This window comes from Jeotgalicoccus nanhaiensis (genome assembly GCF_015235105.1).
Taxonomy (GTDB): domain Bacteria; phylum Bacillota; class Bacilli; order Staphylococcales; family Salinicoccaceae; genus Jeotgalicoccus; species Jeotgalicoccus nanhaiensis.
The window spans coordinates 115,344-160,754 of record NZ_JADGLW010000004.1 but is presented as its reverse complement, the minus strand read 5'-3'; the positions used below and the strand labels follow the sequence as shown (position 1 = coordinate 160,754).

Here is a 45,411-nt window from a genome sequence, read left to right as displayed (position 1 = left end):
TATTAATAAGTATAATAATGAGCGCTATCAATGGGGACTAAATAAGATGACCCCGGCACAATACAGGGGTCATCTACTCACAGCGTAACGCTTTTATTAAATTGTCTATTTTATAGGTTATAGTTCATAATCTGCTTCCTTTTTTATTTTTGTTGCGGCCGGGATAACAACGGGGACTGGGTGTTGTGATTCGGCAGCACTGGAATAACAACGGGGACCCGGTATTGTGAACCGAGAGCTTTGGAATAACAACGGGAAACCGGTGTTGTAAACCGAGAGCCCTGGGATAACAACGGGGACTGGGTGTTGTAAACCGGCAGCCATCCAATAATCAAATGTTTAATCTTTACTGCGATTCCTGCTTTCCCGCGCTGCAATTTCCTCATCTTTTTTAACATTGCTTCTGACGGCGAGTGATAAAAACGCAACGACTGCCGGCATAAATAAGGAGTTCAGTATACTGACTTCGTCCAGAAATACAAACTGCACAGCAATGATTATGACGAAGACAAGTATGTACATAAATATAAAGCGGCTGATTTTCTCTTTGCTCATAAGCGCTCCTTTGAAAGCGTATTCTTATTTTCCAGTTTCTCAATAAAGTGAAATAATATCAATGTGTAGATTATACAAATATCAGGAATCTGTGATATTTTATATAATATCATCATTTTTATAAAGAGATACAGGGAGCAGGATATAATGAATGACACAGGACTTGTTTTGGAAGGCGGCGGTATGCGGGGTTTGTATACAGCGGGCGTTCTGGAATATTTTGCACAGCACGAAATACATTTTCCTTATATTATCGGTGTATCGGCGGGAGCTTGCATGGCGGCTTCCTACCTGTCGGAGCAGCAGGGCAGAAACAGGACTATCAATATTGATTTCGTAAACGACAAACGGTATTTATCATTTACTAATTTTATACTTAAAGGCGAATTGTTCGGGATGGATTTTATTTTCGATGAAATACCTAATAAAATAGTACCGCTGGATGTTGATAAAATTATATCGGGTCCTGATGAGTTCGTTATCGTTACGACGGATTGTGAAACCGGCGAGCCGATGTACTTTTATAAAGAAGACTACGATGAGAAAACGCTCGGGAAATTGCTGCGGGCTTCCAGTTCTATTCCATTTTTTGCTGATGCAGTTGAATATGGAGGACGCTATATGCTGGACGGGGGCATTGTCGATCCGCTGCCGATTATAAAAGCGGAGAGTGACGGTTTTTTAAAAAACGTCGTTGTCCTTACGAAACCGAGAGGCTATTATAAAAAGCAGAGTAAAATTTCTTCGGTCATTAATTATAAAAAATATCCGAAAGTCGATGAACGGATGAAAGTAAGATATAAACATTATAATGAAAGATTGAACTATATTTTTGACCAGGAAAAAGAAGGCAAGATTGTTGTGCTCGCGCCGAGTGAAGATACTGGTGTCGGCAGAACGACGAGAAACAAAGAGAAACTGGAACAACTTTATGAGCTCGGATACAATGATGCGAAAGAAAAGTTTGAAGCGGTTAAATCATTAGCAAATATGTAATCAAAATAAGCTTTGGCAGGTGCCGAAGCTTATTTTTTATATTATTATAGATATAGATTATTTTTGGAGGTGCTGTGGGTGAAAGTTGAAGCATTTCATATCGACGATCATGAAGAACAAGTGAAAGATGTTATTATGCTCGCAGCGCGTATACTGCTGGAAGCGGGGGCTGAAGGGACGCGGACGGAAGAAACGATGAGTTATATAGCGTCTCACTACGGCCTTACCGAAAATAACAGTTTCGTGACAAACACTGTTATAAATTTTATGCTGCACAATGAGTCATATCCGAGGATTTACCGGATTAAGGAAAGAAATACGAACTTAATTAAAATTTCCAAGGTGAACAGCGTTTCCCGGAAACTGGTTCGGGATGAGCTGACGCTGAAAGAGGCTTTCAACCTGCTTGAACAAATATATATTAAGACGAAAGATCATCCGATATGGTTTAAAACAATAGCGGGAGCGCTTATTGCGCTCAGTTTTTTGTATTTGCAGGACGGTTTAAAGATAGATATATTCACGGCCTTCCTCGCAGGTGCTCTCGGAATTTGTGTGACGGAGATAATTAAAAAAAGGATGGCGAAGCAGTTCATACCGGAATTTTTTGGCGGTTTGACAATCGCCTTAATCGTCGTTACGGGCCACACTTATATTCCGGGAGGCGACTTGTCAACATTGCTGATATCATCGGTGATGCCGATTGTTCCGGGAGTGCTGATTACGAATGCAATCCAGGATCTCTTCGGCGGTCATATGATGATGTTTACGACGAAAGCATCAGAAGCGCTGGTTACTTCATTTGCAATCGGAGCCGGCGTTTCGTCTGTTCTAATATTCGTTTAAGGAGGAATAATGATGGAATGGATATTAAACTTAGTGTTTAGTTTTGCTGCATCCTACTTTTTTGCTGTTGTTTTTGATGCGCCGAAAAAATTATTTCTCCCTGCGGGTATCGTCGGTGCATCGGGGTGGATGATGGGACAGACAATCGGAAATATATTTGACCTGCCGCTTGTGATGGTTATTTTTATCGGTTCATTTACTCTTGGAATAATGAGTCATATAATGGCAAGGGTGTACAAAGAGCCGTCGACGATATTTCTGACTCCCGGAATCATACCGTTCGTTCCGGGCGGGCTTGCCTACGACGCCACGAGCAGCATTATTTTATCGGAATATTCCAGTGCGGTTAATATAATTATGGAAGTGATTATCAGCGCAGGCTCGATAGCCGTTGGAATATTGTTTGCTGAACAATTTGCACTGTTATTTATAAAAAACAGAAGATTGTTTTTTATGAAGAAAAACAATTAAAAGGAGCTTACTATGGAAATTAGAAATTATAAACCGGCAGATGAAAAAGGATGGGTCAGATGCCGCGTGCTGTCCTTTTTAGACACGGCGTACTATGATGATGTTCACAGAGAAAAAGAAACATTTGAAAATCCAAGTATAGAACTGGTGGCAATTGAAGATGAGCAGGTGGTTGGTCTTATTGATATTGAATACGATACAAAAGATGAAAAAGTCTGTTCCGAAGAAGGGACAGGCGGCATGATTTGGCATCTTGCTGTACACCCGGACTTTCAAGGACGGGGCATCGGTACAGCGCTGATGGAACGTGCTGTGGAAGAAGCAATTAAACTGGAGCTCGAATTTCTTGAAGCATGGACACGTGATGCCGGACATTCAGCAGACTGGTTTGAAAAAAATGCTTACAGAAAAGTTGATGAATATTATCATCTTTACTTGTCAGATGAAGACATGGCGCACAGTGTGCAGCCGGGAGATGATAATCTTCAGCCGCTGTACATGTTCGCGCAGTATACCGGAGATGATATCGAGCAGTTCGATTCAATCGAAAGAAAATATAAGTGCATGTGCTATATCAGAAATCTGTAAGTAAATGGATTGTTTAAACTTCGGCTGGAGATGGTATTAAATATAAAGACTCCAGGAGGTGTCCGAATGTTTACAATAGCAGAAGCACTCATTCTGCTCGGTACGGATGACGAAAAAGGCACGGCGGTTTCCTCGGCATCATCATCGCTGAATTACGGACTGACCGGTTCGATCTTATCCGAGCTTGCAATGATGGGGCGTATAGAATTAAAAGACGGTAAAGTTATACTTGCCGATGATACATTAACCGAAATTTCATACTTTAATACGGTCATTGATGAAATTAAAGAAGACCATAAAGAGCGGACGGTTGAACACTGGATTAATCACTTTTCAGGTAATACTAAAGCTATTAATGATCCGGTGTACTTATCTCTCGTTGATAAAGGGATATTGAAAGAAGAAGACAAAACATATTTTCTCTTTTTTAACACCAATGTCTATCCGACAGTGGATGCGCGGCCGGAACAGGAAATCCGGAAGCATGTTAATGATGTTGTATTTAATAATAGAGAAGCAGATTCCGAAATTGCGATGTTGCTGAGCCTAATTAAAACATGTGATTTAACAGCGGAAGTTTTCGGCAGAGAAAGAAAAGAAGAAGCCGATAAAAAACTCGCTGAAATTATCGAAAATAATGAATATGGAAAAGCTGTCAGCAAAACTGTACAGGATATGGAAGCAGCCATCTTAATGGCAACGACAACAGTGGTGACAACGACTGTTATTATGAATAATAATTAAATGAGTATAAGCCGGGGCGAAATTATGCTGCGGCTTATTTTCATTTTGTTCCAGCTTATGATATCAGTTCCCAGTATTAAGTAATCTTTACATTACATTAAATGAATATAAATATTCGTCTTGTACTATTTGTAATGGAGCAACATAGTCAGTCAATTTTACAGGAGGGTTATATTTATGAAAGACGATTTACATAACAGGAAACCGCTGGTTGTAAAACTGTCAGCTGGTTTATTAGCAGCAGCACTGGGAGCATCTGCAGTACTCAGTCCGGTTGAAGCTGCGGGCGGCGGAAGTTCGAATGCTGCAGGTACAGCACCGGCAGAAGAGGCAGTTGAACAGGAGGAATTCTCGCCGGTACTCTCGAGCGAGAAACCGGTGGTTGCGGATGTGCCTGTAAATAATACACCAAATCGTATTATCACAACAATTAATGGTGATACTTCAACGGAAATGGCGTTCAACTGGTATACTAGCGACTTGTTTGAAGATGCTAAAGTATGGGTGTCTAAATCAGGGAACTTTGATGATACTTTGGAATTCGATGCAGAAGCGGCGGAAGTCACTTCAAGTTACGCTGAACGTGATGCAAACGGAAATTACATATTTGCCGAAGTGAAAGAAGATGAAGAAGGTGAACCGGTGGAAGACAGCAGCGGCGAACCGGTAATCAATGGTTATTATACAGATGAACAGGCTCACGGAGATGAATGGATGTCCGGAGATTACGGTCATATTGAACTGACTGATGTAACGGAGTATTCATATAAAGCACAGGCGGAAGGTCTCGAACCGAACTCGACTTATTATTATCAGGTCGGCAGCGAAGCGGGCGGAATCAGTGAAACAGGCACCTTCAAAACGTCAGGTGAAAAAGGAGACCCGTTCAAATTTGTTCATTATACAGATACTCAAAACGCATTCTGGAATGAAAACGTGCGTAATGAAGCGTCATACGGCGCCAATACTTTAATGAACGCACTTGAAACTGCAGGCGATGCTGATTTCGTTCTGCATACAGGTGACGTAGTCGAAACTGCCGAAGTGGAAGATGAATGGGTGGATTTATTTGAACAATCACGTCCTTACTTCATGCAGGCTGCCATGGCAGTGGCTTCAGGAAACCACGATGAATATGCTTTAAACTACGGTGATGAGCCGCTGACTGAAAAATTCAATGAACACGTTAACGTCCCTGTAGCAAACGATAAAATTGACGGCGGTTCTTACTATTCATTCGATTATAACGGTGTGCATTTTGTGACCTTAAATACGAATGACAATAAAGAATCTGATGATAACCCTGAAGGCAAGGCTATTGGTGAAGAACAGATGCAGTGGATTACTGAAGACGTTGAAGAGGCACGCGCCAACGGTGCAGAGTGGATCGTGCTGAACTACCACAAACCGCTGTATTCTAAATCGTATCACTCACTGCAGGATGAAGATGTGCAGAAAGTAAGAGAAGAACTGACGGCATTAATCGACGAACTGGATATCGACCTTGCGCTGCAGGGACACGACCATGTTATTTCAAGAACTCATTCATTAACACATGTACCGACAGAAGAAAACTTCTCGAACGCTGAAGTTGAAGATGTCGAAACATTCGTCGGCGATAACGGTGTAGAGTACATGGAAGACCCCGACGGTACGGTTTATGTGCTGCCTAACACAGGGGGTACAAAAGAGTATGATGATGTATATTCTAAAGGACTTGACCACTTGCACGAAGTAAGACCGGACCTTAACTGGATGACCGAGGAGGATATGGATTACTACAACAGTTTATTCGGTTTCGGCGGCCAGCCGCAGGAAACTGATGCATTTTCTGATTCACATTCAAATAACCGGGACTCATCTTCACAGAACTTCGCCATTTACGAAGTAGAAGATGATGAAATGATTGTCAGCATGTATCAGCTGGAAGGAGATTTCATGCTCGGTGAGGAAAGAACGGTGGAACTTGTAGACCAGTTCGGTATTCAAAACGGTGATGAGTAAAATTTAAATCATTAAGCAAAGAGCGGGACACAGGTCCTGCTCTTTTTACTGTTTTCATTAATCCCTCACTGCTGTATTATTAAAAGATATTGATAAAAAAATACGAAAGGTGTTTAGGATATGGAATATGGATTGTTATCTCTTTTACCTCCACTCCTCGCAATAGTCATTGCCATTATTACTAAGCAGACTGTTGTCGCCTTGTTTTTAGGCGTCTGGTTTGGCGCAACAGTAATGAATGAATGGAATCCGGTTTCAGGTTTTACATATACAGTTAACGAAATTATGGTGCCGTCAATCGCGGATCCGTGGAATGCATCGTTAATACTGCTGGTCGTCTTTACCGGAGGGTTTATCAACGTACTCCGTACAACGGGAGCGGGGCAAGCATTTGCAGAATTTGCGACGAAAAAAGTGGATACCCGTCAAAAAGGGCAGAATTTCGTCTGGGGGAGCGCCTTTTTGTTCTCATATACAGAACCGGTATTAATACTCGGTACTGTCACAAGGCCGATTACTGATAAATTAAAAATATCGCGTGTAAAACTTGCCTATATCGTCGATTCAATGGGCAGTCCTGTGGCGTCAATGTCGCCAATCAGTGTATATGCCCCCTTTATTACAGGTTTGATTGCAACCCAGCTTGCAGCGCTCAGTTTATCAGATAATCCCTGGACGCTATTCATTCAGATGATTCCTTTTCATTTATATGGAATTTTTGCGATTGTCGGCGTGCTACTTGTAATTAACATGAAAATTGATATTGGACCGATGTATAAAGCGGAACAGCGGGCAATTCAGACTGGTAAATTATACGGAGAGCACGATAAACTGATGATCAATGAGACAGGGCAGGAAGAAGCGGATGAGGCGGATATCTTCAGTTTCCTTATACCGCTGGCACTGCTGTTTATTGGGATCTTTGGAGTTATTTTCTGGACAGGCGATATCGCAACAAATGGTCTCACGGGCGCCTTTTTAAATGCAGATATTATATTTGCCATTACGACAGGCTTTTTTCTCGGTTCAGTCGGCGGCATGCTGTATGCTAAACTGCGTTACAAAATGCCGCTTGAGGACCTGTTAAACGGCTATGTCGACGGAATTATGCAGATTATGATTGTACCGGTTATTTTAGTTATGGCCTGGTCGATTGGAACTGTAGCAACAGAGATGGGACTCGGCGAAGTGATTGCACATTATGCAGGAAGCTATCTGCCGGCCTTCTTAGTACCGGTAATTATTTTTATTCTCGGCGGTCTGATTGCCTTTGCCTCCGGAAGTTCATGGGGAGTATTCTCAATTATGATACCAATTGCGATTCCGATGGGGATTGCACTTGATTTAGAACTTCCGCTTGTCATCGGCGCCGCAATCAGCGGAGGCGTATTCGGCGACCATTGTTCTCCGATTTCCGATACGAGTATTATGTCATCTACCGGCTCTGCTGCAGACCATATGGAACATATACGAACGCAGCTGCCGTACGCTGTTATTATCGGCTTGTCGGCAAGTGCGGGCTTCCTCATGACCGGACTCACACAAAGTTCGATTGCAGGAATTATAACGACTGCAGCTGTATTGACTGGAATATTGCTGTTTGTAAATAAAAGAACAAAAAATAAAAATCAGGCTGCGGCCGAATAAAATGAATGCGCTGGAATCATATTTTGTGATTTCAGTGCATTTTTTGTGTTCGGATGAGGATGACAATTTCTCAAACTCAACCGGGAATCTTTGGTTGAAGATGAAGAATTCTCATCCTCATTCAAACGGATCAGACTAGTATATTTTGTACCAATTTGGTACAACTCGTATAAAATCATCATACCAATCCAAAATTTCTGCATACGATTTTCTCATAGTAGTAATCTCTTTATCGCCAAAGGGAATAGCCCAAGGGAGGGAAGACAGCATGTTGGATGAAATATAAAGGAGCAGCAGCTCCCAAAATTCATCGGGTACATCGTTATTAAAGTATCCATCAATTCTGCCGCTGGCAAAAGCGGGACTTAGAGAAGCACACCAGGTAATTCTGTTGAATTCTTCATAAGGCTCCCCGGTATCATGCCTGTCAAAATCAATGATATGAAGTTTGTCATTTTCGTCAATCAGCATATTGCCAATATGAAAATCACCGTGATGCTGGACAACTTTTTTATTTTCAAGCAGGTGTCTGTATTTACTGACAACATCTTGCAGCAGATGACCGTTCTCGTATTTCAGTTCACAGTTTTCATACATCTCAATTTTACGGTCAATTTTCCGGTTAAACCTCTTAGCCCAGGATTCAGAACTGGCAGAAACAAGCTTAAAATTATGAATCACTTTAAGAATTTTACCTGCTTCAAGGCCGAGATTATACTGCTCAGCTTGAGAAAAACTAGTAATAACATCCTCTGCGTCATCTCCCGCGAGCCAGCCCAAAAGAAGAAAATAATGTGTATCAGCGAGTAGAGTTCCATGGGCAATAAGCCTATGAGTAGGAAGACCATTCTCCGCAGCCTGTTCAAGCAGGCGGGCATGCTGGATGTATCTATTCTTATTGTTAATATCACCGACTCTCAGCAGATATTTATTATCAACCGTTACAACGATAAACTTCCGGTCATCAGACCAGCCTTTATTAAACGGCGTAATTGTTTGAATGTTTTGAAGCGGTAAGTGAGATTTTAGTGAGTCAATCATCATATTCCGTCTCTTCCAAATATTTATTAGTCACTAGTTCCGACCAGTCCATAACTGTGCCAATAAAATCTGTAATATTTAAATTATTCATTTCATATGTGCTGCCATCATTTTCACTGCCGCACAAGTCTTCGATCACAGTAACATCGTAGCCTCTGTCTGCAGCTGCTATCGAAGTAAAAAGAATACAGAATTCCATATTAAACCCTGTAATGAAAAGTTCCTTAATTCCTTGTTCATCTAAGTAACTCTGCAAAATAGTTTCTTTAAAAGATATAGGGTATTTTTTGGGGATTGTAATATCAGCTTTGTCAGTTAAAATTGTCGGAATCTCAGCACCTGATGTACCGAATTCAATGGGGCTGCCTTTCATATCATCAATGTGCTGAACAGCGATGACTGTGTCATTATTATCTTTAAACTTTTGAGCAACTTTTGCAATTCTGTCGGGCAGTTCTTTATAACTCTTTAAAAACCCCTGCTGCACATCAATAATTAAGAGTGCTTTTGACATTTAAACCATCTCCCGCGTGAATTATTTACTTCGATTATAATATACTTGAAGCAGTATCAATAATGATATAAAGAGAATGAGTGATATAAATGAAATTTATCGGTATAGATTTGGCGTGGACATATAAAAATGAAAGCGGCATTTGTGTCATGGATGAAAGCGGAGAAGTGCTTATTCTCGAATCTGCTGTGTTCAGCGATGAAGAGATTATTAATATTATTAAATCATACGGTGATGAAAAACTGTATATCGCAATCGATGCGCCGCTGGTTGTAAATAATGAAACAGGATCGCGTCAGGCTGAACGCGATTTGCTTAAAGGCAGAATTAACGGTCACCGGGTGTATGCTTTTAATTCCAACAGGACTTTTCTGACAAAAACATTTAAAAGTATCCGGGGAGAAGTGCTGAGCAATTTAATAATCGAACATCTCCCAAATATCAGCATTGGCATTGATGAAGAAGGTTCAAGTATTATTGAGACATTTCCAACGGGAATTGTGAGCGGTTTGTTCCCGGATATTTACCCGGTTAAATATAAACGTAAAAAAGGAGTAACATTTGAAGAAAATGTTGAACAGATGAAGCTGCTGACAGAACGTATTGGCCTGCTTGAACAGCGGGGTATTATATCCGGATTCAAAGAAAAACTGATGGTGGATGAAGCAGCGATTAACCGGAAACATCATAAGCACCTGGAAGATAAGCTGGATGCCTTCCTGTGTGCTCTAGGACTGTATATGATTTATAAAGAGATGGCTGCTGCGAGAAAATTCGGCACAGATGAAGATGGTTTTATACTTCTGCCGGAAGTTCTTGAAGAAGTATAGTTTATACTTGTGATTTTCTTCACAATAAGTTATAATATAAGTAAGAAAAACATTCAAGGAGTGAAGTGGTTTATGAAAGCAGTAGTATACTATGACACAAAAGATGTTCGAATCGAAGAAGTGGCTGAACCTAAAGTTTATGCTGAGGGTGTTAAAGTAAAAGTTGCCTGGACAGGTATATGCGGTACTGATCTGCATGAGTATCTCGGGGGTCCAATTTTTATTCCGGGAGATGCGCCGAATGGTGTGACAGGTAAAGAGAGACCTGTAATTATGGGACATGAATTCAGCGGTGTAATAGAAGAAGTCGGAGAAGAAGTTGAGGGACTGGCTGCCGGAGACAAGGTTGTTATCAATCCTGTTCTTACAAACAAGCAGCATGACAATCCTTTATACGATTTCTATAAAGAAGGAACGTTTATCGGACTCGGAGATGACGGCGGTTTTGCTGATTTTGTCGTCGTACCTGCAGAAAACATTGTTAAACTGAAAGACAGTACTTCCTTGAAAATCGGTGCCTTGGTAGAGCCGACAGCAGTTGCGCTGCAGGCAATCCGTGAATCGGAACTTAAGTTCTCCGAAACGGTTGCGGTTTACGGAGCAGGTCCTATCGGTCTTGTGACTATATTAGCTGCACGTGCAGCCGGAGCGAAAGATATCTTTGCCTTTGATTTATCGGATGAGCGCCTCGAGAAAGCTAAAGAATTTGGTGCTACACATACTGTAAACAGCGGTAAAGAAAATCCTGTAGAGTATATTAAGTCGATTTACCCGGACGGTGTCGACCGGACATTTGAAGTCGCGGGCGTGAAACAGACACTTGAACAGTCTATTCAGTCGACTAGACCGAGAGGTATGGTCTGCATTGTTTCCATCTTTGAAAAAGAAATCGATTTTAATCCGATGATGCTGACAACATCTGGTGTAAGAATATCGAGCTCTCTCGGTTATGAACCGGATATCTTTGAAGCGACTGTAAAAATGATTGAAAGTGGCCAGATTGATCCGTCACTGATGATTACTGAAGAAATAGAACTCGATGAAGTTATAGAAAAAGGCTTCAATAAATTAATTGAAGATAAGTCTCAGGCTAAAATTCTCGTTAAACTGAGCGGCGAAGAATAATTAAATATATGCTTTATAAAACACGGTGATTTAATCATCGTGTTTTTTTAATCTGTTATAGTAGTTTTAAAGAAGTTTTTAAGAATTCATTAAAGGATTGAGAATATGGGTAAAACATCATGGCATGTACTGTCAAATGGCGAATATTTAACTGCTTCAAGCAAATTGTCCATGGCGCTTGATGAAGCGGATGCTGTATTAATCGGTGTTGGCGCAGGCATGGCGGCGGCAGATGGTTTTACATATGCAGGACCGAGATTTACACAAAATTTTCCTGATTTCATTGAAAAGTACCGCTGGCTGGATATGTTTCAGGCAAGCGTATTTGAATTTGAAAATTTAAATGAAGAATGGGCATTTTTCAGCCGTTTTGTCGATTTAAATTATATGAGTCAGCCGCTCGGGGAATCTTATATACGTCTGAAAGAATTACTGGAAGGCAGAAATTATCATATTATTACATCCAACGCAGACAATGCTTTTGAAAAAGCCGGTTTTGATAAAAATAAAGTATTCGACGTGCAGGGGAAATATAACTTACTGCAGTGTTCAAAAGGATGTACTCCAAAACGTTATAATAATGAAGAGTTAATGAAAGACATGATCGACCGCCAGCGGGGTATGAAGGTGCCTGACGATTTGATTCCATATTGTAAGGAATGCGGTGCGCCTATGGAGCTGAACCGGCGTAATCACACCGATTGGATGGTGGAAGATGAACAGTTTTTCAGTGATCAGAAACTGTTCCATAATTTCTTGGATTCTTATACAGATAAAAAGTTATTAATACTGGAACTCGGCTGCGGCTATATGGCACCGCAGGTTATTAAACACCCATTTCAGCAGCTGGCTGAAAACAGGCAGAATGCATTGTACATGACTGTGAACTTAAAAGATTACAGAATACCGCCTGCTGTAAGAAAACGTTCAATCTGGCTGCAGGAAGATATCAGAACACTGCTTGAAAATGTTCAAAAAGAACAGCAGATTATTAAAATGAAAACATACGAAACGGAGCAATAATCAATGTATCTTATAGAAGTTAAACGCAACGGGAAATATATCTACGACGGAGCAGTTGCTCTTGCTGTTCAGGTTTATGCGCAGAAGAATTTATTTTTAGGCGAAGATATGGTCTTTCCATACTTAACAGAACCGCTTGTTCAGGTCGGACGCTATCAGAACGCCCGTGAAGAAGCGAATTTAGAATATATGAAAGAGAACGGCATTAATCTGGTCAGAAGGGATACCGGCGGCGGAACTATTTATCTCGATATGGGCGGCGTGAATTTCTGTTTCGTCAGTGATAATACAAGCGCGAGTGCAGATATTAATTTTGATCAGATGTATGCTCCTGCCATAGAAATATTAAAAGAACTCGGCTTAAAAAATGTGGAGAAAAGCGGACGCAATGATTTGCATGTAGATGGAAAGAAAGTTTCTGGCGGTGCAATGAATGTTGTTAACGGACGGACCTACAGCGGCTACAGTCTGCTCTTAGATATCGACGAAGAGAAAATGGAGAAATCACTTAAACCGAATAAAAAGAAGATGGAATCGAAGGGAATTAAATCAGTCCGCAGCAGAGTCAGCGCTTTAAGAAATCATTTAGATGAAGAATATAAAAATCTTTCAAGCATTGAATTCGCTGAACTGATGATTCTTAAAATATTTGGTGCAGCTGACAGAAGCGAAGTTAAAACATATGAACTGACCGATGAAGATTGGACCGGAATTGATCAGCTGATGGCTGAAAAATATAGCAACTGGGAATGGACTTTCGGGAAGTCTCCAAGATTTAAGTATTCAAGAGACGGCAGATTCTCTATAGGTACACTTGATATTACGCTAGATGTTGACGGCGGTATAATTCAGCATGCAAAAATTTACGGCGATTTTTTCGGTAATCAGGAAATCAGGACAGTGGAAGAAGTGCTTGAAGGTGTACGTCTCAAAGAAGAAGATTTACTATCTGCTCTCTCTTCTATAGACCTGAGTCATTATTTAGGCAGTATTACGAAAGAAGAGATTGTGAAACTAATTTTAGAATAAATTCAATGCTGCAGGGTATAGAACAAAGTAATTGAAAAAGGAGTGCATTCACAGTGAACCATTTAAAAATCAATGAAGAAAGATTATTAAATAGAATTACTGAACTGGGTCAGGTAGGACGAAATGACCAGGGACAGTTAATCAGACTGGCTTTGACAGACGAAGATAAACAGGGCAGGGATTTACTGGTCAGCTGGTTTCAGGAACTTAACTTAAAAGTTGAAATTGATCGTTTCGGCAATATATTTGCAACCTGGGAGGAAGAACACAATAAGGGAGAAAAACCTTTAATGCTGGGCTCTCATATCGACTCGGTCATCGATGCCGGAATATATGACGGCAGCTACGGTGTACTGTCAGGACTTGAAACAATCCAGTCATTAAAAGAAAATAATATTAAGACAAAAAGGCCGGTCACTGTGGCAGCATTTACTAATGAAGAAGGTGTGAGATTCCCGCCGAGCATGCTTGGATCTTTAGTGTATTCAGGAGATTTAAGTCTCGAAAAAGCACTCGATACTATGAGTATCGACGGGCTGAGATTAGGTGACGAACTTGAACGCATCGGTTATGCGGGGAATAATGAACCCGGTTTTATTCAGCCGGAAGCCTATATTGAACTGCATATTGAACAGGGACCGGTACTCGACAAGGAAGATTTCGAAATTGGTGCAGTTCACAACCTTCAAGGGAACTCAAGACGGGAAATTACTTTTAGAGGAGAAGCGAACCATGCAGGATCAACACCGAACTATCTGCGTAAAGACCCAATGCAGGCAGTGACATACTTTATGTCAACACTGTATAACTATATTAATAAAAATGAACTCGACACAGTTGCAACGCTCGGATCAATTCAGCTTGAACCGAATGCCGCAACAATTATACCGTCAAAAGCAACATTTACACTCGATATGAGAAGTCCGACAGAAAAAGGTTTCCATGAAGCGCAGAAGTTAGTCCGCGATACACTGGAAGAAATTAAAGCAGAAGGAAAAATAGGTGTAGAGGCGACGGAATTTGCGATTTTTGAGCCGGTAATATTTGATAAGTCGATTGTAGAAAATATTGTCGCAGCTGCAGGAGAGTTAACCTTAAGTTCGAAATTAATGACATCAGGCGCAGGTCACGATGCCCAGATGATTAACCGGGTTGCACCGTCAGCGATGATCTTCGTTCCAAGTAAAGACGGAGTGAGTCACAATCCGCTGGAATATACATCACCGGAACAGCTGGTGAATGGTGCAAATGTTCTGCTGCGTACAGCTGTAAGATTATTACAATCCTAAGTGTTATAGTCGTTGTAAAACCGGGTATTACTAATTAAATTAGAATACAGAGGTGGTAATGGTGGCTAAAAATGAGAAAAAAATTATTAAAAAAGCATGGCAGGAAACGAAGAACCTGAGAGAAGGAGAGGTTTTTCTGCTGAAAGATCTCTTCAAAGGCTATAAGTGGAATAGAATTAAAACGGAAAAAAGAAGCAGTCTCGGACGGTTGTTTTTAGAAAAGGTTCAGAAGAAAAAATCAGTTGAAGCGATTGAAAAAACTTCTTCCCATCAGCAGCAGTACAGAAAACTGGGATAATTTTACCGGTTCTCTACAATATTAATACTTACTTAACAACGTCAGACATGGCGCCAAGTTAAAATGTAAGTATTAATACGATGGAGGAAAGAAATGAATATTTCAAATAAACAGCTGGATAAAGAAGTGCTGATTCACGACAACACGGATATTAAAAACTGTGAATTTGGTATATATACAGAAGTGGGTATGTCTAATTTTCTTGAGAACAGTACAATCGGAGATTATTCTTACACTGGACAATTTTGTTTTATACAAAACACACAGGTAGGTAAGTTTTCAAATATTGCTGCGATGGTAAGAATTGGCCCGACGGATCATCCGTATGACAGACCGTCCCTGCATCATTTTACTTACAGAAAGAAAATGTACGGTTTCAGTGATACTGATGACAGTGAATTTTTTAATCGCAGACAAGCGCGGATAACATCAATCGGGCACGATACGTGGATTGGCCACGGTGCAATTATTTCACCAGAGGTGACAGTGGGAGACGGTGCTGTAATTGGAGCAGGCGCTGTAGTAACTAAAGATGTAGAACCATATTCCATTGTCGTCGGTGTACCGGCTAAAGAAATTAAGAAAAGATTCAATGATGAAATAATAGAAGCACTGCTGCACATAAGATGGTGGGACTGGTCTCATGAAAAGATTAAAGAATGTATAGATGATTTTCATTTGCCTATCGAAGAATTTATTCACAAGCATTACCGAAACTAGAGGAGACTCTGGTTTTTTTGTTATAAAACTATATTACATATAAATATAGTTGAAAAAGTTCATTTAATATTAAAAATTAGCATTTATATACTAGATAATATACAATTATCAGTATTCAATTGGAACTGTATTTCATTAAAGAGGTGGAAATTTTAGATATGGACCCCAGGGTTTTTACTTTATTTGATGTCATAGCTAAATTTACTTATTCTCTATTTAAATAGCTGGATGAACTGCTTATTAATTAATATCAATAAATAAGGAGAAATTTAGCTATGAATATTTTATCTATTATTTTATTTTTAATTGTAATTATTGGCGTAGCACTGTATGCATTCTTCAGGTCAAGAAGAGTAAATAAAAACAGTGCATCGGGATATTTTATGGGCGGCCACAGCCTGACCGGTTTTGCTGTAGCTTCTACAATAATCATGACAAACTTATCAACCGAACAGCTCGTCGGACAGAATGGCCAGAGCTTTGTTGCAGGTATGGAAGTTATGGCATGGGAAGTAACGGCGGCAGTCGCAGTAGTGCTGCTGTGCTGGGTGTTTTTGCCTAAGTATTTAAAATACGGAATCAGCACGATTTCGGAATTTATTGAAATGCGCTACGATGTATTTACTAAAAGACTCGTATCGCTTTTATTTATATTCACGTATATAGTATCGTTCCTGCCGGTTGTTTTATATTCGGGATCACTGGTGTTTAATCAGTTATTTAATGTCAGTGAATTTCTGAATGTAGGTGATAATACTGCAGTTATTATAATTGCAGCAGTCATCGGGGCTGTCGGTATACTGTATTTATTTATCGGCGGACTGTCGCTCAGTGCCTACAGTGATACACTGTACGGTATCGGCTTGATATTCGGTGGATTAATCGTCACCATACTTGCTCTTAAATACTTGGGAGATGGAAGTTACCTTCAGGGCTTCGATCATATCGTTAAAGACACTCCGGAGAAATTAAATGCCTGGGGTGCAGTAGATTCACCGATTGTACCGTGGCCGACCTTGATGTTCGGGATGTTCTTTAATAACTTGTTTTTCTGGTGTACCAACCAGATGATTGTGCAAAAAGCACTGGCTGCGAAAAGCTTAAAAGAAGCGCAGAAAGGCGCAATATACTTAAGCATATTTAAAATATTCGGTGCACTTTTCTTAGTACTGCCGGGTATTATTGCATTTAACATATTCAATGGAGATGTAGGGAGTACAGCTGATAATGCATATCCGATGCTAATTAATACAATCTTACCGGAATGGGCATTTGGTATCTTCGGGGCGATTATTTTCGGTGCCATATTGAGCTCATTTGTCGGTGCACTCAACAGTACGGTGACCTTGTTCTCACTCGACTTTTACAAATCATTTATCAATAAAAAAGCTTCAGACAGAAGATTAGCAGTAGTGGGAAGAATTACAACTATAATTGTAGGTGTAATAGTAGTGATACTTGCACCGGTTATTTCGCTGTTCCCGTCAGGACTGTATGCGGTAGTGCAACAGTTTAACGGTATATACAGTCTGCCTGTTCTGATCCTTGTTGTAGTCGGATTCTTTGCGAAGAAGACATCAAAACTTGGGGCGAAAGTAACCTTTATTACACATATAGTCTTGTATACATCGGCAAACCTGTTGTTAAGCGATGTACATTATTTATATATACTGAGTATACTGTTCTTTATAGACCTTGCAGTACTGCTGATATTTAACAAACTGTATCCATCGAATGAATTTGATTTAAGCAAAGACTTCTCTAAAGTGGATATGACACCTTGGAAATACAGATATGTCGCAGGAATTGCAGTCCTTACAGTTGTTGTCGCCAGTTATATAATATTCTCACCGCTCGGAGTAGCGGCGTAGAAATAAAAGAACGGATGAGGATCCGTTCTTTTTTATTTTTGTCAATTTTACGTAAGATTTAAATGCATAGTGATTTGTACTGCTCTCTGTCAAGTAGACAGGGAGCAGTTCACTGCCTCCGGGCCGCTTTTTTAATATTTTAAGATAAATACTCAATATATATTAGCTTCAGCAACAAAAAAACAGCAGAGCGAATTTTCGCCCTGCTGTTAAATTTAATTTACTGTAACCATTCGTCAACTTTATCTTGGTTTTCTTCAATCCAAGTCGCAGCTGCTTCTGTAGGATCTGCACCTTCTTGGATATCAAGCATGATTGCTTCCATATCTTCTGGTTCCCAGTAGAAGTTATTTAAGATTTCATATGCACGAGGTGCATCCTCTTCCAATCCTTCACGTGCTAAAGTATTAATTGTTTCAGCATCACCAAAAGTACCTTCCGGATCTTCTAGATATTTAAGGTCATAGCTTTGGAATTTCCAATGTGGTGTCCACCCTGTAACAACAATTTCTTCACCTGCATCAATTGCTGATCCAAGTTCAGTTGCCATCGCACCTGATGATGACGGCTGGACTTCCCAGTCGCTTAAGTTCTCGTAATCTTCCAATGCTCGTTCTGCTGCTTGTACAACACCTGCACCTGGTTCAATTGCAGTGATTGTCTGTCCTGCTTCATCTTTTAAGTCGGCAATTGAATCAACAGGGAAATCTTCAGGTACTGTTAAACCAATTTTAGCACCTTCAAGATTTGGCCCTAAATCTTCAAGACTATCCTGATGTTGTTCAAATAAGTCACCATGTGTTAATGGAATCCATGCACTTACCATTGCATCTGTTTCACCTGATGCAACTGATTCCCACATGATTGCGTTATCTAAAGGCGTAATTTCAACGTTGTAGCCTTCGCTCTCCAGAACTTGTTGAATAACGTGTGTTGATGCTACTTCAGAATCCCATTCCACATAAGGGATTTCGATTGATTCTTGGCCAAGATCGCCATTGACACCTGACTCTGCTTCTTCTGAAGAAGTATCTTTCTCACCATTTCCGCAAGCTGCAAGAACGATTGATACTATTGCCGCCATAAGCAGCGTATACCATTTCTTCATAACTCATCCTCCTAAATAGATTTTTATATTATAATAAAATGGTTACCAAATTTAAGCAGACTTTTTAGTCTGTGTGAATCTGTCTATAATAATCGCAAGTATTACAATGCCTAACCCGGCAACAAACCCTGTTCCAACATCTGCACGTTGCAGTGAACTTAAAACGTCACGGCCAAGACCCGGTGCTCCGATCATTGATGCGATAACTACCATTGAAAGGGCTAGCATAATCGTCTGGTTGACTCCGGCCATTATTGAAGGTCTCGCAAGCGGTAACTGAACTTTAAGCAGTTTCTGCATAGAAGTTGTACCGAATGCGTCGCTGGCTTCAATCAATTCATTATCAATTTGCCGAATACCGAGATTTGTCAGACGTATTGTTGGTGGTGCTGAGAAGATAAATGAAGCGAAAACCCCTGGCACCATACCGATACCGAAAAATGCAACTGCCGGTATCAGATATACGAACGCCGGCATAGTCTGCATAAAATCGAGTATCGGTTTCATAATTGCCTCGAACATTTTACTTCTGGACATCAATATTCCGAGAGGAATACCGATGATGACCGAGATAAAAGCACTGACCAGTACTAAAGTCAATGTACTAATCATGTTATCCCACAAGCCCTGATCTAGAATGAAAAGCATTCCGATTCCTGCCAGAATTGCTGCGGTAATTTTTTTATTCATAAACAGTGCAGCAAGGATCATTACAATAGCTATAAAGATAACTGGCGGAATAAATTCCAGCACATCAATAATGATATTCATAATTGAGCTGAGTATTGATTCAAGCGGGCTAAAGATAAAATCAAAGGTCGAGGTGAGCCATGATACGAAATCACTGACCCATTTAGTGAAAGGTAAGTTTGGCAGAAAGTTCTCAAGCATCTGTTTCCACCTCCTCATTACCTTTTGTCAGTGTATTAAAGACATCGGTAGAGTGAAGGGTACCGATAATAGAACTGCCATCGCTGACCGGTATTTTAGTATCTCCGCCACTGAAGTATGTATAAGATTCAGTGAGCAATTTATCAGCAGCGATACTGTTTGAGATATTCTCTCTGTCATCAGCTGATACAGGTTTCATGATATCTTTAACTCGCAGTACTTTTGCATGATTGATATCTTTTACGAATGAGCGTACATAATCGTTTGCAGGATTAGTAATGATATCATATGCAGTTCCTATTTGAACGACTTCTCCGTCTTTCATTAAAGCGATTCTATCTCCGATATTCAGAGCTTCATCTAAATCGTGAGTAATGAAAACGATTGTCTTTTTCATACTTTTTTGAATTTGCAGCAACTCCTGCTGCATGTCTTTTCTAATCAATGGATCCAGTGCTGAAAATGCTTCGTCCATCAGCAAAATATCGGTATCGTTAGCCAAGGCGCGTGCTAAGCCTACGCGCTGCTGCATACCACCAGATAACTGGTTGGGATATTGGTTTTCATATCCCTTTAAACCGACAAGAGCAAGAGCTTCTTTTGATTTTTCTAAACGTTCTTTTTTGGGAATGTCCTTGACTTCTAAACCAAATGCAGTATTTTCTAATATGGTTTTAAAAGGGAAAAGTGCGAAATTTTGGAATACCATACTGAGGTTTTCACGTCTGAAATTTCTGAGTTCATCAGAATTCATCTGTGAAACATCTTTACCTTTAATATTTATTGCGCCATCTGAAGGATCAATAAGACGATTTATTAATCTAATCAATGTTGATTTTCCGCTTCCGGACAATCCCATAATGACAAATATTTCACCCTCATCAACAGTAAAATTGGCTGCTTTCACAGCAACAGTTGAAGATGTTTGATCAAGTATTTCAGCTTTAGATTGATTTTCATCAAGCAGTTTTTTAACTTTATCATTATAATTACCAAATACTTTAGTGACGTTGTTTATTTCAATGACGCTCATAAACATCAATCCTCCTTATCGAATTTTGGAAATACTTCTAAATTTCTCCAAGTATAGAAATGAATAAGCTTTTATTGGAACAACGTTAATAACGTTAACACTATAAAATTATTGAGTCAAATCGCTCTCTGAAAATTATCAGTTTTATCACATCATTAGGAAAAACCCCCACAGAGCGGATTAGAGCTCTGTGGGGGTATTCATATCCTTTTTGTATTATAGGTTTAAACAAACATGCTCCCGGCAATTAATCCGAAAGCGACTGCCACTAAAGTAAAGAATATAGTACTTAAGGAGTATTTAAAGAACAATTTTGTTTTCTTTTCCCGGAGGAGGTTAAACTGATCTAATGCAAATTGTGAATATGTCGTAAAGCCGCCTAAAAATCCGGTAACGATAATTAAGTAATACTGCGTATTTTCTACAACGAGCATTACTGTAAAACCCATCAGAAAGGAACCCAGTATATTGATCGCCATCGTATTATAAGGAATATCGTTATCTTTAAAAACGGGGAGCTGGTGTATATACGCGCGCAGGCTCGCGCCAAGTCCTGCTGCAACCATCATTGTTAAAATATTAATCATTTACTTTTTTGCCTCCGAGCGTAAATCCAAGGAAGACAGCGATGACTCCGAGGATAAGATTGCTGCCGAGATAGGCAAGAAACATGACATAATCTCCGTAGGAAAGCAGCAGATAATGTTCATAACTCAGCATCGAAAATGTCGTAAAACTGCCGAGGAATCCCGTAATTAAAAAACTGTACATCGACGGTTTTAATTCTTTTGCGATAAAGAAACCGATTAACAAAGCGCCGGCCATATTCACTATTAAAGTACCGCTGAAAAACGGCAGCTGCAGCGTCAGCGCGCCTATGGATAGTAAAAAGCGCAAAAGTGCACCGAGTGCTGCACCTGCGCCTATACTTAAATATTTATTCATAAAAATTCCAATCTAATCTTAGTTTTTAATTGCTTTACGTACAAGTGCAAGTCCTGCTACCGCAGCAACCGCTGCAGCACCGGCTTGTACTTTTTTGCTTGAAGTCAGAGACTTAACGACCAGGTTAAGGTTTTGAGGTCTCTCTGCCAGTCTTCTCATGAAGTAGGCGTACCAGTCTGTTCCGTACGGTACATAGACACACATGTTATAGCCGCGGGCGACCAGATCCTGCTGATAGTCTTTACGGAAACCGTACAGCATCTGGAATTCAAATTTGTCTTTTGAAATACCTTGCGTTTCGATAAAGCGAATCGTTTTTTCAATAATGTTGTGGTCATGTGTTGCAATTGAAGTAAAGCCGCTGCCTTCTACTAAGTGCGTTTTAATAATTTCAAAATACGACTGATCGATATCTGATTTATTCTGATAAGCCAGTGTTGCTGGTTCTTTGTAAGCACCTTTAACTAAACGGATGCGGTTATCTTTATATTTTCTGACGTCTTTTTTAGCATCGTAAAAGTAAGCTTGAATAACTGTACCCACGTTGTCGTATTCTTTCAGAAGTTTGTCTAAAATGTTCAGCGACGGTCCTTTGGACACGTAGTTTTCCATATCCAGATTGACGAACAAGTTTGTTTCTTTTGCTGTATTTAAAATTTCTTTTATATTCTCATAACAAAAAGCTTCATCGATGTGTAAACCGATTTGAGACAGTTTAACTGACGCATGAGCATCGATGCCTTCTTTTTGTATTGCTTTAATCATTTTAATAATATTATTTTTCTCTTTCAGAGCTTCGCCGCGATCGGATATGAATTCTCCGAGATTGTCGAAAGTTACACTCATACCCTGATTATTTATGTCGGAAAGGCAACTGAGAGTGTCATTTACACCCGTTCCTCCGACTACTTTTTGTGCACCAAACCTGAGCCCCATTTGTTTTGATGCATCATTTAAAATTTTGTTCTCCGATAAACCGATGAAAATATCCCTAACTACTCCCATTGCTAATCCTCCTGTAAATAAAGCGTTTTCTTTTTATGCTTAATTCATTATATCGTCTTTTTACTAAGAAAGGGTGTAAAAAATATTATTTATTTATTTTTTATAGTTGGGAATGTGACCAACATATGTCTCGTTGATACGTTTCATTTCCTCAAGGTCTTCTGAGGTCAACTCTCTGACCACTTTTGCAGGACGTCCGAATGCAAGCGTATTCGGAGGGATAACTGTTCCTCCCGTAACGAGCGAGCCCGCACCGACAAAGGCATTTTCTCCGATAACTGCCTCATCGAGCACAATTGAATCCATGCCGACCAGTGCACCCTGTTTTACAGTGCAGCTGTGCAGTGTCACCTTATGGCCAATTGTTACATTGTCTTCCAGTGTCAGCGGCAGACCCGGTGTCTGGTGCAGAACAGATAAGTCCTGAACGTTCGTATTATTGCCGATACGGACAGGAGCAATATCACCCCGGACGACCGAACCGAAAAATACTGATGAATTTTCTCCGATTTCAACATCTCCAATTATTGTCGCATTTGGTGCGATAAAGGCAGAGTCACTAATTTTTGGTGTATGATTTTTATAATCTATTATCATTTTAAATTTCCTTTCCCATCTCAAATGTTATAATAAATTCATCATATCAAATTTGCATTTATTTGTAAGGAGAAAGCTTATGTGGAAGTGGGAGACAGAAAACGAACCAAAGGGTGTCGTGGTCATTGTTCACGATTTGCTGGAACACCATGAGTACTACGATGAGCTGACGGTAAAACTTCGCCGTGACGGCTACCATGTCATTATCGGAGACCTGCCGGGACACGGCCAGACAACGCGTGTAAACAAAGGTCATATCAACAGCTTTGAACAGTATGTGGAAAGGGTGGCGGAGTGGCATTCACTCGCGGTGCAGTACGATCTGCCGACCTTTATAATCGGACAGGGGCTCGGTGCTCTAATTGCACTGGAAGCGCACAGACAGAACAGAATTCAGTCCGACGGCATCATCGCCTTAAATCCGCTCTTGTCATTTAAACAGTCATTTATGAACCGCAAAAATACAATATTGACGAGCGTGCGTGTAACCAATGATGAAGCGAGATTTAATCTCGGGATTAAAATGAATTACTTTACACAGGACAAGCGGTTCTTAGAGCGTTATAAAAGAGATGAACTGATTGTCGACAGGGTGAGCTACCAGTGGTATAAGACCATTATCAATCAGATGAAACTGACATCGGAGAATATGGAGGAAGTCAGCGGCGTGCCCATATTAACAGTAATGAGCAATGACGATCAGATTATCAATCCTTATTTATCTGCGAAATATATAAAGCGGGCATTGTCGGATGATTTCCGTTTTACAATGCTGAATTCAGAGGAACACAGCATATTCCAAAGAGAAAACATAGAATATCCGTATTATTTAATGACGCAGTTCTTTAATGCGCAGCTGTTTTCAATAGGTATAATAACGGATTAATTGAAGTAAGAATATATTCTTACTTCAATTTTTCTATTACCAGCAGAAACGGCGCGCTGTTTTTCTGGTTAATATACTGATACTGTAGTACCTGCGCCTTATCCTGCGGCCAGGCTGACAAGTTTTCAAGCAGCGCATCTCGTTCGATTTTCCCGCTGTCGTGGCCGTGGTAGACAACGATTATTATCCGGCCGCCGGGGGTCAGTAAATTAAACAAGGTATCGACTGCTGTAATCGTAGTATCGTAAACAGTCGTAATTGATTTATCGCCGCCGGGAAGATAGCCGAGGTTAAAAATACCTGCTTTTACAGGTGTGCTGATATACTTGGATATATTTTCATGGCCGTCGTGCACGAATGAAATATTGTCGGCCTGGTATTTTTCACGGGCGCTGTCTATTGCTTCAGCCTGCACATCAAAGCTGTATATATGGCCGTCCGGTGCAAGGCGGCTGAGAAAAGCTGTATCGTGGCCATTGCCGCAGGTAGCATCGACTAATATATCTTCCGGGCTAACAATTTCTTTAATGAAATCCTTTCCGGCAGGGAGTATTCTTTGCAGCATAATATCAATCCTTTCAATTTCTATTAATTTTATCATAAGAAGGTTGGGTCTTTAATGATTACTGCCAGTAATTTAACTAAAAAATACGGTGAGAAGACAGCCGTTAAAAACATAAATCTTTCAGTTAAAAAAGGGGAGCTGTTTGCTTATCTCGGGCCGAACGGTTCCGGTAAATCCACGACGATAAAAATGCTGATGGGACTCCTTGAACCATCGGACGGTTCCGTTGAAATACTGGGCGAACCTATGCATTTAAACAATACGGAGCTGAAAAGAAAAATCAGTTTCGTTCCCGACACCCCCGATATTATCGGCAAACTGACCGGCAACGAATATTTAAACTTCGTTGCGAGCATTTACAAGATGGATAAAGAGACGTATAAAAATAAACGCGAAGAACTCGTTAACATGTTCGAACTCGGTAATGATCTCGGTGTGCTGGTCGAAGAATATTCCCACGGCATGCGTCAGAAACTTGCCGTGATTGGTGCGCTGATGCATTCTCCGGAAGTTATTTTTCTCGATGAACCGAATGTCGGCCTCGACCCGAAAAGTAACCGCGAACTTAAAAATTATTTGACGGACTACGTGCAGCAGGGGAATACGGTCTTTCTGACCACGCATACGTTAAGTCTCGCAGAAGAAATCGCGGACAGAATATGTATCATTTATCAAGGTGAGATTAAGGCGCTTGGAACGCTTGCTGAACTGCGCGAACAGGCAGGGGTGGGCAGGACGCTCGAGGATATATTCCTGGCACTCACAGACGGGGAGGACGTGCATGTTCAAGAGCATACTGAAAGTTGAAGCACAGTCCAGACTGAATTATTTTAAAGCACTCGGTACGGGGAAGATAATATTATATTTATTCCTCGCATTTATTCTGCTCGTTATGCTTGTTCCGGCAGTATGGATGGTTTTAAATATATTTCTTTTTAATGCAGAAGAAGTGCTGATCGGTAAAGCGATTCTGCTGCTGTCGCTGTTTCTTGTTCCGGTATTGTCGCTGTTTTTAGTGAACGGCATTATTAAAGAAATGTTTATGGATAAAAATATCGATTCATATTTAGTGCTGCCTGTTACACCGAGAGCAGTATTTTCGGTAAAATTATTTTATCAGTTTACCTTTAAAGTACTGCCGGTTGTACTTTTTATCAGTTTAGCTGCAGGGCTGACGCTTGCTGCAAGATATGAAGCGCCGCTGCTCGCAGTAAGCAGTATCGTTTATTTTCTTTTTATTGGAGCACTCAGTACAGCGGCTGCCTATATTGTCGTATTTCTTGTGACGAAAGTGTCGTCAGCGAGACGTGTCGGTGAGATCTTAACGCTCTTCGGCGGCGTCGCAAGTGTACTGCCTTACTTCATTATAATGGCAGGCGGCCAGTATTTAAGACCGGTAATCAACATGATGCCGAATGTTGACTTTATCTTTTCAGGCTTTCTATATAATCCGGAAATGCTGAAATACATTTTGCTCCTGCTTGTTTTTGCAGCTGCATCCCCAGCTTTAATTGCACTCGTCCTGAATTACGTTACTGCCGCTTTTGTTAAAGGAACGGCGACTGCAGGAAATTTAGAGCACAAAAAAACCGCAGCAGCGGAAACAGGTTCACCGGTCCGTGCTCTTTTGAAAAAAGATATGACCATGACGAAACGTGATTTTAAAGAATGGTCGGCAGTGCTGCCGCAGTATTTGTTCCCGTTTGTCTTTTTATTTTTGCTGACTTCAAATCCGCTGATTTACGGCGGTGAATCATCATCGGATGATCAGGTAATGATTTCAATTGCCTTTGCAGGTTCGATTATGATTTCACTGTTTGTCGCTGCGATGAATACCGCAAGAGACGCTCGTACGTATGACTTTTTAAAAATGATGCCGGTCAGCGGCCTCGATATTGCCAAAGCAAAATATTTATATAATTTTATAACGATCACACCGGTGTATATTATAATAACAATTATTATTTACTTTATACTGGATGTGCCGGTCACGACTTTAATTTATGCAGTAGGGATATCGGTGCTGCTCGTGCTGACAATTGCGCCGCTCGGCATGCTGCTCGGCGCAATGAACCCTGTTGTGTCCAAAAAGAATCCGGCGCAGCGTCTCGATACAGCTGCGAATATTATTATTTCAGTGACTATTTTTGCCCTGATACTTTTAATGGGATACATGACGCAGTTTACCGTCGGCTTTAACGGAGAAGAATACGTGCTGAAGCACGGGACTATGCTGATAGTTATCGGGGTGCTGATTATTTTAAGTATTTTATCCTATGTGTTTCTCTTAAGAAAAACGGGTGCGAAGTATGATGAAGGCTATAATATTACCTATAAGGACTGATGACCATGACAAGTACTGTATATTATCATAAATTTGATATCGGCTGGCTCAGAATTGAATCTCTGGATGATGCGGTTATAAGAATCGACTATGCTGACGCTCCGGAGACCTCTGATAATCCGGATAAAGTAATTAAGCAGTGCATCAGCGAACTGAACGAATATTTCAGCGGAGAACGCGAAACTTTTGAGGTGAAAATTAAGCCGGAAACTCACGGTACTCCGTTTCAGCAGTCAGTTTGGGAAGAGCTCCGGCAGATTCCGTACGGAGAAACAATCAGCTACAAGGTGCTTGCTGAACGCATCAGCGGCAGCAATTATTCGCGTGCTGTTGCCAATGCCAATGGTAAAAACCCGATTTCGATTATTATTCCATGCCACAGAGTTATCGCGAGCAACAATACGCTCGGCGGATATACCGGCGGCCTGGATAAGAAAAAACTGCTCTTATCTGTTGAAGGCAGATAGCCTTGCTATATTAATGAAATTCAGCTATATTATTAGTATCAGAAGCAGTAGCAGAAACGTTTCTTTAAGAGAGCCGGTGGCTGGTGTGAACCGGTATTAACGTCAAGTGAACTTGTCTGTGTTAATTTCATATCTTTTAAAGTTGCACATAATGTGAATGCGGGTGGTACCGCGGTCGTATAGATCGTCCCATATCTTTTTTAGATATGGGATTTTTTTATTTAATAGGAGGAAAACCAATGACGTTTAAACACAGAGACATCGAAAAAAAATGGCAGCAGTATTGGGAAAACAACAAAACATTTAAAACCGAAGACGAAATCGGCAAAGAGAAATTTTACGCCCTCGATATGTTCCCGTACCCGTCAGGTGCCGGACTTCACGTCGGTCATCCGGAAGGCTACACAGCGACAGATATCGTCAGCCGTATGAAACGCATGCAGGGCTACAATGTGCTTCACCCTATGGGCTGGGACGCCTTTGGTCTGCCTGCAGAACAGTATGCAATTGACACCGGCAATGATATTCATGCTTTTAACGAAAAGAATATCGATAACTTCCGCCGTCAGATCAAAGAACTTGGTTTCAGCTACGACTGGGACAGAGAAATTAACACGACAGATCCTGAATACTATAAATGGACACAGTGGATTTTTATCCAGCTGTATAAAAAAGGACTTGCCTACGTAGATGAAGTACCTGTGAACTGGTGTGAAGCACTCGGCACAGTGCTCGCCAATGAAGAAGTTATTGACGGCAAGAGTGAACGCGGCGGCCATCCGGTAGTAAGGAAACCGATGAGACAATGGATTCTCCGTATTACTGAATACGCTGACCGTTTACTGGAAGACCTTGATGATCTCGATTGGCCTGAATCATTAAAAGATATGCAGCGCAACTGGATCGGCAAATCAGAAGGGGCAAACGTCACTTTTGAAATCGATGGTTTCGATGAGTCATTCTCTGCGTTTACAACACGTCCGGATACGATATACGGAGCAACGTATGCAGTTCTTTCTCCAGAACATAAATTAATTGATAAAATTACTTCTGATGAAGAAAGTGAAGCGGTTAAAGCTTATCAGGAAAAAGCGGCGCATAAGAGCGAGCTCGAACGTACTGATCTTGCGAAAGAAAAAACCGGTGTGTTTACAGGTGCTTATGCAATTAATCCATTAAGCGGAGAAAAACTGCCGATTTGGATTGCGGACTACGTTTTAGCGTCTTACGGTACTGGTGCAATTATGGCTGTTCCGGCGCATGATGAACGCGACTATGAATTTGCTAAGCAGTTTGATCTTGAGATACTTCCAGTGCTTAAAGGCGGAAATATAGAAGAGGAAGCATTTACCGGCGAAGGTGTGCACATTAACTCAGGAGAGCTTAATGGACTTGGCCTCGAGGACGGTATTAAGAAAGCAATTGAGCTTCTCGAAGAGAAAAATGCCGGCGAAGCAAAAATTACTTACAGATTAAGAGACTGGCTGTTCAGCCGCCAGCGTTACTGGGGTGAGCCGATTCCTGTAATTCACTGGGAAGACGGCACGATGACGACAGTTCCTGAAGAAGAGCTGCCGCTCGAACTGCCGGTAATGACTGAAATCAAACCGTCAGGTACAGGCGAATCACCGCTTGCTAACAATACTGAGTGGATTAATGTTGTCAGAGAAGACGGCGTTAAAGGCCGCCGTGAAACAAACACAATGCCGCAGTGGGCCGGTAGCAGCTGGTACTTCCTGCGCTTTATCGACCCGCACAATACGGAACAGCTGGCTGACCCTGAAAAACTGAAACACTGGCTGCCTGTAGATTTATATATCGGCGGTGCAGAGCATGCGGTACTGCACTTACTTTACGCAAGATTCTGGCACAAGTTCCTGTACGACCTTGGCGTTGTTCCAACGAAAGAACCATTCCAGAAGCTGTATAACCAGGGAATGATTCTAGGTGAAGGCAACGAGAAGATGAGTAAATCAAAAGGCAACGTAGTAAATCCGGATGATATTATTTATTCTCACGGGGCAGATACGCTGAGACTGTATGAAATGTTTATGGGGCCGCTCGATGCATCAATCGCATGGAGTGAAAACGGACTCGACGGAGCAAGAAGATTCTTAGACCGTGTATGGAGACTCATAGTTAATGAAGAAACAGGTGAACCTGCAGCGAAAATCGTCGACAAAGAAACACCTGATCTCGATAAAGTTTATAATGAAACTGTGAAGAAAGTAACGGAAGACTTCGCATCGCTGCTGTTTAACACGGGTATTTCACAGCTGATGGTATTCGTAAATGAAGCCTACAAAGCTGAAGAAGTCAGCAAGTCTTATATCGAAAACTTTGTTAAACTGCTGTCTCCTGTAGCGCCGCACATCGCGGAAGAATTGTGGAGTATTTTAGGCAACGAAGAAACACTTGCCTATGCAGAATGGCCTGCCTACGATGAATCAAAACTTGTAGAAGACACAGTGGAGATCGTTGTACAGGTTAACGGCAAAGTTAAGAATAAACTGGAAATCGAAAGAGACCTCACAAAAGAAGCAATTGAAGAACTTGCACTGGCTGATGAAAAAATTAAAGAAGCAATAGAAGGAAAAACGGTACGTAAAGTAATCGTTGTACCTCAGAAATTAGTGAATATTGTAGCTAATTAAGCAAAAGCACCGCTCCGGGCCTGATTGCAGACCGGAGCGGTGTATTTTTCAAAAAACTCGTACGTTAGACTCCTAGGGGAATAGCATCAGCTTGAGGCTACAAGCTCAAGCGATGCCCCAGGAAAGGTAACGTACGAGTTTTAAATTATCCGATGGGTTTTGCGGTGCGGTTAACAACGGTATACTCTTGTTGTGAATCCAACGCCCTCGGTTAACAACGGCATTCTCCTGTTGTGAACCGAGGGTTGAACCACGGGATTAAATGCATTAGTTAAACCAGATTTACCCATTCGAACAGTGATATCCTGCCACATAGCCGGTGACCAGTGCGCTCGTAATATTGTATCCGCCGGTGTAGCCGTGAATATCCAGTACTTCTCCTGCAAAGTGGAGTCCCTCGATTAACTTGCTCGACATGGTAGACGGGTTAATTTCTTTTAAGTTAACGCCGCCGCCTGTAACAAAGGCTTTTTCAATTGACTGAGTGCCGTTAACGTTAAAAGTAAAGCGTTTGAAAAATTCAACAAGTGCCTGTTTCTGCTGATTCGATACGTGGTGGCCGCTGGTGCTGCCGTCGATTTTTAAATACTCAAGCATGAAATTAATTAGCCGTTCCTGGTGTATATTTTTTAAAATATTTTTCAAACTTTTATCGATATTATCTTTAATAGTTTTATTAATGTATTCTTGCATTTCACCCATCGTATACTGCGGGAAAAAGTCGAGCTGCATTTTAATGTTTTCTTTCTTCTGTGCCAGCTGTTCTTTGTAGACGAACTGGCTGCAGCGGAGGGCAGCAGGGCCGCTCACGCCAAAATGAGTAAAAATCATATCCATCTGATGAGTTACACGGGGTTTGCCGTTTTTCTTTAAGACAGATAAAGCAACGTCGTCAAGACTGATGCCTTTTAAGGAACCGTCAGTGAAAAAACGCTGGTTGGATGTAATCGGTACTTCGGTCGGAAATAGGTCGGTGACTGTATGTCCGAGTGTTTTTGCAAATTTGTGGCCGTCACCTGTAGAGCCTGTCTGTGGCACACTTTTGCCGCCGGTCGTAATAATGACATTGCGGGCGTTAAATGTATCTCCATCGCTTGTTTTTACACCGGTAATTTTATCGTCTTCAGTTAATACTGCAGCAACTTCCGTTTCAAAACGGATGTCCACTTTATTCTGATCGAGCTGTTCTAAAAATACATTCAGCACATCTTTTGCCTTGTTCGAAACCGGGAACATCCGGCCATGGTCTTCTTCTTTTAATTTTACGCCATTGGATTCGACGAAATTAATAATTGATTCATTGTCAAAGACAGAAAATGGGCCGTATAGAAATTTTCCGTTACCCGGTATATGTTTAATAATTTCTTCATAAGGCAGACGGTTGGTCACATTGCAACGGCCTCCGCCTGAAATCAGCAATTTTTTGCCGAGCTTTTTATTCTTTTCGATTAAAAGCACCTTGTTATTGTTTAAACTTGCAGCGTAGGCTGCCATAATTCCGCTGACACCGCCGCCGATTACTATTGTATCGTACATGAGTTTTCTCCTTTTAGTTTTAAAGTATTCCTTTATCCATTATAATAATGGGTATGTTTATTATAGATAAGAAGGGTTAATATATGTCGGATCAGAAAAAGATGTTTCGCGGTACATTCCTTTTAACCGCGGCTACATTTACTACCCAGATTTTGGGGATGCTTTATTTAATTCCATTTTACAGCATAATGGGCGGAGAAGAAAATCTCGCTCTTTACGGGTATGCTTATACACCGTATACAATTATGCTGTCGATTGCCGCAGCCGGCGTGCCCGGAGCGGTATCGAAATTCGTTGCAAAGTATAATGCGCTCGGTGCTTACGAGACCAGTCAGAAACTTTACAAATCAAGTCTCGTTGTCATGATGGTTTCAGGTATTCTTGCTTTTCTTGCTTTATATTTCATGGCGCCGGTTATCGCTGAAGCACAAAGTGCAGCAGGCGGAGGCGGAGAACACCGCTGGAGCACCGAAGATATCACCAGTATTATACGCGTAATCAGTTTTGCAGTCATTGTTGTACCATTTATGGCAACGTGGAGAGGGATTTTCCAGGGACACGAGTCATTTGGCCCGACGAGCGTCTCGTCAGTTGTCGAACAGATTTTACGTATCGCGGTATTGTTATCAGGTGCCTTTATCGTTATTAATGTAATGGACGGTTCGATAAAAACTGCTAACGAAATTGCCGTTTTTGCTGCTTTTATCGGAGCGGTCGGTGCAACTGTAACACTCGCCGTATTCTGGAGAAAACGCAAACCGTTTATGGCTGAACAGCGGAAACAGGATACGAGCGGCATCGATTTGTCCTACGGTGAAATGTATAAGGAAATTATCCGCTATGGCCTGCCGTTTATTATTGTCAGCGTGAGTATTCCGGTCGTTTTATTTATCGACCAGATGACGCATAATAACGCATTGACACTCGCCGGCGTGCCGGGCAGTGTGCAGGATTCATGGTTCGGAATGCTGAACCTGACAACGCACAAACTCGTGATGATTCCGACAGCATTCGCATCTGCCTTTGCGATTACTATTTTACCGTTCATCACAAAAAATTATCAGCAGAAATTATTTGATAATGTTCACAGCCAGGTGAAGTCTATGATTCTGATGCTCCTATTTTTCGTTATCCCGGCAGGTATCGGAATGATGATTTTATCAGCACCGATCTATACATCGTTTTACAGCTATAACGAAGTCGGAATTATGATACTGACTTTTTATGCACCTGTCAGCATTATCATTTCCTTGTTTTCTGTGACGTGCTCCATCGTTCAGGGAATCGACAAGCAGCACCTGACGTTTTACGTAGTCATTGTCATGCTCGTCATCAAAGCGGCTATCAACATTCCGCTGATTATGAACTTTTACACAGTCGGCGCAGTCATGGGAACAGCCATCGCTCTCGGCGCCGGAGTAATTATGAACCTGATTATTATTAAAAAACACGGAAAAATTCGTTTCCGCGCCTTCGTGGCACCGATCTTTCAGATTATTGTATGCGCGCTGGCAATGCTGTTGGCAGTAGAACTTGTATACTACCTGCTGATGATTAATATCGATGAAATGACGACAGCGAGCTCGGTTCTTACACTGTTAATTACAGTGCCGGCAGGTGTGCTTGTCTATCTGTTTATTTCATTTAAAACAGGACTTGCAGATGAAGTGCTCGGAGACCGGGCAGGGAAAATCCGTCAGAAAGTGAAGTTTTTATAATGAGACTGGATAAATATCTTGCGAATGCAAATCTCGGCAGCCGCAAAGAAGTCAATAAACTGATTAAAAAAGGAGATATTTCCGTTAACGGGGATATCGTTAAAAGTCCGAAGACAGACGTCAGTTACGATGACGAAATTTATTATATCGATGTGCCGATTGTGCTTGAGGAATTTATTTACTTTATGATGAATAAGCCGGACGGAGTAATATCTTCAACGGAAGAAGGTCCGACGGAAACAGTCATCGATTTAATCGCCCATCCACAGCAGGGTGAATTATTCCCTGTCGGCAGACTGGACAAAGATACGGTGGGGCTTTTGTTTATTACAAACGACGGCAAACTTGCCCACCAGCTGCTGTCTCCTAAAAATGAATACTATAAAATGTATCACGTGACACTGCGAGACGAAGTGACACCGGAAGATATCATCAGGCTTGAAACGGGAATTGAATTGAAGGACTTTACAACTAAACCTGCAAAAGCGGAACTATTAAGTCCGAAAGAAGTATCGCTGTCGATTACTGAAGGAAAGTTTCATCAGGTTAAGCGGATGTTTTCAGCCACCGGCAATGAGGTTGTCAGGCTGAAGCGGACGGGCTTTGCATCATTGATACTGGATAAAACACTTGCTGAAGGCGAATATCGCAGGTTAACTGAAGAAGAAATAAAAAATTTAAATAATTAAGTTTAGAATATCCAGACCAGGGTATATTTTATATTAAGTTCAATGAAAAACAATTTTATAATATGAGGTGTATCAAATGGGAAAATTATTTAATTTAGTATTTAAAGTCGGTGCGGTACTCGGTATTGCATATGCTGCAAAAAAACTTGCAGATAATAAAGATGCAGTAAAAGAAGAATATGCGAAAGCGAAAGAAGATCCGAAAGGCTATGCACAAAACGTGCAGGAGAAAGCAACTGCAAAAGTGCAGGATGTTCAGTCTAAAGCTCAGGAAGAATATTCTAAAGCAAAAGAAGATCCGAAAGCTTACGCAGAAAACATGCAGAATAAAGTAACTGACAAAGCAAAAGAAGTACAATCCAAAGCAAACGATCAGATGGATGCTGCGAAAGACAAAGCCGAAGACGTACAGTCTAAAGCGAACGAAAAAGTAGATGCAGTAAAAGACAAAATTGATGACGCGCAAACTAAAGCAAACGAGAAGGTAGATTCAGCGAAAGACAAAGCTGATGACGTTCAGTCTAAAGCGAATAAAGAAGTAGATCAAGCGGCAGAAGACCCTGAAGCTTACAAAGAAAAATTAAAAGAAAAAGGTCAGAAAAAAGCGGACGAAGTAAAAAAAGACGCTAAAAAAGAAATGAATAAAGATAAATCTGATGCAGATGCTAAACCGGATAGAGAGACTCCGGATAATGTTGATCAGAGAGAATCTGTACTCGCAGATGAAGGTGGACTTTCAGAAAGCGAAGTAGAGAAATTCGAAGAAGAACACGATGTTGATGTTGTTGGGGAAGCAGGCGCTAAAGATGAAAATCATAACGTTCATGTCGTTACTGATAACAATAAAAACAGTAATAACAACAAGAACAAAAACAACAACAATAAGAATAGCGGCAAAAACAAGCAATAATTAAGCAAATTTAAAAGGCTTAGACAAAAGCCTTGAAGCAATAAGAGAGATGGCTTGAAAATCTTGATTTTAAGATTTTCAGGCCGTTTTTTTATAGAGTAGATTAAAGACGGATTGTCAGAAAAGTTTCCTCAAGATCACTGTCATGCCAACCTGGTTTGATGGGGTTGGCATGACGGGTGCTCATGTATACGAAAGACTCGGTGCGTTGGCATGACGGAAGCTCATGTATACGAAAGGCTCGGTGCGTTGGCATGACGGGTGCTCATGTATACGAAAGACTCGGTGCGTTGGCATGACGGAAGCTCATGTATACGAAAGGCTCGGTGCGTTGGCATGACGGGTGTTCATGTATACGAAAGGCGCGATGCGTTGGCATGACGGAAGCTCATGTATATCCCAGTCACTTTTCGTAAAATTTCTCCCACACCAAAACTGAAAAAACTTATTAAAAAGTATATAATAGAAGAAAATCTCTTGCTGGAGCTGATAATAATGGATGCGAAACAATTAGTTAGTCAATATAAAGATGATTTAATCAAGGATTTGATGGGGCTGCTCTCAATTGACAGTGTAAAAAGTGATGCAGTTAAGGACGCGCCTGTCGGTGAAGGGCCGAAACAAGCCCTCGAATATATGATTAATCTCGGAGCACAAGAAGGACTGCCGACGAAAGTTGTAGATAATCTTGCCGGTCATATTGAATTTGGTCAAGGGGAGAAATTGTTCGGTGTTCTCGGGCATGTGGATGTAGTGCCGCCGGGCAAAGGGTGGACGTCGGAACCATTCGAACCGGTCCTTGCCAATAATGAAATTACCGCGCGAGGTGTACAAGACGATAAAGGGCCGACAATGGCTGCTTATTACGCCTTAAAAATTTTACATAACGAAGGGTATAAATTTAATCAGCGTGTCCGCCTGATTGTCGGCACGGATGAAGAGTCTGACTGGCAGTGTACAGAAGCTTATTTTAAAAGCGAAGAAATGCCGGATGCAGGATTTTCGCCCGACGCTGCTTTCCCGGTTATTCACGGAGAAAAAGGAATTACTTCGTTTAATATCGTGCAGACGAATCTCGATGATGAATATGTCGACAGCGATATTGAATTAAAAGCATTTATATCCGGTGAGCGTTACAACATGGTGCCGGAGTCTGCGGAAGCGAAACTAAAAGTTCTGACACAAATGAGCTCAATTATTCAAGCTTACGAAGGGTTTATCCGGAAAACAGGAAATACCGGGAAATACGAAATTGACGGCGGCTTCTTAAAACTTGAACTGTCCGGCAAAAGTGCACACGGTTCGACACCGGAAGAGGGTGTGAACGCCGGTACCGAGCTGCTTAAGTTTCTTGTGGAAATTGAGCTCGATACAAATGGCAGACAGTTTGTCAATTTTGCAGAAAAATACATCATCGGCAATTTAAGCGGAGAACAGTTCGACATGGCGCATCATCACGAAGAGATGGGAAATGTCAGTGTAAATACAGGTATGATCAACTATACGGAAGTTGACGGCGGTATTTTCGGGGTGAACTTAAGATATCCGGCTGGTCTTGATTTTGATCAGGGCATTGAAAATTTGGAAGAAACGATAAAAGAAACAGGTTTTACAATTGAAGATATCAGTGACCAGAAACCCCATTATGTCGATAAGAATGACCCGCTTGTTTTAAAATTGCTGGAAAGCTATCAGAAGCACACCGGTGATGACAGTGAAGCATTTACTATCGGCGGAGGAACCTATGCGCGTACCCTTGAAAGGGGTGTCGCTTTCGGTGCAATGTTCAGCGATACTATTGATACGATGCACCAGAAAGATGAGCGTATGAATATCGATGAACTGCTGCTGGCAACAGCGATTTATCTGGAAGCTTTATATAATACGTGTGTGGCTAAACCTTGATTTTAATACTTCAATTTACACATTAAATGAATATCTTCTGCTTAATGGACAGGCAATAATAACAGATATTTTTGAAGAATCAAACATCGGGTATACAGTATATGTAAGAATGAAATCCTCTATTCCCAGAAGGCGTAAAACCTGTTATACTAACATTTGCTTCTTTGCTCGGGGAACGGGTCCGATTCAGGCAGCCGAGTAAAAAAATGAGCGTTAAAATCAGTACATCATTCAGTTAACTTTAAACAACATTTTGTTTAGTGTATAATAATTTATCTGAACAACATCACAGTTGCTATGTACTAACATTCAGTTGGCAAAAGTATTACATCTTTTGTCCTTGAAATAAAACATTAAACCCGATAAAATTTTAAACACGAACTAAATTTGCGCTATCTAATTAAATATTATAGCGCAAATTTTTATTTGAACGATGAAACGAGGTGTAAGAATTGGATCATTTCTATCAACTCGGCTGGCAATTAGATCCTTTAGGAGGCCCATCCGGTGAAGCTTATAAAGCTGAGCAGGACGGCCGCAAATTATTCCTGAAAAGAAACGCCAGCCCTTTCCTAGCGGCGTTATCCGCAGAAGGCATCGTCCCGAAACTCGTTTGGACAAAACGGATCGAGACGGGCGAAGTGGTAACAGCACAGCATTGGAAAAATGGCCGGGAGTTGACACGTGAAGATATGGGAGGGCTGCGGGTAGCAGCGCTGATGAGTAAAATACACACATCAGAACCGCTTCTCACGATGTTAAAACGTCTCGGCATGAAACCGATGCTGCCGGAAATTTTACTTAACAAAATACAGTCATCGTTATCTCCGAAAGTTAACGCCCATCACGTCGTTAGAAATGCTATCCAATACCTCGAGAACGCAGTGCCGGAAATTGAGGTTGCAGATTGCAGAGTGTGCCACGGTGATGTAAACCATCACAACTGGCTGCTTTCTGATACGGACGAGCTCTTTTTAGTCGACTGGGAAGGTGCAATGATTGCAGACCCGGCCATCGACCTCGGAATGATCTTATATCCGTATGTTGAACACAGCGAGTGGGACAGCTGGCTCAGAGACTACGGAGTAGAACTCGATAACGACCTCCGCTCCCGCATGAAGTGGTATACTTTTGTACAGGCAATTACGATGATTCAATGGTATGAAGACCGGAAACGATTTACTGAAATGAACGAATGGATATTATTCCTGTCGAAAGTTATGGACAAGGACCGTCTTATTTAATAATTGAGAGTAGTGAATATTTTTGAGAATGCGCAATAAGCCCTGGGCGATTGATTATCTGGAATCAAATGACCAGCTTGTGGATGTTAACAATAATTACAGTAAAAAAATAAAAGAGTTTTTCAGTAAGGATCAGCCGCTTCATATCGAAGTCGGTACAGGCATGGGGACTTTTATTACGACGCTTGCACAGAATAATCCCGATATTAATTACGTCGGGATTGAAATAGACAAGAACGTTATGATCCGCGTAACGGAAAAGGTAGTAGATCTCGGGTTAGAAAATGTAAGACTCGTGCTTCTGGATGCCAACAAACTGATGGATTACTTTAATGAAAACGAAGTCGATAAAGTCTATCTGAACTTTTCCGATCCATGGCCGAAGAACCGTCATGCAAAGAGAAGGCTGACACACAGCAATTTTTTATCGAGTTATAAACAGCTGTTAAAAGAAAACACAATTGTGGAATTTAAAACGGATAACAGAGGACTGTTCGAATTCAGCCTGATATCGATGAATACATACGGCATGAAATTCGAAAATCTGAACCTCGATGTTCACGCTGATGAACCCGAAACGAATATCCGTACTGAATATGAAGAAAAATTCTCGCAGCGCGGTCATAAAATATATTGGATTCAGGCATCTTTCTAAGGGAAGGTGCTTTTTTATATTCGTGTATTATCCCTTAAACAATGTTAAAATGTAAGGATACAAAACATTTAGAGTGGAGGAATATAATGACACAGTTCGATTTCAATAAAACTACGTCAAGAGAAGGTACATACAGTGTTCAGTACGACGGCACCGAAGCTTTATTCGGAGCGACAGGACTCGAACCTTTCTGGATTGCGGACATGGATATAGAAACACCCGAAGTCATCAGAGATGCGATTAAAAGACGTGTCGACAACGGGATATTCGGTTATACGATGTGGCAGAACGAGCGTTTTTACGAACCGATAAAACACTGGTGGAAAACGCGCTTTAATATTTCTTTAAACGAAGATGATATTCACTATGCTGCTTCGGTATTATATACTGTCGGGGAAGTGATGAGGCAGACGACAAACGAAGGAGACGGGGTTATCTTAACGACGCCATCCTACAACTCATTCCCGAATTTAATTAAAGGGAATGACCGTAAAATAGTGGAGACACCTCTGATTTACGATGAGAGTAAAAAGGAATACTTTTTAAATACAGAAGAGTTTAAGAATCTGTGCGCGCGTGAAGATGTAACTTTATATATTCACTGCAACCCGCACAATCCGACCGGCAAAGTCTGGTCAAAAGAAGAGCTGTCTGAAATTAAGAAAATCTGCCAGGAAAACAAGGTATATTTAATCAGCGATGAAATTCATATGGATTTTGTCCGTCCGAAAGAGGATTTTGTGTCGATGGTATCGCTGCTTGAAGAAAATGATTCCGTGCTCGTAACGACCGGACTCGGGAAGTCATTTAACCTGGCGAGTATTCCGCACTCTTATTTTATTACAAAAGACAGAAATATTACGGCTGATATTACTACTGCAATGGGGAGCAGATATAATGTCAACACAGCTTCCAGTCTCGCACTCGCGGCGATAGAGGCTGCTTATACGGAATGCGGGGAATGGATTGACCAGCTGAACGATCATGTGGCAGAGAACTTCCAGCTGATCAGCGACTATATCGACGAGCATCTGTCCGAATATTTATCATTTGATATTCCGAAGGCAACTTATCTCGGCTGGATCAGTTTTGAAAAATCCGGCCTGGATGCATCAGAGGTCCACAGAGCTCTTGTGGAAGTCGGCGGAATTGCTGTGTCTCCGGGCAAACTGTATCTGGACGATGAGAACAAACATTTCAGATTCAATGTTGCTTCGAGCAGGACACGTATAGAAGACGGTCTTGACCGCATCAGAAAAACATTTGAACATTTAAGCAAATAAAAAAATCATGGGGATTACTGAACAGTAATCTCCATGATTTCAGCTGTGTAAGGATCTGCTAAAAAGTTATATTTCACCGTATTTTCATCATTGCCGACATGCAGCACACCGCTTACGGTGTTTGTATTTAAACCAAAACGGTTTTGGCCGTCTGCCTGGTAGTCGAGTGAAATGAATGAAATGTCTTCAAATTGAAGGTGCAGGTTATCGACAATTTTCTTCGTATCGACTCTGCGGTGCAGTAATAACCATACTAATAGCGGAATAACCGTTACAGCCAATAATGTAAATACAATCAAATTACGCTTCATATGTACATCCTCCTTATGAAGTAGTTTAACACAGAATATTAAATAATTAACAATTAAAAGGGGTATTTTCATGGAACTGTCGAAAAAAACATTGGAAAGAATGAAGGCTTTAACAGAATTGCACGGTGCTCCCGGATTTGAAGATAAAGTACGTGAATACATGAGAGCTGAACTGTCGGAATATGCTGATGAAATTATTCAGGATGGCCTCGGCGGTATTTTTGCAGTCAAAAAGAGCAAAAATAAAAATGCTCCGAAAGTTCTTGTCGCAGCTCATATGGACGAGGTCGGTTTTATGGTCACTGAACTGACGGACAACGGCTTCCTTAAATTTACGCCGCTTGGGGGCTGGCCGACTGATGTTTTATTAAGTCAGCGGTTTTCAGTACGCACAGCATCGGATGAAGAAATTACAGGCGTTATCGGCAGCGTGCCGGTTCACTTCAGAAGAGGTGAAAACAAGGAGACTAAAATCGAAGACATGCTTCTCGATGTGGGTGCGGACTCAAAAGAGGAACTGCTTGAAATGGGGATCAATCTCGGTGATTCTATCGTGCCGAAAGTCGATTTTCAGGTTCTTAAAAATGACAAAAAATTACTTGCCAAAGCTTGGGACAACAGATATGGCTGCCTGATTGCGATTGAAACGCTCGAGTCGCTTAAAGATACTGAGCTCGACTGCGATTTGTATATTGGAGCAAATGTTCAGGAAGAAGTTGGACTCCGCGGAGCGAAAGCCAGCGCTAATATGATTAAGCCCGATATTGCTTTCGTTGTTGACTGTTCACCGGCCAACGATATGATGGGCAAAAAAGACGATCTTGGCAAGATAGGAGAGGGAACTCTGCTTCGTCTGTTTGACCGCACTATGATTCTTTCTCCTAAAATGCGGGAGTTTCTGCTCGATACAGCCAAAGCTTCGGATGTTAAGTATCAGTATTATCACTCACCGGGCGGAACGGATGCCGGCAGCATTCATGTCTCAGGGAACGGAGTGCCGTCAGCTGTAGTCGGTATTTGTTCACGCTATATTCACACGGCGAACTCCATTATTAACTATGAGGATTATTTGCATGCACATAATTTATTAACTTCACTGATTAAAAACGTCAATAATGAAACTGCAGACAGAATCCGGGGATAAGCTATGAAAAACATACTGCACCGCTGGTTTATAGAAGCGATGAGTTTTATGGCACTCGGCTTATTCGGCACTTTAATCATCGGTCTGATTATTAATACTGCGGCATCTTATATCCCGTTTTTAAGCAGCCTGTCGGTAATCGGCGATACAGCACAGAGCTTAACAGGCGCTGCAATCGGTGTTGCCATTGCTTACGGCTTGAAGTCTCCCCCGCTCGTTATTTTCTCGGTGCTCGCTGTCAGCCAGCACGCTTATGATCTAGGCGGGGCGGCTGCGAGTTTTATCGTAAGTTTAATAATTATTGAAGCGGCGAGACTTTATCAGCAGAAAACGAAACTCGATATAATCGTGACACCGCTGTTTACTTTAATTGCCGGTTTTCTGATCGCCGGTTTAATCGGCGAAGCAGTAGGCGGTGTAATGACGGGACTTGGCGATATTATCGTCTTTGCGACTGATCAGCAGCCGTTTATGATGGGCATTCTTGTAAGTGTCGTCTTCGGCATCACGCTGACAGCGCCGCTGTCGAGTGCGGCACTTGCTCTCATGCTCGACTTAAGCGGTGTAGCCGCCGGTGCAGCAGTTATCGGCTGCTGCTGCCATATGGTCGGACTCGCTGCGATGAGCTACAAAGATAACGGCGTGTCCGGTGTCATTTCAATCGGTGTCGGTACATCGATGCTGCAGGTGCCGAATATACTGAGAAATCCTTTCATTATTATGCCGCCGGTTATCGCAAGTGCAATTATTGCACCGATTATGACTGTCTTTTTTCCGATGGAAAATAATGCAGCCGGCGCCGGCATGGGAACGAGCGGCTTCGTCGGCCAGATTATGGCAGTAGAAACGATGGGGCTGTCGATGTCCACTGTGATGCTGATTCTGGTATTTCATATCGTTTTACCTCTAATTGTAACTCTGATATTCTATAAACTGTTTAGCTTTTACGGGTTTATTAAACAGGGCGATCAAATTATTAGTCTAGGTAAATAACACAGGAGGTAAATCATGAATATTTATAAATTGCGTGATCTGATTATTGAAAGAATCACGGCAAAAAGAAATGATGTTTCACATAAATTCAACCGCGAAAAGGAAGAACTGCGCGTTGAGCGTACTGATAACGGCCAGGGAATTACAATTGCTTTATCAAAAGCACTGAATAAAGCGAAGAATGATGATAAAATTATAGATGAACTTGTTTATTATATCGATGAATCTTTGACGCGTATGGGCGAAGAGAAAATCGATGCGGAGACAGCGGCGATTTACCCCGTTGTCCGTGCAACGAGTTTCCCCGATAAAACTAAAGGCGGCGAGCCGTTTATCATTACACCGCATACGAATGAAACGAATATTTATTACGCGGTTGATTTTGATAAGAGCTACCGTTTAATCGACGAGGCACTGCTTGATTCTCTCGGTATGTCGAAAGAAGATATGAAAGTGCTCGCGGAAAACAATTTAAAAAATCTGCCGGTTGAAATTAAAAAACAGACAGTTCAGGACAATGATTTTTACTTCATTAATCATAATGACGGCTACGATTCGTCGCGTATTTTAAATACGGACTTCCTGCATGAAATGCTGGAAAAAACAGAAGGCGAAATGCTGGTCGGCCTGCCGCATCAGGATGTGCTGATTATAGCGGACTGTAAAAATAACGTCGGCTACGATATTATGGCACAGATGATGATGCAGTACTTTGCAGAAGGACTGACACCGATAACATCTCTGTCGTTTTCATACGACGGAACTAAGCTGCAGCCTGTATTTATATTAGGCAAGCAGAGAAATTACAATAACAAAAACAAATAGCGAAGAAAGTAGTGAATGATGTGAGACTCACATACAATGAAAACGTTGGAGATGTATTATTTGTAACATTAAGAAAGACGGAGAATGTCTCATATGAACACCATGGCGATATTACTCTGATTAAAGACGGCGATGAAGTCATCGGCCTGAATATTTTCAAGGCAGCGGATAACCTGTCACTTGAAAATGCGGACATCAGCGACTATGAAACAATGGTGCCTCGTATTAACGAACTCCTTCAGAAGAACGGCCTTGAAACAATTGAGTTCGATCTGACACCGAAGTTTATCGTCGGCAAAGTAATCGAAAAAGAAGCGCATCCGGATGCGGATAAACTGAACGTAACAAAAGTGGATGTCGGCACAGAAGTGCTGCAGATTGTCTGCGGCGCGCCGAACGTTGATACGGAGCAGAAGGTTGTCGTAGCAAGAGTCGGTGCTGTAATGCCCGGCGGTTTATATATTAAGCCTTCCACTCTCCGGGGTGTGGATTCAAACGGGATGATTTGTTCTAAGAAGGAACTTAACTTAAAAGATGACGGGGTAAAAGGTATCTATGTTTTAGACGGCAGTTACAGCGTCGGCCAGCCGTTCCCGGTCGGATAAAGGTGAGATTAAATGACGAGAAGAAAAAGACGAGAATTTAATAAGGAACGCCACGACAGAGAAGAGAGTAAAGAAGCATTCAAGTTTCCTCTTGATATCGGGAGTCCGGACGATGCGGATAACGAACCTGAAACTCCATTATATTCACCGCCTGCCTATGTCAGACGGCCGCAGCAGGAAACGAAATACAGCACGTCAAGACCGTCGGTAAAACGGCCGACGAGAATGACGATTTCTAAAGCGCGTCAGGTTCCATCGTCAGTTTACGGCTTAAAAAAGCCGGAACGGCCCGAACGGGATGAGCGTGAAATTTACCTGGAAAAATTTAAAAATTATAATTCTGTCATTGTCGATAAAATTGTGCAGGAACGTACCGAACGTGAAAAAAGGAAAGATAAACAGAAGATAAAAGAGCAGCAGCGCCGTACGGAGCTTGCTGCGCTTAAAAAGAAACGCGACTCAGAAAGAGCAGGCGGCGCAAAGTCCAGGCAAAAAGCGCCAGCGAGAGAAAAGCAGCATGATACACTGAGTGTACTCGGTTCAAAACAGAACAAGCTGCGCGAAAAACAGCAGGCGGCAAACGGCAAACGAATCGGCCCGAATGCAACACAGCCGGGTATAAGCATGCTCGGAAGCGCCCAGGCAGCTGATTATAAAGAACCGGACAAAGCGCTGGCAGAAAAAATTGACGAAGCATTTGTTAAACTGAATGTGGAAGGCCGTGTCATCAGCTATACTTCAAACGGTATTATCGGCCGCTATGAAGTGAAGCTGAACCGTGCCTTTAGAGTCAGTAATATACCGCGTCTGAATGCAGCTTTGAAAGAAGAACTCAGCCTTAATGAACTGCGTATTATGAGCCCGCTGATTGGCACGTCCAACATTGGTCTCGAAGTTCCGCTTGAAAATCCGCGTCCGATTACTTTCCGCACGCTTTTTGAAGCGAGCAGTCTAAAGCTTCGTAAAAGTGATTACAAATTTGCAGTCGGTAAAACGGTTGACGATAAAATTTTCAGCTATGAATTATCAAAAGCAGGACATATTTTAATTTACGGCAATCAGCCGAATTACGATACGAATGTAATCGACAATATACTGCTGTCGCTGTTAATGAACCACAATTCGAATGATTTAAAAATTGCAATCGCAGCTGAAGATGACAAATATGATGACTATCTCGACGTGCCGCATTCATACAGCAGCAGAGTTTCACCGACAGACAAAGAAGCACTGAAAATGTTTCTGCACGAGCTGAATGAACGCAGTGTGGCGTTCAGAAGGGCACATGTCAGAAATATTCAGAGTTATAACAGCCGCGTGAAATTCGAGTCGAGAAAAGCAACCCTGGTAATTATTATCGATGATCTTGCTGCCTTATTGCAGAATAAAAATCCGGATGCAGTACGCGCGCTGATACAAATTTTAAAACAGGGAAAACCTCTCGGCATTCATGTCATTGCAAATCATATGGATACAAAAACCGATATCCGCTACGAACTTTTGCAGC

46 protein-coding genes (1 of these 46 cut by a window edge) are annotated in these 45,411 nt (G+C 41.4%); 33 read left to right on the top strand and 13 right to left on the bottom strand.

Translation table 11 applies throughout. The features are described 5' to 3' along the window. Position 1 precedes the first annotated feature (1 nt). On the top strand, positions 2 to 88 hold the full coding sequence (locus IR135_RS11745) for an IS3 family transposase (RefSeq protein WP_318272230.1): 87 nt from the start codon (positions 2 to 4) through the stop codon (positions 86 to 88). 251 nt (positions 89 to 339) lie between these two features. Here the strand turns inward: IR135_RS11745 and IR135_RS07670 are convergent, their stop codons facing one another. After that, the gene (locus tag IR135_RS07670; RefSeq protein ID WP_135098267.1) at positions 340 to 555 is read right to left on the bottom strand and encodes a hypothetical protein; all 216 of its coding nucleotides are present in this window, start codon (positions 553 to 555) and stop codon (positions 340 to 342) included. Positions 556 to 702: 147 nt separating this feature from the next. On the opposite strand from IR135_RS07670, the gene IR135_RS07665 reads away from it, so the two are divergent. The 7 genes from IR135_RS07665 to IR135_RS07635 all read left to right on the top strand — a co-directional run bounded on the left by IR135_RS07665 (position 703) and on the right by IR135_RS07635 (position 7,851). Further along, positions 703 to 1,551, top strand: a complete 849-nt coding sequence (locus IR135_RS07665) for a patatin-like phospholipase family protein (protein WP_135098265.1) — start codon at positions 703 to 705, stop codon at positions 1,549 to 1,551. A 135-nt stretch (positions 1,552 to 1,686) separates the two neighbouring features. Then, positions 1,687 to 2,397: a threonine/serine exporter family protein gene (locus IR135_RS07660; RefSeq protein ID WP_135098277.1), complete on the top strand. Its 711-nt coding sequence runs from the start codon at positions 1,687 to 1,689 to the stop codon at positions 2,395 to 2,397. Between the two features lie 12 nt (positions 2,398 to 2,409). After that, entirely contained in the window at positions 2,410 to 2,868 is a 459-nt protein-coding gene (locus tag IR135_RS07655; RefSeq protein WP_135098263.1) for a threonine/serine exporter family protein, read from the top strand. Between the two features lie 12 nt (positions 2,869 to 2,880). Beyond that, the gene (locus tag IR135_RS07650) at positions 2,881 to 3,456 is read left to right on the top strand and encodes a GNAT family N-acetyltransferase (protein ID WP_135098261.1); all 576 of its coding nucleotides are present in this window, start codon (positions 2,881 to 2,883) and stop codon (positions 3,454 to 3,456) included. Positions 3,457 to 3,522: 66 nt separating this feature from the next. After that, entirely contained in the window at positions 3,523 to 4,200 is a 678-nt protein-coding gene (locus IR135_RS07645) for a GOLPH3/VPS74 family protein (protein ID WP_167753388.1), read from the top strand. Positions 4,201 to 4,377: 177 nt separating this feature from the next. After that, a complete protein-coding gene (locus tag IR135_RS07640; RefSeq protein WP_194194254.1) occupies positions 4,378 to 6,204 on the top strand; it encodes a purple acid phosphatase family protein in 1,827 nt (608 codons plus the stop codon). Between the two features lie 120 nt (positions 6,205 to 6,324). After that, entirely contained in the window at positions 6,325 to 7,851 is a 1,527-nt protein-coding gene (locus IR135_RS07635) for a Na+/H+ antiporter NhaC family protein (RefSeq protein ID WP_135098257.1), read from the top strand. Between the two features lie 135 nt (positions 7,852 to 7,986). On the opposite strand, the gene IR135_RS07630 is transcribed toward IR135_RS07635, so the two are convergent. Together IR135_RS07630 and IR135_RS07625 are read right to left on the bottom strand one after the other, a co-directional pair. After that, positions 7,987 to 8,895 (bottom strand): aminoglycoside phosphotransferase family protein, encoded by a 909-nt coding sequence (locus tag IR135_RS07630; RefSeq protein ID WP_135098255.1) that lies wholly within the window; start codon positions 8,893 to 8,895, stop codon positions 7,987 to 7,989. Further along, on the bottom strand, positions 8,885 to 9,406 hold the full coding sequence (locus tag IR135_RS07625; protein WP_135098253.1) for an isochorismatase family protein: 522 nt from the start codon (positions 9,404 to 9,406) through the stop codon (positions 8,885 to 8,887). The genes IR135_RS07630 and IR135_RS07625 overlap by 11 nt, the downstream gene beginning before the upstream one ends. 89 nt (positions 9,407 to 9,495) lie before the next feature. Between IR135_RS07625 and IR135_RS07620 the strand changes: the two genes are divergently transcribed. The 8 genes from IR135_RS07620 (at position 9,496) to IR135_RS07585 (ending at position 17,591) form a co-directional block, all read left to right on the top strand. Next, on the top strand, positions 9,496 to 10,236 hold the full coding sequence (locus IR135_RS07620; protein ID WP_135098251.1) for a DUF429 domain-containing protein: 741 nt from the start codon (positions 9,496 to 9,498) through the stop codon (positions 10,234 to 10,236). A 72-nt stretch (positions 10,237 to 10,308) separates the two neighbouring features. After that, entirely contained in the window at positions 10,309 to 11,361 is a 1,053-nt protein-coding gene (locus IR135_RS07615; protein ID WP_135098249.1) for a 2,3-butanediol dehydrogenase, read from the top strand. Positions 11,362 to 11,466: 105 nt separating this feature from the next. Beyond that, positions 11,467 to 12,384, top strand: coding sequence for a deacetylase SIR2 (locus tag IR135_RS07610; protein ID WP_135098247.1), 918 nt, complete (start codon positions 11,467 to 11,469; stop codon positions 12,382 to 12,384). A gap of 3 nt (positions 12,385 to 12,387) precedes the next feature. Next, positions 12,388 to 13,413: a lipoate--protein ligase gene (locus IR135_RS07605; protein WP_135098245.1), complete on the top strand. Its 1,026-nt coding sequence runs from the start codon at positions 12,388 to 12,390 to the stop codon at positions 13,411 to 13,413. 53 nt (positions 13,414 to 13,466) lie between these two features. Continuing rightward, positions 13,467 to 14,702 carry a M20 family metallo-hydrolase gene (locus tag IR135_RS07600; protein ID WP_135098243.1) on the top strand — a complete coding sequence of 412 codons (1,236 nt, stop codon included), beginning with the start codon at positions 13,467 to 13,469 and terminating at the stop codon, positions 14,700 to 14,702. Between the two features lie 58 nt (positions 14,703 to 14,760). Then, positions 14,761 to 15,000, top strand: coding sequence for a DUF1413 domain-containing protein (locus IR135_RS07595; protein WP_135098241.1), 240 nt, complete (start codon positions 14,761 to 14,763; stop codon positions 14,998 to 15,000). A gap of 93 nt (positions 15,001 to 15,093) precedes the next feature. Further along, a complete protein-coding gene (locus IR135_RS07590) occupies positions 15,094 to 15,720 on the top strand; it encodes a DapH/DapD/GlmU-related protein (RefSeq protein WP_135098239.1) in 627 nt (208 codons plus the stop codon). A gap of 275 nt (positions 15,721 to 15,995) precedes the next feature. Next, positions 15,996 to 17,591, top strand: coding sequence for a solute:sodium symporter family transporter (locus IR135_RS07585; RefSeq protein WP_135098237.1), 1,596 nt, complete (start codon positions 15,996 to 15,998; stop codon positions 17,589 to 17,591). Between the two features lie 220 nt (positions 17,592 to 17,811). Here IR135_RS07585 and IR135_RS07580 read toward each other — a convergent pair whose 3' ends face one another. The 7 genes from IR135_RS07580 to IR135_RS07550 all read right to left on the bottom strand — a co-directional run bounded on the left by IR135_RS07580 (position 17,812) and on the right by IR135_RS07550 (position 23,170). Continuing rightward, positions 17,812 to 18,699, bottom strand: a complete 888-nt coding sequence (locus IR135_RS07580; RefSeq protein WP_135098235.1) for a glycine betaine ABC transporter substrate-binding protein — start codon at positions 18,697 to 18,699, stop codon at positions 17,812 to 17,814. 51 nt (positions 18,700 to 18,750) lie between these two features. After that, positions 18,751 to 19,590: an ABC transporter permease gene (locus IR135_RS07575; RefSeq protein ID WP_135098233.1), complete on the bottom strand. Its 840-nt coding sequence runs from the start codon at positions 19,588 to 19,590 to the stop codon at positions 18,751 to 18,753. Further along, complete coding sequence (locus tag IR135_RS07570) at positions 19,583 to 20,623, bottom strand: quaternary amine ABC transporter ATP-binding protein (protein WP_135098231.1); 1,041 nt, start codon at positions 20,621 to 20,623, stop codon at positions 19,583 to 19,585. The genes IR135_RS07575 and IR135_RS07570 overlap by 8 nt, the downstream gene beginning before the upstream one ends. Positions 20,624 to 20,847: 224 nt before the next feature. Beyond that, complete coding sequence (locus IR135_RS07565) at positions 20,848 to 21,210, bottom strand: fluoride efflux transporter FluC (RefSeq protein ID WP_135098229.1); 363 nt, start codon at positions 21,208 to 21,210, stop codon at positions 20,848 to 20,850. Then, positions 21,203 to 21,568, bottom strand: coding sequence for a fluoride efflux transporter FluC (locus IR135_RS07560; RefSeq protein WP_135098227.1), 366 nt, complete (start codon positions 21,566 to 21,568; stop codon positions 21,203 to 21,205). Before IR135_RS07560 ends, IR135_RS07565 begins: the two co-directional genes overlap by 8 nt. 18 nt (positions 21,569 to 21,586) lie before the next feature. Beyond that, on the bottom strand, positions 21,587 to 22,573 hold the full coding sequence (locus IR135_RS07555; protein ID WP_135098225.1) for a proline dehydrogenase family protein: 987 nt from the start codon (positions 22,571 to 22,573) through the stop codon (positions 21,587 to 21,589). Positions 22,574 to 22,666: 93 nt separating this feature from the next. Then, on the bottom strand, positions 22,667 to 23,170 hold the full coding sequence (locus IR135_RS07550; RefSeq protein WP_135098223.1) for a gamma carbonic anhydrase family protein: 504 nt from the start codon (positions 23,168 to 23,170) through the stop codon (positions 22,667 to 22,669). A 79-nt stretch (positions 23,171 to 23,249) separates the two neighbouring features. Between IR135_RS07550 and IR135_RS07545 the strand changes: the two genes are divergently transcribed. Then, on the top strand, positions 23,250 to 24,056 hold the full coding sequence (locus IR135_RS07545; protein WP_135098221.1) for an alpha/beta fold hydrolase: 807 nt from the start codon (positions 23,250 to 23,252) through the stop codon (positions 24,054 to 24,056). Between the two features lie 19 nt (positions 24,057 to 24,075). Here IR135_RS07545 and IR135_RS07540 read toward each other — a convergent pair whose 3' ends face one another. Further along, the gene (locus IR135_RS07540; protein WP_135098273.1) at positions 24,076 to 24,624 is read right to left on the bottom strand and encodes a class I SAM-dependent methyltransferase; all 549 of its coding nucleotides are present in this window, start codon (positions 24,622 to 24,624) and stop codon (positions 24,076 to 24,078) included. 51 nt (positions 24,625 to 24,675) lie between these two features. On the opposite strand from IR135_RS07540, the gene IR135_RS07535 reads away from it, so the two are divergent. From IR135_RS07535 to leuS, 4 genes are all read left to right on the top strand, one after another. Further along, positions 24,676 to 25,428 (top strand): ABC transporter ATP-binding protein, encoded by a 753-nt coding sequence (locus IR135_RS07535; RefSeq protein WP_135098219.1) that lies wholly within the window; start codon positions 24,676 to 24,678, stop codon positions 25,426 to 25,428. Next, positions 25,403 to 26,965, top strand: a complete 1,563-nt coding sequence (locus IR135_RS07530) for a putative ABC transporter permease subunit (protein ID WP_135098217.1) — start codon at positions 25,403 to 25,405, stop codon at positions 26,963 to 26,965. Before IR135_RS07535 ends, IR135_RS07530 begins: the two co-directional genes overlap by 26 nt. Positions 26,966 to 26,970: 5 nt before the next feature. Beyond that, the gene (locus tag IR135_RS07525; protein ID WP_135098215.1) at positions 26,971 to 27,432 is read left to right on the top strand and encodes a methylated-DNA--[protein]-cysteine S-methyltransferase; all 462 of its coding nucleotides are present in this window, start codon (positions 26,971 to 26,973) and stop codon (positions 27,430 to 27,432) included. A 239-nt stretch (positions 27,433 to 27,671) separates the two neighbouring features. Next, a complete protein-coding gene (gene leuS / locus IR135_RS07520) occupies positions 27,672 to 30,086 on the top strand; it encodes a leucine--tRNA ligase (RefSeq protein WP_135098214.1) in 2,415 nt (804 codons plus the stop codon). A 282-nt stretch (positions 30,087 to 30,368) separates the two neighbouring features. Here leuS and IR135_RS07515 read toward each other — a convergent pair whose 3' ends face one another. Beyond that, the gene (locus IR135_RS07515; RefSeq protein ID WP_135098212.1) at positions 30,369 to 31,622 is read right to left on the bottom strand and encodes an NAD(P)/FAD-dependent oxidoreductase; all 1,254 of its coding nucleotides are present in this window, start codon (positions 31,620 to 31,622) and stop codon (positions 30,369 to 30,371) included. 83 nt (positions 31,623 to 31,705) lie between these two features. Between IR135_RS07515 and IR135_RS07510 the strand changes: the two genes are divergently transcribed. From IR135_RS07510 to IR135_RS07480, 7 genes are all read left to right on the top strand, one after another. Continuing rightward, positions 31,706 to 33,340, top strand: a complete 1,635-nt coding sequence (locus IR135_RS07510) for a putative polysaccharide biosynthesis protein (protein WP_135098210.1) — start codon at positions 31,706 to 31,708, stop codon at positions 33,338 to 33,340. After that, complete coding sequence (locus tag IR135_RS07505; protein ID WP_135098208.1) at positions 33,340 to 34,029, top strand: pseudouridine synthase; 690 nt, start codon at positions 33,340 to 33,342, stop codon at positions 34,027 to 34,029. The genes IR135_RS07510 and IR135_RS07505 overlap by 1 nt, the downstream gene beginning before the upstream one ends. 76 nt (positions 34,030 to 34,105) lie before the next feature. Then, entirely contained in the window at positions 34,106 to 34,939 is an 834-nt protein-coding gene (locus tag IR135_RS07500; protein WP_135098206.1) for a hypothetical protein, read from the top strand. 495 nt (positions 34,940 to 35,434) lie between these two features. After that, a complete protein-coding gene (pepV, locus tag IR135_RS07495; protein WP_135098204.1) occupies positions 35,435 to 36,844 on the top strand; it encodes a dipeptidase PepV in 1,410 nt (469 codons plus the stop codon). 452 nt (positions 36,845 to 37,296) lie between these two features. Then, complete coding sequence (locus tag IR135_RS07490; protein ID WP_115884081.1) at positions 37,297 to 38,088, top strand: phosphotransferase family protein; 792 nt, start codon at positions 37,297 to 37,299, stop codon at positions 38,086 to 38,088. Between the two features lie 22 nt (positions 38,089 to 38,110). Then, on the top strand, positions 38,111 to 38,743 hold the full coding sequence (gene trmB / locus IR135_RS07485) for a tRNA (guanosine(46)-N7)-methyltransferase TrmB (protein ID WP_135098202.1): 633 nt from the start codon (positions 38,111 to 38,113) through the stop codon (positions 38,741 to 38,743). An 86-nt stretch (positions 38,744 to 38,829) separates the two neighbouring features. Continuing rightward, positions 38,830 to 40,026: a MalY/PatB family protein gene (locus tag IR135_RS07480; protein WP_135098200.1), complete on the top strand. Its 1,197-nt coding sequence runs from the start codon at positions 38,830 to 38,832 to the stop codon at positions 40,024 to 40,026. Between the two features lie 14 nt (positions 40,027 to 40,040). On the opposite strand, the gene IR135_RS07475 is transcribed toward IR135_RS07480, so the two are convergent. Beyond that, positions 40,041 to 40,337, bottom strand: a complete 297-nt coding sequence (locus tag IR135_RS07475; RefSeq protein ID WP_115884084.1) for a hypothetical protein — start codon at positions 40,335 to 40,337, stop codon at positions 40,041 to 40,043. Positions 40,338 to 40,407: 70 nt separating this feature from the next. Between IR135_RS07475 and IR135_RS07470 the strand changes: the two genes are divergently transcribed. The 5 genes in view from IR135_RS07470 to IR135_RS07450 are tightly spaced (at most 20 nt apart) and all read left to right on the top strand, a layout consistent with a single transcriptional unit that may run on beyond the window. Continuing rightward, on the top strand, positions 40,408 to 41,481 hold the full coding sequence (locus tag IR135_RS07470; RefSeq protein WP_135098198.1) for a M42 family metallopeptidase: 1,074 nt from the start codon (positions 40,408 to 40,410) through the stop codon (positions 41,479 to 41,481). A 3-nt stretch (positions 41,482 to 41,484) separates the two neighbouring features. Beyond that, on the top strand, positions 41,485 to 42,474 hold the full coding sequence (locus tag IR135_RS07465; RefSeq protein WP_115884086.1) for a PTS transporter subunit IIC: 990 nt from the start codon (positions 41,485 to 41,487) through the stop codon (positions 42,472 to 42,474). 15 nt (positions 42,475 to 42,489) lie between these two features. Further along, on the top strand, positions 42,490 to 43,299 hold the full coding sequence (locus IR135_RS07460) for a DUF1444 family protein (RefSeq protein ID WP_135098196.1): 810 nt from the start codon (positions 42,490 to 42,492) through the stop codon (positions 43,297 to 43,299). Between the two features lie 20 nt (positions 43,300 to 43,319). Further along, entirely contained in the window at positions 43,320 to 43,904 is a 585-nt protein-coding gene (gene ytpR, locus IR135_RS07455) for a YtpR family tRNA-binding protein (protein WP_135098194.1), read from the top strand. Between the two features lie 12 nt (positions 43,905 to 43,916). Then, on the top strand, positions 43,917 to 45,411 hold the 5' portion of the coding sequence (locus IR135_RS07450) for a DNA translocase FtsK (RefSeq protein ID WP_135098192.1). It continues 191 nt past the right edge of the window; the window shows 1,495 of its 1,686 coding nt (coding positions 1-1,495); the start codon lies at positions 43,917 to 43,919; its stop codon lies off the right edge, out of view.

Excerpts from the sequence above, each read along its gene's own strand:
- IR135_RS07535 (WP_135098219.1), top strand. The coding sequence starts at position 24,676 with ATGATTACTGCCAGTAATTTAACTAAAAAATACGGTGAGAAGACAGCC.
- IR135_RS07460 (WP_135098196.1), top strand. The coding sequence starts at position 42,490 with ATGAATATTTATAAATTGCGTGATCTGATTATTGAAAGAATCACGGCA.
- IR135_RS07580 (WP_135098235.1), bottom strand. The coding sequence starts at position 18,699 with ATGAAGAAATGGTATACGCTGCTTATGGCGGCAATAGTATCAATCGTT.
- IR135_RS07660 (WP_135098277.1), top strand. The coding sequence starts at position 1,687 with ATGCTCGCAGCGCGTATACTGCTGGAAGCGGGGGCTGAAGGGACGCGG.
- leuS (WP_135098214.1), top strand. The coding sequence starts at position 27,672 with ATGACGTTTAAACACAGAGACATCGAAAAAAAATGGCAGCAGTATTGG.
- IR135_RS07605 (WP_135098245.1), top strand. The coding sequence starts at position 12,388 with ATGTATCTTATAGAAGTTAAACGCAACGGGAAATATATCTACGACGGA.
- IR135_RS07620 (WP_135098251.1), top strand. The coding sequence starts at position 9,496 with ATGAAATTTATCGGTATAGATTTGGCGTGGACATATAAAAATGAAAGC.
- IR135_RS07470 (WP_135098198.1), top strand. The coding sequence starts at position 40,408 with ATGGAACTGTCGAAAAAAACATTGGAAAGAATGAAGGCTTTAACAGAA.
- IR135_RS07615 (WP_135098249.1), top strand. The coding sequence starts at position 10,309 with ATGAAAGCAGTAGTATACTATGACACAAAAGATGTTCGAATCGAAGAA.
- IR135_RS07650 (WP_135098261.1), top strand. The coding sequence starts at position 2,881 with ATGGAAATTAGAAATTATAAACCGGCAGATGAAAAAGGATGGGTCAGA.
- IR135_RS07565 (WP_135098229.1), bottom strand. The coding sequence starts at position 21,210 with ATGATTAATATTTTAACAATGATGGTTGCAGCAGGACTTGGCGCGAGC.
- IR135_RS07610 (WP_135098247.1), top strand. The coding sequence starts at position 11,467 with ATGGGTAAAACATCATGGCATGTACTGTCAAATGGCGAATATTTAACT.
- IR135_RS07585 (WP_135098237.1), top strand. The coding sequence starts at position 15,996 with ATGAATATTTTATCTATTATTTTATTTTTAATTGTAATTATTGGCGTA.
- IR135_RS07645 (WP_167753388.1), top strand. The coding sequence starts at position 3,523 with ATGTTTACAATAGCAGAAGCACTCATTCTGCTCGGTACGGATGACGAA.
- IR135_RS07480 (WP_135098200.1), top strand. The coding sequence starts at position 38,830 with ATGACACAGTTCGATTTCAATAAAACTACGTCAAGAGAAGGTACATAC.
- IR135_RS07670 (WP_135098267.1), bottom strand. The coding sequence starts at position 555 with ATGAGCAAAGAGAAAATCAGCCGCTTTATATTTATGTACATACTTGTC.
- IR135_RS07510 (WP_135098210.1), top strand. The coding sequence starts at position 31,706 with ATGTCGGATCAGAAAAAGATGTTTCGCGGTACATTCCTTTTAACCGCG.
- IR135_RS07665 (WP_135098265.1), top strand. The coding sequence starts at position 703 with ATGAATGACACAGGACTTGTTTTGGAAGGCGGCGGTATGCGGGGTTTG.
- IR135_RS07560 (WP_135098227.1), bottom strand. The coding sequence starts at position 21,568 with ATGAATAAATATTTAAGTATAGGCGCAGGTGCAGCACTCGGTGCACTT.
- IR135_RS07525 (WP_135098215.1), top strand. The coding sequence starts at position 26,971 with ATGACAAGTACTGTATATTATCATAAATTTGATATCGGCTGGCTCAGA.
- IR135_RS07545 (WP_135098221.1), top strand. The coding sequence starts at position 23,250 with ATGTGGAAGTGGGAGACAGAAAACGAACCAAAGGGTGTCGTGGTCATT.
- IR135_RS07500 (WP_135098206.1), top strand. The coding sequence starts at position 34,106 with ATGGGAAAATTATTTAATTTAGTATTTAAAGTCGGTGCGGTACTCGGT.
- IR135_RS07515 (WP_135098212.1), bottom strand. The coding sequence starts at position 31,622 with ATGTACGATACAATAGTAATCGGCGGCGGTGTCAGCGGAATTATGGCA.
- pepV (WP_135098204.1), top strand. The coding sequence starts at position 35,435 with ATGGATGCGAAACAATTAGTTAGTCAATATAAAGATGATTTAATCAAG.
- IR135_RS07475 (WP_115884084.1), bottom strand. The coding sequence starts at position 40,337 with ATGAAGCGTAATTTGATTGTATTTACATTATTGGCTGTAACGGTTATT.
- IR135_RS07640 (WP_194194254.1), top strand. The coding sequence starts at position 4,378 with ATGAAAGACGATTTACATAACAGGAAACCGCTGGTTGTAAAACTGTCA.
- IR135_RS07465 (WP_115884086.1), top strand. The coding sequence starts at position 41,485 with ATGAAAAACATACTGCACCGCTGGTTTATAGAAGCGATGAGTTTTATG.
- IR135_RS07575 (WP_135098233.1), bottom strand. The coding sequence starts at position 19,590 with ATGCTTGAGAACTTTCTGCCAAACTTACCTTTCACTAAATGGGTCAGT.
- IR135_RS07630 (WP_135098255.1), bottom strand. The coding sequence starts at position 8,895 with ATGATGATTGACTCACTAAAATCTCACTTACCGCTTCAAAACATTCAA.
- IR135_RS07505 (WP_135098208.1), top strand. The coding sequence starts at position 33,340 with ATGAGACTGGATAAATATCTTGCGAATGCAAATCTCGGCAGCCGCAAA.
- IR135_RS07635 (WP_135098257.1), top strand. The coding sequence starts at position 6,325 with ATGGAATATGGATTGTTATCTCTTTTACCTCCACTCCTCGCAATAGTC.
- IR135_RS07530 (WP_135098217.1), top strand. The coding sequence starts at position 25,403 with ATGTTCAAGAGCATACTGAAAGTTGAAGCACAGTCCAGACTGAATTAT.
- IR135_RS07595 (WP_135098241.1), top strand. The coding sequence starts at position 14,761 with ATGGTGGCTAAAAATGAGAAAAAAATTATTAAAAAAGCATGGCAGGAA.
- IR135_RS07550 (WP_135098223.1), bottom strand. The coding sequence starts at position 23,170 with ATGATAATAGATTATAAAAATCATACACCAAAAATTAGTGACTCTGCC.
- IR135_RS07555 (WP_135098225.1), bottom strand. The coding sequence starts at position 22,573 with ATGGGAGTAGTTAGGGATATTTTCATCGGTTTATCGGAGAACAAAATT.
- IR135_RS07590 (WP_135098239.1), top strand. The coding sequence starts at position 15,094 with ATGAATATTTCAAATAAACAGCTGGATAAAGAAGTGCTGATTCACGAC.
- IR135_RS07625 (WP_135098253.1), bottom strand. The coding sequence starts at position 9,406 with ATGTCAAAAGCACTCTTAATTATTGATGTGCAGCAGGGGTTTTTAAAG.
- IR135_RS07570 (WP_135098231.1), bottom strand. The coding sequence starts at position 20,623 with ATGAGCGTCATTGAAATAAACAACGTCACTAAAGTATTTGGTAATTAT.
- IR135_RS07655 (WP_135098263.1), top strand. The coding sequence starts at position 2,410 with ATGGAATGGATATTAAACTTAGTGTTTAGTTTTGCTGCATCCTACTTT.